The 57,671-nt window shown below is 68.7% G+C and carries 36 protein-coding genes and 7 pseudogenes (1 of these 43 running past the window's edge); 24 read left to right on the top strand and 19 right to left on the bottom strand.

Going from position 1 to position 57,671, the window contains the following annotated elements:
• The 6 genes and pseudogenes from ACNAW0_RS13880 to ACNAW0_RS13855 all read left to right on the top strand — a co-directional run.
• Positions 1–94 carry the 3' end of a bifunctional aldolase/short-chain dehydrogenase gene (locus ACNAW0_RS13880; RefSeq protein WP_416288237.1) on the top strand. 1,937 nt of this gene lie to the left of the window's left edge, so only the last 94 of its 2,031 coding nucleotides appear in the window; the start codon falls outside the window, past its left edge; its stop codon occupies positions 92–94.
• A gap of 5 nt (positions 95–99) precedes the next feature.
• Complete coding sequence (locus tag ACNAW0_RS13875) at positions 100–1,620, top strand: rhamnulokinase (RefSeq protein ID WP_416288236.1); 1,521 nt, start codon at positions 100–102, stop codon at positions 1,618–1,620.
• A gap of 1 nt (position 1,621) precedes the next feature.
• Positions 1,622–1,786: pseudogene (locus ACNAW0_RS13870) on the top strand (heterodisulfide reductase-related iron-sulfur binding cluster); the annotation flags it as partial.
• A 200-nt stretch (positions 1,787–1,986) separates the two neighbouring features.
• On the top strand, positions 1,987–5,190 hold the full coding sequence (locus tag ACNAW0_RS13865) for a family 78 glycoside hydrolase catalytic domain (RefSeq protein ID WP_416288235.1): 3,204 nt from the start codon (positions 1,987–1,989) through the stop codon (positions 5,188–5,190).
• Positions 5,191–5,241: 51 nt separating this feature from the next.
• Entirely contained in the window at positions 5,242–9,963 is a 4,722-nt protein-coding gene (locus ACNAW0_RS13860; RefSeq protein ID WP_416288234.1) for a family 78 glycoside hydrolase catalytic domain, read from the top strand.
• Between the two features lie 35 nt (positions 9,964–9,998).
• A complete protein-coding gene (locus ACNAW0_RS13855; protein WP_416288233.1) occupies positions 9,999–13,859 on the top strand; it encodes a family 78 glycoside hydrolase catalytic domain in 3,861 nt (1,286 codons plus the stop codon).
• A 157-nt stretch (positions 13,860–14,016) separates the two neighbouring features.
• Here the strand turns inward: ACNAW0_RS13855 and ACNAW0_RS13850 are convergent.
• Positions 14,017–14,718, bottom strand: a pseudogene (locus ACNAW0_RS13850) (RNA-guided endonuclease InsQ/TnpB family protein); the annotation flags it as partial.
• Positions 14,719–14,916: 198 nt separating this feature from the next.
• Between ACNAW0_RS13850 and tnpA (ACNAW0_RS13845) the strand changes: the two are divergent.
• Positions 14,917–15,348, top strand: a complete 432-nt coding sequence (gene tnpA, locus ACNAW0_RS13845; protein ID WP_416288256.1) for an IS200/IS605 family transposase — start codon at positions 14,917–14,919, stop codon at positions 15,346–15,348.
• Between the two features lie 187 nt (positions 15,349–15,535).
• On the opposite strand, the gene ACNAW0_RS13840 is transcribed toward tnpA (ACNAW0_RS13845), so the two are convergent.
• Genes ACNAW0_RS13840 through ACNAW0_RS13825 form a run of 4 tightly spaced genes read right to left on the bottom strand, consistent with a single transcriptional unit; the run spans position 15,536 to position 18,369 of the window.
• Complete coding sequence (locus ACNAW0_RS13840; RefSeq protein ID WP_416288232.1) at positions 15,536–16,795, bottom strand: NAD(P)/FAD-dependent oxidoreductase; 1,260 nt, start codon at positions 16,793–16,795, stop codon at positions 15,536–15,538.
• Between the two features lie 38 nt (positions 16,796–16,833).
• Positions 16,834–17,448, bottom strand: coding sequence for a GTP cyclohydrolase I FolE (gene folE / locus ACNAW0_RS13835; protein WP_416288231.1), 615 nt, complete (start codon positions 17,446–17,448; stop codon positions 16,834–16,836).
• 1 nt (position 17,449) lies between these two features.
• On the bottom strand, positions 17,450–17,845 hold the full coding sequence (locus ACNAW0_RS13830; protein ID WP_416288230.1) for a hypothetical protein: 396 nt from the start codon (positions 17,843–17,845) through the stop codon (positions 17,450–17,452).
• Positions 17,845–18,369, bottom strand: coding sequence for a DUF2231 domain-containing protein (locus ACNAW0_RS13825; RefSeq protein WP_416288229.1), 525 nt, complete (start codon positions 18,367–18,369; stop codon positions 17,845–17,847). The genes ACNAW0_RS13830 and ACNAW0_RS13825 overlap by 1 nt, the downstream gene beginning before the upstream one ends.
• Before the next feature lie 105 nt (positions 18,370–18,474).
• Between ACNAW0_RS13825 and ACNAW0_RS13820 the strand changes: the two genes are divergently transcribed.
• Positions 18,475–19,152, top strand: a complete 678-nt coding sequence (locus tag ACNAW0_RS13820; protein ID WP_416288228.1) for a helix-turn-helix transcriptional regulator — start codon at positions 18,475–18,477, stop codon at positions 19,150–19,152.
• A 126-nt stretch (positions 19,153–19,278) separates the two neighbouring features.
• Here the strand turns inward: ACNAW0_RS13820 and ACNAW0_RS13815 are convergent, their stop codons facing one another.
• The 7 genes and pseudogenes from ACNAW0_RS13815 to tnpA (ACNAW0_RS13785) all read right to left on the bottom strand — a co-directional run.
• Complete coding sequence (locus ACNAW0_RS13815) at positions 19,279–21,468, bottom strand: MMPL family transporter (protein WP_416288227.1); 2,190 nt, start codon at positions 21,466–21,468, stop codon at positions 19,279–19,281.
• On the bottom strand, positions 21,465–21,812 hold the full coding sequence (locus ACNAW0_RS13810) for a hypothetical protein (RefSeq protein ID WP_416288226.1): 348 nt from the start codon (positions 21,810–21,812) through the stop codon (positions 21,465–21,467). The genes ACNAW0_RS13815 and ACNAW0_RS13810 overlap by 4 nt, the downstream gene beginning before the upstream one ends.
• Positions 21,802–23,796 carry a multicopper oxidase family protein gene (locus ACNAW0_RS13805; RefSeq protein ID WP_416288225.1) on the bottom strand — a complete coding sequence of 665 codons (1,995 nt, stop codon included), beginning with the start codon at positions 23,794–23,796 and terminating at the stop codon, positions 21,802–21,804. The genes ACNAW0_RS13810 and ACNAW0_RS13805 overlap by 11 nt, the downstream gene beginning before the upstream one ends.
• The gene (locus ACNAW0_RS13800; RefSeq protein ID WP_416288224.1) at positions 23,793–24,200 is read right to left on the bottom strand and encodes a DUF6220 domain-containing protein; all 408 of its coding nucleotides are present in this window, start codon (positions 24,198–24,200) and stop codon (positions 23,793–23,795) included. Before ACNAW0_RS13800 ends, ACNAW0_RS13805 begins: the two co-directional genes overlap by 4 nt.
• A 170-nt stretch (positions 24,201–24,370) precedes the next feature.
• Entirely contained in the window at positions 24,371–24,580 is a 210-nt protein-coding gene (locus ACNAW0_RS13795) for a hypothetical protein (protein WP_416288223.1), read from the bottom strand.
• Between the two features lie 9 nt (positions 24,581–24,589).
• A pseudogene (locus ACNAW0_RS13790) lies at positions 24,590–24,643 on the bottom strand (hypothetical protein); the annotation flags it as partial.
• Positions 24,644–24,648: 5 nt separating this feature from the next.
• A pseudogene (gene tnpA / locus ACNAW0_RS13785) lies at positions 24,649–24,855 on the bottom strand (IS200/IS605 family transposase); the annotation flags it as partial.
• A gap of 17 nt (positions 24,856–24,872) precedes the next feature.
• Between tnpA (ACNAW0_RS13785) and ACNAW0_RS13780 the strand changes: the two are divergent.
• A complete protein-coding gene (locus ACNAW0_RS13780; RefSeq protein ID WP_416288257.1) occupies positions 24,873–25,085 on the top strand; it encodes a hypothetical protein in 213 nt (70 codons plus the stop codon).
• Here ACNAW0_RS13780 and ACNAW0_RS13775 read toward each other — a convergent pair.
• Positions 25,044–25,178, bottom strand: a pseudogene (locus ACNAW0_RS13775) (hypothetical protein); the annotation flags it as partial. The gene ACNAW0_RS13780 and the pseudogene ACNAW0_RS13775 overlap by 42 nt on opposite strands.
• A 173-nt stretch (positions 25,179–25,351) precedes the next feature.
• On the opposite strand from ACNAW0_RS13775, the gene ACNAW0_RS13770 reads away from it, so the two are divergent.
• On the top strand, positions 25,352–29,305 hold the full coding sequence (locus tag ACNAW0_RS13770; RefSeq protein WP_416288222.1) for a carboxypeptidase regulatory-like domain-containing protein: 3,954 nt from the start codon (positions 25,352–25,354) through the stop codon (positions 29,303–29,305).
• 647 nt (positions 29,306–29,952) lie between these two features.
• Here ACNAW0_RS13770 and ACNAW0_RS13765 read toward each other — a convergent pair.
• Positions 29,953–32,883 carry a DUF6351 family protein gene (locus ACNAW0_RS13765; protein ID WP_416288221.1) on the bottom strand — a complete coding sequence of 977 codons (2,931 nt, stop codon included), beginning with the start codon at positions 32,881–32,883 and terminating at the stop codon, positions 29,953–29,955.
• 84 nt (positions 32,884–32,967) lie between these two features.
• Positions 32,968–34,197 carry a hypothetical protein gene (locus ACNAW0_RS13760; RefSeq protein ID WP_416288220.1) on the bottom strand — a complete coding sequence of 410 codons (1,230 nt, stop codon included), beginning with the start codon at positions 34,195–34,197 and terminating at the stop codon, positions 32,968–32,970.
• Positions 34,198–34,595: 398 nt separating this feature from the next.
• Between ACNAW0_RS13760 and ACNAW0_RS13755 the strand changes: the two genes are divergently transcribed.
• From ACNAW0_RS13755 to ACNAW0_RS13725, 7 genes are all read left to right on the top strand, one after another.
• The gene (locus ACNAW0_RS13755) at positions 34,596–35,888 is read left to right on the top strand and encodes an extracellular solute-binding protein (protein WP_416288219.1); all 1,293 of its coding nucleotides are present in this window, start codon (positions 34,596–34,598) and stop codon (positions 35,886–35,888) included.
• A gap of 92 nt (positions 35,889–35,980) precedes the next feature.
• Positions 35,981–36,850, top strand: coding sequence for a carbohydrate ABC transporter permease (locus tag ACNAW0_RS13750; protein ID WP_416288218.1), 870 nt, complete (start codon positions 35,981–35,983; stop codon positions 36,848–36,850).
• 65 nt (positions 36,851–36,915) lie between these two features.
• Positions 36,916–37,731: a carbohydrate ABC transporter permease gene (locus tag ACNAW0_RS13745; RefSeq protein ID WP_416288217.1), complete on the top strand. Its 816-nt coding sequence runs from the start codon at positions 36,916–36,918 to the stop codon at positions 37,729–37,731.
• The gene (locus ACNAW0_RS13740; RefSeq protein WP_416288216.1) at positions 37,728–39,224 is read left to right on the top strand and encodes a DUF4127 family protein; all 1,497 of its coding nucleotides are present in this window, start codon (positions 37,728–37,730) and stop codon (positions 39,222–39,224) included. Before ACNAW0_RS13745 ends, ACNAW0_RS13740 begins: the two co-directional genes overlap by 4 nt.
• Complete coding sequence (locus ACNAW0_RS13735; protein ID WP_416288215.1) at positions 39,158–40,279, top strand: LacI family DNA-binding transcriptional regulator; 1,122 nt, start codon at positions 39,158–39,160, stop codon at positions 40,277–40,279. Before ACNAW0_RS13740 ends, ACNAW0_RS13735 begins: the two co-directional genes overlap by 67 nt.
• Positions 40,280–41,890 carry an FAD-dependent oxidoreductase gene (locus ACNAW0_RS13730; RefSeq protein WP_416288214.1) on the top strand — a complete coding sequence of 537 codons (1,611 nt, stop codon included), beginning with the start codon at positions 40,280–40,282 and terminating at the stop codon, positions 41,888–41,890.
• Positions 41,891–41,902: 12 nt separating this feature from the next.
• A complete protein-coding gene (locus ACNAW0_RS13725; RefSeq protein ID WP_416288213.1) occupies positions 41,903–42,601 on the top strand; it encodes a hypothetical protein in 699 nt (232 codons plus the stop codon).
• Positions 42,602–42,730: 129 nt separating this feature from the next.
• Here ACNAW0_RS13725 and ACNAW0_RS13720 read toward each other — a convergent pair.
• From ACNAW0_RS13720 to ACNAW0_RS13710, 3 genes and pseudogenes are all read right to left on the bottom strand, one after another.
• A pseudogene (locus ACNAW0_RS13720) lies at positions 42,731–42,871 on the bottom strand (SDR family oxidoreductase); the annotation flags it as partial.
• 16 nt (positions 42,872–42,887) lie between these two features.
• Positions 42,888–43,040 (bottom strand): annotated as a pseudogene (locus ACNAW0_RS13715) (transposase); the annotation flags it as partial.
• Between the two features lie 149 nt (positions 43,041–43,189).
• A complete protein-coding gene (locus tag ACNAW0_RS13710; RefSeq protein ID WP_416288212.1) occupies positions 43,190–44,149 on the bottom strand; it encodes a DUF5937 family protein in 960 nt (319 codons plus the stop codon).
• A 422-nt stretch (positions 44,150–44,571) separates the two neighbouring features.
• Between ACNAW0_RS13710 and ACNAW0_RS13705 the strand changes: the two genes are divergently transcribed.
• The 7 genes from ACNAW0_RS13705 to ACNAW0_RS13675 all read left to right on the top strand — a co-directional run bounded on the left by ACNAW0_RS13705 (position 44,572) and on the right by ACNAW0_RS13675 (position 57,126).
• Entirely contained in the window at positions 44,572–44,946 is a 375-nt protein-coding gene (locus ACNAW0_RS13705; protein WP_416288211.1) for a peptidase inhibitor family I36 protein, read from the top strand.
• Between the two features lie 26 nt (positions 44,947–44,972).
• Complete coding sequence (locus ACNAW0_RS13700; protein ID WP_416288210.1) at positions 44,973–45,836, top strand: hypothetical protein; 864 nt, start codon at positions 44,973–44,975, stop codon at positions 45,834–45,836.
• Between the two features lie 309 nt (positions 45,837–46,145).
• On the top strand, positions 46,146–46,295 hold the full coding sequence (locus tag ACNAW0_RS13695; protein WP_416288209.1) for a hypothetical protein: 150 nt from the start codon (positions 46,146–46,148) through the stop codon (positions 46,293–46,295).
• 6 nt (positions 46,296–46,301) lie between these two features.
• Positions 46,302–46,442 (top strand): hypothetical protein, encoded by a 141-nt coding sequence (locus tag ACNAW0_RS13690; protein ID WP_416288208.1) that lies wholly within the window; start codon positions 46,302–46,304, stop codon positions 46,440–46,442.
• 210 nt (positions 46,443–46,652) lie between these two features.
• Positions 46,653–50,048: a LamG-like jellyroll fold domain-containing protein gene (locus ACNAW0_RS13685; protein ID WP_416288207.1), complete on the top strand. Its 3,396-nt coding sequence runs from the start codon at positions 46,653–46,655 to the stop codon at positions 50,046–50,048.
• A 95-nt stretch (positions 50,049–50,143) separates the two neighbouring features.
• A complete protein-coding gene (locus ACNAW0_RS13680) occupies positions 50,144–56,173 on the top strand; it encodes an RHS repeat-associated core domain-containing protein (protein ID WP_416288206.1) in 6,030 nt (2,009 codons plus the stop codon).
• Complete coding sequence (locus ACNAW0_RS13675; protein ID WP_416288205.1) at positions 56,173–57,126, top strand: hypothetical protein; 954 nt, start codon at positions 56,173–56,175, stop codon at positions 57,124–57,126. The genes ACNAW0_RS13680 and ACNAW0_RS13675 overlap by 1 nt, the downstream gene beginning before the upstream one ends.
• Before the next feature lie 123 nt (positions 57,127–57,249).
• Here the strand turns inward: ACNAW0_RS13675 and ACNAW0_RS13670 are convergent, their stop codons facing one another.
• Complete coding sequence (locus tag ACNAW0_RS13670) at positions 57,250–57,597, bottom strand: hypothetical protein (RefSeq protein WP_416288204.1); 348 nt, start codon at positions 57,595–57,597, stop codon at positions 57,250–57,252.
• Positions 57,598–57,671 lie beyond the last annotated feature (74 nt).

Here is a 57,671-nt window from a genome sequence, read left to right as displayed (position 1 = left end):
CGCGGTGTTCGCCCTCACCGCCGGCGACCTGTCGCACACCACCGGCCTGCACATTCCCGTCGACGCCGGCGTCGCCGCCGCCTTTTTGCGGTGACGATGATGCCGGAGCGACCAGGTCCGGCGGCCTGGCCGGACATGCCGGCCGCGACCGGGGGCGTGGCACCGACCCCGGCCCCGCGACCCCGCGGGTCCGGGGAGATCGAGGTCGCGGCCGTCGACCTCGGTGCCTCCAGCGGTCGGGTCATGGTCGGCCGTGTCGGCCGGGACGTCGTGCGCCTGGAGGTGGCGCATCGGTTCGCCAACGAGCCGGTACGCGTCGGCGGGACCATGCACTGGGACATCCTCGCCCTCTACCGCAACGTGCTCGCCGGGTTGCGCTCGGCCGGTCCGGTCGCCAGCGTCGGCGTCGACTCCTGGGCGGTCGACTACGGGCTGCTCGACTCCTTCGGCGCGCTGCTCGGTAACCCGGTGCACTACCGCGACGCGCGTACCGAGGGTGTCCTGGAACGGGTTACCCAACGGCTCGGGGCCGAGCGGCTCTACGCCACCACCGGGCTGCAACAACTGCCGTTCAACACGCTCTACCAACTCGTGGCGGCCGCTGGCTCGCCGCAACTCGCCGCCGCCCACCGGCTGCTCATGATCCCGGACCTGATCGCCTACTGGCTCACCGGGGAGATCGGCACCGAGGCCACCAACGCCTCCACAACCCAGCTGTACGACCTGCACAACCGCGCCTGGGCAACCGATCTGATGGTCGACGCCGGCATCCGTACCGAAATCTTCGCGCCGCTGAGGGAGCCCGGCACCCGGATCGGGCCGGCACTGCCCGAGCTCGACCTGCCCGGTACGCCGGACGTGGTGGCGGTCGGCTCCCACGACACCGCCTCCGCCGTGGTCGCGGTACCCGCCACCAGTGAGAACTTCGCCTACATCTCCTGCGGCACCTGGTCCCTGGTCGGCGTCGAGCTGCACCGGCCGGTGCTCACCGAGGCAAGCCGGCGGGCGAACTTCACCAACGAGGGCGGTGTCGACGGCACCATCCGCTACCTGCGCAACGTCATGGGCCTGTGGCCGCTGCAGGAGTCGCTGCGCAGTTGGGGGAGCCCCGACCTACCCGGCCTGTTGGCCGCCGCCGCCCGCGAGCCCGCCTTCCGAAGCGTGGTCGACGTCGACGAGCCGGCGTTCCTGCCGCCGGGCGACATGCCGGACCGCATCGCCGAGGCGTGCCGCCGCACCGGTCAGCCGGTGCCCGACTCGCCGGCCGCCGTCGTCCGCTGCATCATCGACAGCCTGGCGCTGGCGCACCGTCGGGCGGTGCTGCAGGTCCAGGAACTCTCCGGCCGTCACATCGACGCCGTGCACATCGTCGGCGGCGGCGCGCGCAACGCCCTGCTCTGCCAGCTCACCGCGGACGCCTGCGGCCTGCCCGTGCTGGCCGGGCCGGTGGAGGCCACGGCGATCGGCAACGTGCTGGTGCAGGCCCGGGCGGCGGGCGTCGTCGGCGACGACCTGGCTGCGCTCCGGCTGTTGTTGCGGCAAACTCAGGAGATCGTGCGCTACGAGCCCGGCCGCGAGTCGGCCGCGTGGCGGGCGGCTGCCCGACGGGTGCAGGTGTGACGTGCGGATCGCGCTGTTCGTGACCTGCCTGGCCGACACCATGTTCCCCGAGGCGGCCAAGGCGACCGTGCGGCTGCTGGAGCGGCTCGGCCACGAGGTGGTCTTCCCGACCGAGCAGACCTGCTGCGGGCTGATGCACGTCAACACCGGCTACCAGCGAGATGCGCTGCCGCTGGTTGAGTGAGCAGCGGTGTGGCGGGTGGACCGGGGTGGGGGAGACCTTCAGTCGTCGGGCCAGTGCGTATAGGACCCGCCCTTTAGGAGGTGCCGCGGGGGGCCGTGGCCGGATCCGGCCACGGCCATCGTCTTCACGGGGACGCGCCCCCGGCGTAGCCTGCCTGAAACGATTCAGATTGAGGTGCGGGTATGAAGAAGCCTGTCGCCAGCCCCGCCACGGGTCTCTCCCGCCGGCGTCTTCTCGCCGGGAGCGGCGTCGTGGCACTCGGTGCCGCCTCCTCCGCTGCCGGGCTCGCCGCCGCCGGAACACCCGCGGCGGCCGTACCGGCGGACAGTCCCGTACCGTCCGGCCTGCTCACGTCGCTGCTGGACAGGCCTCTGGGAGTGGCCTCGGAGCGGCCGCGGCTGAGCTGGATCGTGCCCGCGCTCGGTCCGGCGCCGCGGCAGGTCGCCTACCAGGTTCAGGTCGCGCACACCCGCGAACAACTGCTCTCCAGCGGCGTCGTCGTCTGGGACAGCGGGCGGATCGACTCGAGCGACTCGACCGCCGTGGAGTACGCCGGTCCGCCGCTCGAGCCCGCGTCCCTTTACCACTGGCGGGTCCGCACCTGGATGACGCCCGACCTCGTCTCGCGCTGGTCGGCCCCACAGGCCGTCGTCACCGCGGCCGGCGACACATGGACGGCCGAGCCCATCTGGGCGCCGGACGACCGCAGGACGTTGCACGACGGCACCTTCGAGGTGTCGGTCACCATCACCTCCGTCGCCGCGAGCCTCTGGTTCCGGGCGCGGGACACGTCCAACAACTACCTGTGGCAGCTGCGTGCCGGCTCTCCCGGAGTGCTGAAGACCCACGTCCAACGCAGCGGCACATACACGGTGCTGAATGAGCGACCCATCGGCATGCCCGTGCCGACGGGCACCCCGCTGAGGCTGCGGGTCGAACTCACTGACTCCACCATCCGCACCTACCTCGACGACACCCTGGTCGACACGACCGTCGACACGACGTACGCCTCCGGCAGCATCGGATTCCGCAACGGCAGCACCGAGTCGCAGCGCTTCCACTCGGTGTCCTTCACCGATCCCGCTGGCACCCGCCTCGTCGACGAGGACTTCTCCTCAGGCCCCGGCGTGTTCACCGGCGGCACCGTCCAGGGCGGGGACCTCGTCGTCGACCGCGGCCGGTCGTTGCTGGCCTCGCTCGCCGAGAGCAATGACTGGGCACTGCTGCGCACCGAGCTGGTGCTGCCCGACAAGCCGATCGCCGCCGCGTTCGTCTACGCCACCGCCCAGTCACCCGAGCCGACCCGGCAGTACGTCTACAAGCTGTGGCTCAACGAGGCCGTCGCGGGGGTCGGGCCGGTCCGGGCGATGGCCGGCGAGGCCCGCTACCAGACCCACGACGTGACCGGCCTGCTCGTGCCGGGGCGCAACGCGCTCGCGGCGCTGTGCTACTCGCCGCAGGAGCGCACGTTCCTCGCCCAACTTGTCGTCGTTTTCGCCGACGGGACCCGCCAGGTGGTCGCGACCGGCGACGGTTGGCGCAGCCGGCGGGCAGGCCGCTGGCGTCCGCCCGCCGGCATCACCGGGGGTGGCTACTACCAGGCGCCGCAGGAGTACCTCGACGCCCGGCACGAACCGGTCGGCTGGACCGGTCCCGGCTTCGACGACGGGAGCTGGGAACCGGCCGCCGCCGCATCGTTGACCCGCCGGCTCGAACCCGCGTGGGTCACGAACATGGCCTACACCTACCTGCGCCCGAGGGCGGTGGAGCAGCTCGGACCGGGCCGGTGGCTGTTCGACCTCGGCCGCGCCGTGGTGGGCGGCATCCGGCTCTCGGTCACCGGCACCGACGGACAGACGGTGGAGGTCCGCCTCGGGGAGGAACGCACGGCCACCGGCGCCCGGTACAACCTGCGCGCCGGGCAGACCTATCGCGAGGTCTGGACGCTGCGCGACGGCTGGCAGCAGCTTGAACACTGGGGCTACCGCGCCTTCCGGTGGGTCGAGCTGGTCGCCGATTCGCAGCTCGACCTCCATGACGCGCTTGAGGCGGCGGTGCTGAAGCTGTCGTGGAACGACGACGACGCCGCGTTCGAGAGTTCGGACCCCGACCTCGACCGGGTCTGGGCGATGTGCCGCTACTCCATCGAGGCCACCCGGCAGGACCTCTACCAGGACACGCCCACGCGTGAGCGGGGGCCCTACGAGGGCGACGCCATCATCAACCAGCTCTCCGAGTACGGCACCCAGCGGTCCTTCGCGCTGGCCAGGTACTCCACGTCGTACCTCGTCCGCCGGCCGACCTGGCCCGCGGAGTATCGGCTGCAGACCGTCATCACCGCCTGGGAGGACTACCTCGCCACCGGCGACCCGTCGAACCTCGCGGCCGACTACGACCTCTTCATGGCACGGCAGCTCGACAAGGCGCTCAACTCCACCGGGCTGGTCGAGAAGGACCCCGGCAGCTCCAGCCAGAGCAACGCCGACCTCGTCGACTGGCCCACGACCAACCGGGACGGCTACATCTTCACCCGCGTCAACACCGTCATCAACGCCTGGCAGTACGCCGCGTTCGGTGCCCTGTCCCGCATCGCCGGGGTGCTCGGTCGCGGCGCGGACGAGCAGCGGTACGCCGAACTGGCCGCGCGGCTGCGGGCGGCGGCCAACGCGCAGTTGTTCGATGCCACGCTCGGCGCCTACCGCGACGGGGTGGGCACGGACCACCATGCCCAGCACGCGAGCGCTTTCCCACTGGCGCTTGGCGTCGCCGAGGAACGCAACGTCCGAGCGCTCGGCGAGTGGCTCGCCGCCGGCGGCATGCGGGTCAGCGTCTACGGGGCGCAGTTCCTGCTCGAGGCGCTCTACCAGGCCGGGCTGGGTCACGCCGCCCACGCACTGCTGACCAGCCGGGAGCAGTCCTCCTGGCTGCACATGATGGACGACCTCGGCGCCACCATCGTCATGGAGGCGTGGGACCCGTCGATCAAGTCCAACACCACCTTCTCGCACGCGTGGGGTTCGGCGCCGGCCAACATCGTGCCCCGTTTCGTCGCCGGCGTGCGCCCTCTGGCCCCGGGCGCTCGCGAGATGCTCATCGCCCCCCAGCCCGGCCCACTGAGTTGGTTGCGGGCGAAGGTGCCCACCATCCGAGGCCCCGTACAGGTGGATCTTGACCGCCGGGACGCCTTCCAGCTGGCGGTCACTCTGCCGCCCAACGTGACCGGCCGCATCGAACTCGACCTGGCCCAGCTCGGAATCGAGGATGCCCGGGTCCTGCACGTGCGTTCCGAAGGCAGGGCGCCGGCCAAGTCTGTCGCCGGTGCGCGCTTCATCGCCGCACAGGTTGAGCCGGGTCGGACGGTGGTTATGAGCGACCGGCGCAGCTGAAACCAGACTCCGCTTCGCAACCACGCTGAGCATTCCCGTTAGGAGGCAGTGATGGGCACTCGTGCCGCCACCGCAGGTAGTCCGATCCGGCTCACCAAACCGACCAGACGGCCTCGTGCGGCGGTGGCGGCATCGGCCGCGCTGCTGCTGTGCCTATCACTGCTGGTCCCCGGCGCCACTCCCACCGCTGCCGCGGCGGGAGTGGCGCCGGAGAGACTGGCCATCACCGATCTGAGCACCGAACGGGCGATCGAACCGATCGGCCTGGACAGGCCCCGTCCGCGCCTGAGCTGGACGATCGCCTCAAAGGACCGGGGCGTGGTGCAACAGGCCTACCAGATCCGGGTGGCCACCAGCAGCTCCGGCCTCACCTCGGGTAACGCGGACGTGTGGGACAGCGGCCGGGTGACCTCCGCACAAAGCACCCTGGTCGAATACGCCGGCCCGGCCCTGCAGCCCCGCACCCGCTACGTCTGGCAGGTGCGGGTCTGGGACACCGAGGGCCGCGCCTCAGGCTGGAGCGCGCCCGCCTCATGGGAGACCGGCGTCGGCGGCCCCGCCGGGTGGCAGGCCGACTGGATCGGCATGCCCACGCCCACCGAATCGTGGACCGACTACACCGTGCAGACGACGCTGCGGCTCGAGCGGGACGCTGCGGGCGTCTATTTCCGGGCCCGGGGTGCCGGAAACGCCTACATGTGGCAGTTCTCCATCACCGGCGGCAGCGCGAAACTCCGCCCGCACGTGCGCAGCAACGGCAACTGGACGGTGTTGAAGGAGGTGCCGCTCGGCAACGTCGTGCCGGCTGACAAGCTCACCGCCCCGCACACCCTGCGCATCACCGCAGCGGGCGACACCTTCACCACCTGGGTCGACGGCACCCAGGTCGACGTGACGCGTAATGCCACCCACCGAAGTGGGGCGATCGGCCTGCGTACCGATGGGCAGGAGTCCGGCGTCTTCGCCGACCTGTCGGTCACCAGCGGCGGCAAGACCCTCTTTGCGGCCCCGCTCACCAACGGCGACAACCCCTTCTCCGGTGGCAGCCTCACCTCTGACGGGCTGCGGGTGTCCGGCAATACCGAGGCGATGCTGGTCGCCCTGGACGCCGACCCGCTGCTGCGCCGCGGCTTCCACGTCAACGGCGAGGTCACCCGCGCTCGTATCTACGCCTCCGCGCTCGGCGTCTACCAGCTGTCGCTCAACGGGCGGCGGGTCGGTGACCACGAGCTGGCGCCGGGCTGGACCGACTACCAGAAGCGGGTGCAGTACCAGACCTACGACGTGACCGACCAACTGCGACAGGGCGACAACGCCATCGGCGCGCTGCTCGGCGACGGCTGGTACGCCGGCACCATCGCCTCGTTCGGCACCGGCCACTACGGCCCGCGCCCACACCTGAGCGCCCAACTGCTCATCGACTACGCCGACGGCCGCACCGACACGGTACGCACCGACGGCACCTGGCGGGTCACGCCAGGCCCGTTCCTGCAGACCGACCTGATCCACGGCGAAACCTACGACGCCCGCCGGATGCCCGCCGGCTGGGACCGGCCCGGCTTCGACGACTCCGCCTGGCCGGCGGCGAGCACCGACGACACCGGCGCCACCGCGAAACTCGTCGCCCAGGCCGACCCGCCGGTGCGGGTGGTGCAGGAACTGCCCGCCAAGACCCTGACTCAACCCACCCCCGGGACCTGGATCTTCGACCTCGGGCAGAACATGGTCGGCAAGGTCCGGCTCAAGGTCAACGGCCCGGCCGGCACCCGGGTGCGCATCCGGCACGCGGAGGTACTCAACCCCGACGGCACCGCATACACCGCCAACCTGCGCTCGGCGAAGGCCACCGACTACTACACCCTCTCCGGCGGCGGGAACGAGGTCTACGAGCCGACCTTCACCTTCCACGGCTTCCGGTACGTCGAACTGACCGGCATCCCCGGCACCCCCGACCTCGCCAGCGTCACCGGCCTGGTCATGCACACCGACGGGAAGCTCACCAGCGAGTTCACCACCTCCAACGCGATGGTCAACAAGCTGCACAGCAACATCACCTGGGGCCAGCGCGGCAACTTTCTGTCCATCCCCACCGACACCCCCGCCCGGGACGAGCGGCTCGGCTGGACCGGCGACATCAACGTCTTCGCCAAGACCGCCACGTTCAACATGGACAGCCTGACCTTCCTCAGCAAGTGGCTGCAGGACCTGCGCGACGCGCAGTCGGCCAACGGCACCTACCCCGACGTCGCCCCGCGGGTGTGCTGCGGCGACGGCGCGACCGGCTGGGCCGATGCCGGCATCACCGTCCCGTACACGCTGTGGCAACGCTACGGCGACACCCGGGTCATCGAGGACCACTACGCGTCGATGACCCGCTACGCGTCCTGGCTGCAGGCCACCAGCTCCGGCAACCGACGCACCAACGCCGGCCCGTACCTGGACTGGCTCAACCTCAACGATCCCACCCCCGCGGGTGTCATCGGCACCGCCTACTACGCCTACAGCATCCGGCTGCTCGGCGAGATGGCGGCGGCCATCGGCAAGGACGCTGACGCCGCCCGTTACGCCGCGCTGTCAAAGGAGATCGCATCGGCGTTCGTGGACGCCTACGTCGCCGCCGACGGCACCGTCCAGGGCGACAGCCAGACCGGGTACGTGCTCGCCATCGGCATGGGCCTGCTGCCCGACGGGCTGCGGGCCAAGGCAGCCGAGCGGCTGGTGGCCAACGTCAAGCGGCACGACTGGCATCTTGCCACCGGCTTCCTCGGCACCCCCGATCTGCTGCCCGCGCTCAGCGAAACCGGCCACCTGGATGTGGCCTACCGGCTGCTGCTCAACGACACCTACCCGTCGTGGGGATACGAGATCGCCAACGGCGCCACCACGGTCTGGGAACGCTGGAATTCGATCATGCCGGACGGCAGCTTCGGCGACGTGGGGATGAACTCGTTCAACCACTACGCGTACGGCGCGGTCGGCGACTGGATGTACCGGACCATCGCCGGCATTCAGCCCGATGCGGCACATCCCGGCTACGCCCACGTCACCATCGCCCCGCAGCCCGGCGGCGATCTGACCTGGGCCCGCGCCGGATACCAGTCAGCGCAGGGCCGTATCAGCACCGACTGGGAACTCGACGAGCGCGGCGACCTCCGCCTGAACGTGATCGTGCCGGGCAACACCACCGCCACGGTCCGCCTGCCGGCCCCCGGCCGGTACGCGGTGACCGAATCCGGCCGGCCGGCCGAACAGGCCGACCACGTACGGTTCGTGGAGATGGACGGCGACGTGGCAGTCCTGCGGATCGGGTCCGGCTCGTACTCGTTCGCCATCGACCGGGTCCTCGGCGACCTGGGCGAGGCCGGGCAGCGGGTCGAGGCGCTGACCACGCTGCTAGATGGCACGGACCTGGACCGGTCGGTGGTCGCGCACCTGCGTGCCCAGCTCGGCAAACTCGAGCGGGAGACCGGCGCGGCCCAGCAGCATCACATCGCCGGTGACGCGCCCGCCACGGCCGCGGACGTGCACCGGGGGTTGGCCACCGCCGCTGACCTCGACCGCTGGCTGGCCAACCAGGTCACGGTGGGCCAGGTCGCCCAGTCCACCGCGGACCAGGTCTCGGCGCTGCTCCGGCAGGTCGACCAGCGGCTGTCCGCCGCCTCGGTGGCGCTGATCGGCGCCGTGGCCCGCCTCGACCTGGCGGCCGCCGAGCGGCTGCCCGGCGAGACGCTGCAGGCCACGGTCACCATCCACAACGGAGCGGATCGGCCGCTGACCGGCCTCGCCTCCGCGCTGGACGTTCCGCCCGGGTGGGAGGTCACTCGGGTCGGCACACACGCCAGCAGCGCCGCGGCCGGAGCGACCATCACCCACCGCTACGAGGTGCGGATCCCGGCCGGCCAGGCGGCCGGAGCGGTGACCCTGGCCGGGACGCTGACCTACCGCTACCAGGCCGGTACGGCCACCGCGCCCGTCGCGGCAACGCTCAACGTCGCCCCGGCGGTGACCATCGTGTCGGTGAAGGCACAGCCGGCCGAGGTGACGCCGGGCACCGGGACGACGCTGCACACGGTGCTGCGCAACCGTGCGGCGGTGCCGGCGATCGGCCGCCTCACCGCGACGGCACCGCCGGGGTGGCAGCTCGGCCCGGACACCGCATACGACCTGGCCCCCGGTGCCGAGGCCACGGTGCAGACACCGGTGACCGCCCCGCTGACGGTGACCGAGGGCACCGCGAACGTCGAGGTCGCCGTCGGGGTCACCGACTCCGAACGCCGCGCGCTCGGCATCCCGGTACGCCTGCCCAACCCGCCATCGGTCATGCTCGACCACGTCGACCTCGGTGACGCGGCCTCGGAACGGGCACACAATCTCACCGCCTCGCAGCATTCCGGCACCAACGTGGAGGCCGGCCTGACCCGCCGCTACACCAACGTCAGCTACCCCGGCGGGTGGTTCGAGTTCGATCTCGCCGTCGAGCCCGGCAAGCCGTTCATCCTGCGGGCGATCGAAACCTACGACCAGCCGCAGCTGAAGGAATACGACATCCTCGTCAATGGCGTCGTGGCGCACTCCCGTTCGTACCGACGTACCACGGGTGGCGTGGGGACGGTGACCTACCAGGTCGTGGTGGATCTGCCGGAGGCGACTCACGACGGCGTGGTGCGGGTGCGCTTCCAGCACACCGGTACCGCGTACGACCCGTCCATCGCCGATGTATGGGCGATGCCGTACCCGACCGACCCGTCCCACCCGTCCGGCGCGCCCCGGTAACGCGGCCAGGCCGTATCCACGTGGAGGAGAAGGAGATGACCCAGTCACCCCCCGCCGGGCCGGGGCAGCAGCCGGCGGTGAGCCGACGAACCCTGCTTGGCATGGGCCTGACCGGAGCGGGGGCCGCAGCGCTCGGCGTCGCGGCCGGACAGCCAGCTGCGGCGGCCCCGCCCCCGGGCGCCGGCCCGCTGCGCCTGACCGCGCTGACCACCGAGTACGCCCACCAGTTGCTCGGCACGGACGTCCGGAAGCCCCGCCTGTCCTGGACGGCCACCGCAACCGGACACAATGCCGTCCAGAGCGCCTACCAGCTCCTGGTGGCGACCCGGCCGGACCGGCTCAAGCCCGACATGGCCGACGTCTGGGATTCGGGCAAGGTGACCTCGCCACGTGCGGTGGGTGTCGCCTACCAGGGGCCACCATTGGCGCCGCGGACCCGGTACTACTGGAGCGTGCGGCTGTGGGACGCATCTGGGCAGGCCACCGACTGGGGCACGCCCGCCTGGTTCGAGACCGGGCTGCTCGACGAGGGCTTCGGCACGGCCCGCTGGATCGGGGCGAAACCGGATGTCGAGGCGGCGCCCCTGGACTTCAGCGGCGCCTCCTGGATCTGGTCGACGGATGCGACCGCCAACAACGCGCCGGTCGGCCCACGCTGGTTGCGTGGTCGTCTGGCGCTACCGTCGGGTGTGCAGGTCGCCGCCGCCCACCTGGTGATGACCGCCGACGACGACTTCACCGCGTATCTCAACGGCACTCAGGTGTTGCACGCCCCCCAAAAGACCGACGCCTGGAAGAGCGCCAAGGCCGCCGACGTCACCGAACTCGCTCGCGCCGCCGTCGGCGGCACCCTGACCGTCGCGGCCCTGGCCACCAACCGGCCCGGCCCGGCGGTCAACCCGGGCGGACTGCTGGGCAAGCTCGTAGTGACGACCGAGGACGGCGAGCGGTTCACGCTCGTCACCGACGGGTCGTGGCGCTGCGTGGAGTCCGAGCAGCCCGGTTGGCAGGAACCGGGGCACGACGACGGCGGCTGGGCCGCGGTGGGCGTGCTGGTGCCCTACGGCCAGGGACCGTGGGGTAGCAACGTCAGTGTTCCGCGGCTGCGGGCGCTGGACCTGGTCGGCACCGCGTGGATCTGGGGGCCGGGGGCGACCGTCGACAACGCACCGGTGGGCTCCCGCTGGTTCCGGGGCCGGTTGGCCCTGCCCGCCGGGCTCGATGTCGCCTCCGCCCGATTGATCATGAGTGCGGACGACGACTTCACGGCCTATCTTGGCGGTCAGCTCACCCTGTCGGCACCACAGCAGACCGACGGCTGGCGCACCGCCCGCATCGCCGACGTCACCGAGCAGGTCCGCAAGACTGTCGGCGGTGACCTTGTCCTGGCGGCCGTGGCCACCAACCGCCCGGGGGCGTCGGTCAACCCCGGCGGCCTCATCGCAAAGCTCGTCATCCGCACCGCCGACAGTCAGGAACTGCTCCTGGTCACCGATGCGCGGTGGCGCACGTCCGAGGCGGACCAGACCGGCTGGGAACAGCCGGGGTACGACGACTCCGCGTGGTCGCCGGTGGTGGTGCTGGCACCGTACGGGCAGGGGCCGTGGGGCAGCGGCGTCGAACCGCCGGTGGAGGAACGACCCGCGCCGCTGCTGCGGCGGGCGTTCCGGCTGTCCAAGCCGGTGCTGCGGGCCCGACTGTACGCCAGCGGCCTGGCCTACCAGGTGCTGCACGTCAACGGGCGGCGGGTCGGCAACGCCGTGCTCGACCCCGGCTTCACCGACTACGACCAGACCGTGCTGTACGCCACCTACGACGTCAGCGACCTGCTGACGGTCGGGGAGAACGTGCTCGGCGCCGCACTCGGCCGCGGCTTCTTCGGCATGACCACGAACAACGTGTGGCGCTGGCACCAGCCGCCGTGGCATGGCGAACCCCGCCTGATCGCCCGCCTCGTCGTCGAGCACCCGGATGGGTCGAACACACAGATCGTCAGCGACTCGGCGTGGCGGATCACCTCCGGGCCCACGCTGTCCAACTCTCTGTACGCGGGGGAGACCTACGACGCCCGGCAGGAGCAGGTGGGCTGGCCGACGGCCGGGTTCGACGACTCCGGGTGGGCCCAGGCGAACGTCCTGGACGCCCCGGCCGGCACGCTACGTGCCCAGGAGCACGAACCCATCCGGGTGATCGAGTCTGTCGCCCCGGTCACGCTCACCTCGCCGCGCGCCGGTGTCTGGGTGGCCGACTTCGGGCGAACCACAGCCGGCTGGGTCCGGCTGCGCGTCACCGCCCCGGCCGGCACCACGATCCGCATCCTCTATGGAGAGAAGCTTCGCGCCGACGGCACAGTCCAGGCGTCCAACGGCAACGTGCAGAGCGCCCGGTTTCAGCAGGACGAGTACATCGCCCGCGGCGGCGGTGAGGAGGTGTGGGAGCCGCAGTTCTCGTACAAGGGCTTCCGGTACGCGCAGCTCGACGGGCTGCCCGCGGCGGCCACCACCAGCACCGTGACGATGCAGGTGGCGCACTCCGATGTCCGTGATGCCGGCGAGTTCCGGTGCAGCGAACCGCTGTTCGAGCAGTTCGAGCAGATGATGCGCCGCACGGTGCGCAACAACCTGCACGGCGTCCCCACAGACACCCCGATGTACGAGAAGAACGGCTGGACCGGCGACGCGCAGGTGGCCGCGCCCACCATGGCGGGCCTGCTCGACCTTTCCCGGTTCTTCACCAAGTGGCTCGGCGACCTGCGGGACAGTCAGGTCGCCTCGGGGCAGGTGCCGGTGATCGTGCCGAGCGGCGGTTGGGGATACCGGGAACTGGCGCCCGCCCCGGAGTGGACCACGGTCTATCCGTTCCTGCTGCGGGAGATGCACCGCTGGTACGGCGACGACCGGCTGCTGCGGGAGCACTGGGAACCGGTGGTCGACTACCTCGACTGGGAGCTCGGGCGACTGCAGAACGGCCTGGCCGTGACGGCCCTCGGCGACTACCTGTCGCCCGGCACCGGCGGCAACCCGCCGGAGGACACGCGGCTGACCGCGACGGCGTACCTGCACCGCGCGCTGATCTCGGTCGCCGAGGTGGGCGAGTTGACCGGGCACGACGCGGACGCGGACCGGTTGCGGCAAGCGGCCGCGGGGCTGCGCGACCGGCTCAACGAGACCTTCCTGGACCGAGCGCGGGGGCTGTATCGGACGAGCAAGGACCCGGGCTACCGGCAGACGTCGAACGCGGTCCCGCTGGCGTTCGGGCTGGTGCCCGACGGCATGGTTCGGGCGGTGGTCGACAACCTGGTCGCCGACGTCCAGGCGCGCGGCTGGCACCTCAACACCGGCTGCCTCGGCACCAGCGTGCTGCTGCCGGTGCTGACCGCATACGGCCATCCCGACGTGGCCGCCCGCATCGCCCTGCAGCGCACGTACCCGAGTTGGGGATTCTGGGTCGAGAACGGCGCCGACACCATGTGGGAGATGTGGCCGACGTCCACCCGGTCCCGCCAGCACTACTTCCAGGGCACAGTCGTGCAGTGGCTGTTCGAGAACGTCGCGGGGCTGCGGCCGGCCGCCAACGGCTGGGAGCGGCTCGTCGTACGACCGGACGCGCGTAGTGGCGTGTCGGCGGCATCGCTGGGCATGGACACGGTACGCGGCCGCGTATCCGCGGCGTGGCGGCGCATGGACGGTGAGTTCCAGTTGACCGTCGTGGTGCCGGTGGGCGCCACCGCAGAGGTGCATGTTCCGGCCGAGCGAGAGCAGGACGTCGAGGCATCACCGGGTGGGCTGGTATCGGCGCGACGGATGGAGCCGGGATACCTCGTCCACACGGTGGGTGCCGGTGTCTGGCGGTTCGTGAGCCAGTCCGAACCGGCGATGTCAGCTTCTCGGCCCTGAAGTGGCCCTGAAGTGGCCGAGCTTGCGGATCGTGTTCGGTGCTGGCTGCATCGGTCACGCCGCGTTTGGCAGGCTGACGGCTGCCCAGTCCGCGACACCGTGCGGCGATGTTGCGGGCTGCGTTGACGTCGGCGTGCTCAGCGAAGCCGCACGACGTGCATCGGAAAGTGGACTGGTTAGGCCGGTTGGCCTTGGCGATGTGCCCGCAGGCCGAGCAGCCCTGCGAGGTGTACGCCGGATCGACATGGACGACCGCCAGCCCGGCCCGTTTCGCTTTTTGGGCGATGAACTGGCCGAGTTGGTGGAACGCCCACGAGTGCAGGGTGACCCGCTGGGGCCGTCGGAGCCGTACCCGGTCGCGGATGCCCGTGAGGTTTTCCAGGGCAATACCGCGGCCGGTGCGTTCGGCCTCGGTCACGATCTGCTTGGCGATGCGATGGTTCGTGTCGGCGGCGAACCGGGCTTCCTTACGGCGGCGGGCTTTCAACAGCCGCTTGGCAGATTTGGTGCCGATGCGCTGAAGTTTGGCCCGTAGCCGCTGGTTGCGGTGGCGCACCCGGTTCAGGCCCTTGCCTGTGTCGGGTCCGTCGTTAGTGGTGGCGATGTTCGCGATACCCAGGTCCACGCCGAGGAACCCGTCGGGCTCTTTCACCTCGATGTCGTGGATGTCGCAGGTGGCGTACAGGAACCACTTGCCGTCACGGTGCACCAGGTCGGACTCGCCCTTGCGGTGGGCGGACAGCACCGCGTACTGCGCGTCAGAGCAGCCGAACCGAATACCGCGTGGTCCTTTCAGGGTGGCGTACGCGCCGGCGACCTTGCGGGCGACGTGGATCGCGGGCTGGGCCGACAGGCCCATCGCCTTCAACCGGCCGTAGGTGAGCCGCTGCAGCGCCTGTTTCCCATAGACCCGCCGCTGGAACGCTTCAACCGACGCGAGATTCGCGGCCTCGTTGCACAGGTTCAGCGTGTCCCGCAACGCCGCTTCCTGGCCGGCGTCGGGGAACAAGCGTACCTGCACGACGATCTTCACCGTCCACAGTCCACCATCTGGTCTATGTCACCTCGATGGGCCCCGGACCCGGATGTTCGCCGTGGCCGCAGCGTCGTCTACAACCTGCACGTGCATCTTGTCTTCGTCACCAAGTATCGGCGGGACGTGCTCAACGACGCCATGCTCACCCGGTGCAGACAGATCATGGCCGACGTGTGCGACAAACTCGGTGCCCAGCTGCGGGAGTTCAACGGCGAAGACGACCACGTCCACCTGCTCGTCCACTACCCGCCGAAACTACCGATATCGGCCCTGGTCAACCGGCTCAAAGGCGTCTCCGCACACTACCTACGGCAGGAATTCACCGACCAGATCAACCGGCACATCATGCACGGCCACCTGTGGTCACCGTCGTACTTCGCCGGATCATGTGGTGGAGCGTCCACCGCCGTCATCCGCGAGTACATCGAAAACCAGAAACGCCCAGGCTCGTGACGCGATTCCTCCCGGCCCTGAAGGACCGGGCCTCCTCGCTAAGTCATGTTGACGATGGGGCGGCGCCATGATGATCCAGGCCACCGTGCCCAGCGACCTCGGCCTGCTGTTCACCCCCTGGCGATTCGGCGATGTGTCAGCTGCAGCCGGCGAGCGGCGCTGGGGTCCGATACATGGGTGCTAAAGCTCAGGGGATGAGCGCGCGCAGGGGCACGCTCGGGTCGGCGAGCTGGCCAAGGTCCACCTCACGGCCGGCCCAGCCGGCGCGCACCAGGGCCTGGATGTCGTCCTGGACGTCCCAGACGTTCACGTTCATCCCGGCGAGCACCCGCCCGGCCGACACCCAGAACGCGAGGAACTGCGGGGGCGTCCCGTCGTGGATGGTCGCGTCGCCGCGGAAGACGACCTGGTCGTAGCCGCCCGGTTCGACCCAGCCCGCGTATTCCATGCCCAGGTCGTACTGGTCGGTGAAGAAGTACGGCACCCGGTCATAGGCCACGGGTTCGCCGAGCATGGCGCGGGCGGCGGCCTTGCCACCGTTGAGGGCGTTGGACCAGTGCTCGACCCGGATCCGCTTGCCGAGCAGCGGGTGGGCGAGCGCGGCGACGTCTCCTGCCGCGTAGATGTCGGGGTCGCTGGTGCGCAGCCCGGCATCGACGGCGATGCCGTTGTCAACGGTCAGTTCGGCGGCGAGCGCGAGTTCGGAGGCCGGGGTGATCCCGACGCCGACGATGGCGAGGTCGGCTGGCAGTTCGGTGCCGTCGGTGAGCACCACGGCGGCGAGGCGGCCCTCGCCGTCGGCCCGGAACTGACGTACTCCGGCGTCGAAGTGGAACGCGACGCCGTGGGCGCGGTGCAGGGCGGCGAACACCGCGGCGACGTCGTCGCCGAGGACCCGGCGCAGCGGCGCGCGGTCCACCTCCACCACGGTCACGTCCGCGTCGTGGTGCCGGGCGGCAGCCGCCGCTTCCAGGCCGATCCATCCCGCGCCGACCACCACCACCCGCTCCGCCGTACCCAGGTCGGCGAGCAGCGCGTCGGCGTCGGGCAGTGTGCGCAGGTATCGCACTCCGGGCAGGTCGGCGCCGGGCACGTCGAGGCGGCGCACCCGTGACCCGGTGGCCAGCAGCAGCTTGTCGTAGTGCACTGGGTCTCGGCCGGACAGCAGCAGGGCGTGCGCGGCCCGATCGAGCCCGGTGGCTCGTACCCCGAGCAGCAACTCCACCCCGTTGGCGTCGTACCAGTCGGGATCGTGCACGTATGCCTTGTCCCGCGGGTCGGTGCCGAGCTGGTACCCCTTGGACAACGGCGGCCGCTCGTACGGCCGCTCGTTCTCCTCGCCGATGAGCAGGATCCGGCCGGCGAACCCGGCGGTACGTAGTTCTTCGGCGGCTTTCGCCCCGGTCAGCGACGCCCCGACAATGACGTACGCGGGCGAGTCAACCATGGTGAGCTCCTCAGCAGTCAGCAGTCAGCAGTCAGTGGTCAGCCGGCGCGCAGGCCGGCCAGGGCGAAAAACTCGGCGCGTGAACGCGGATCGTCGCGCAGCGTCCCCAGCAGGCTGGACGTGACGGTGGTGGCCCCGACCGCCTGCACTCCGCGCAGGGTCATACACAGGTGCTCTGCCTCGACGACCACCCCGACACCCTTCGGCTGCAGGTGTTCGACGAGCCATTCCGCGATCTGCTTGGTCAGCCGCTCCTGCACCTGGGCGCCGTGCGCGAACAGCTCCACCACCCGAGCCAGCTTCGACAGGCCCAGGATACGTGCGCCGGGCAGGTAGCCGACGTGGGCGACTCCGATGAACGGCAGCAGGTGGTGCTCGCACACCGAACGGATCGGGATGGCCCGCGCCACGACCAGCTCGTCGTAGTCTTCATCATTGTCGAATGTGGTCAGCGCGAACTCGCGAGGGGTCAGCAGCTCCGCGTACGCGCGGGCCATCCGCCCCGGCGTGGCGGCCAACCCGTCGCGGTCCAGGTCAACTCCGAGAGCGGTCAGGAACGCCGCCGCCGCTCGTTCCGCGGCGGCCAGATCACGCGCGGGCTGCTGCCGGGCCACCCGCATCGGGGTCACCGTCATCTCAAGGGCCACCGTCATGTCAGCTGCCACCCACACCCAACGCCGCCAGCAGCACCAGCACCACCGTGGCCGCGGCGAACAGGCCGTGCCCGACCACCACCGGGGCCGGGAAACGCGACTCGGCCGTACCGCTGCGGCGGGCCGGGATCCACCGAGCCAGCATCGTGAACCCCAGCAGCTCCACCGGCAACAGCAGCACGAAGGCCACCCACGCCAGCGCGGCCTTGTCCGCGACCAGGTACACGATCCACACCACCAGTCCCACCGCGGCCAGCGCGAAGTGGGTGAATACCAGCCCTGGCGCCAATCGGGTGCCGCTGCCCGGACGGTGCCCGCCCCGCGAAACCCACTGGCCGAGCATGACGAACCCGGCCACGGCGGTGACCAGCCATGTAATCAATGCCGCGACAGCCATCAGAACTGCTCCTTCTTGATTGTGTGATCCTCGTAGCCCCGTGCCTGAGTGGCCTCGTCCGCCACCCGCACGCCGTACCGGTAGGCCAGCTCGCCGCCCAGATAGCCGGACACCGTCAGCCCGGCCAGGGCCGCCGCGGACAACGCCAGGGGGCCCCAGCCCACCGGCCCCGTACCCGTACCGCCGCGGATGAGGAACCCGACGACGTACGCCACGGTGACCACCAGATTGATCGACATGTGCGCCAGACCGATCCGGAACACGCGGGTACCGGTGGGGATGGCGACCAGGTCCAGGAATCCCACCATCGCCGCTGCCACCGCCGCGAGCACCCCGAAGGCGATCAGCCATCGGGACCCCTGGGCGAGAAACCCGGCGTCGTGCACCAGGTGGGAGGCGATGTCGAACACGAAACTGGCCACCCAGGCGCCGATCGGCACAGCCGCCAGCGCCGGATGCACGGGATGCCCGTACCGCCCGGCGAGCACGGTCACCGGCTGCTTCACCTGTTCCAATGGGCGCACGGGACCTACCCCCAGTATTTTCACCAACGGGCGCTATCGCTAATGCTCATCCTGTACTCCACGACGAGGAATTTCAAGAGCAAGAGTTGGTGATAATGTCGGGGTGTGACTGTGGACGACCCGTGGACCAGGGTGAGCGCCCTGGTCGACCCGTCCCGGCGCACTCTCTACGACTACGTGCGCCGCGCCGGCCACCCGGTCAGCCGGGAAGAGGCCGGCGACGCCACCGGCATGTCCCGGAGCCTGGCCGCGTTCCACCTCGACAAGCTCGTCAACGCCGGCCTGCTCCAGGCCAGGTACCAGCCGCCACCCGGTCAACTCCGCGGTCGAGGCCGCTCACCCAAGGTGTACGAACCCGCCGGCGAGGGGATCGCGGTGACCCTCCCCGAACGCCGCTACCAGCTCATCGCGGAAATCCTCGCTGCTGCCGTCGACGACGACCCCACCCACGCGGACCGGGCGGCCGGCCGGCTTGCTCACGAACGCGGACGAGCCCTCGGCACCGCACTCGCCGCCGACGGAGCCGACCTCACCACGGCACTGGCCCACCTCGGTTTCGAACCCCACGCCACCGCCGACCGGACCCTGCTGCGCAACTGCCCGTTCCACGGCCTGGCCGCCCGCCACACCGCCCTCGTGTGCGGACTCAACCACGCCTTCCTCACCGGCCTGCTCCACGGGCTTGGCATCACCGACCGGCACGCCCTCCTCGCACCCCGCCCCGGCCGCTGCTGCGTCGAGCTCGCCCCGACGCCGAACACTCACCCCGGTGCCAGAGCGTGAACACGATCAGCACACCCGCCAGCGGCCACGAGGAGCAGCACTGGGCGCAGGATTCCATTTCCACGCCCAGTGCTGCTCCACCACGATGGGAAACGATCCCGGAAACCCAATCCGACTCAGGATCGCTTAGCTGATCACAGATGCTCGGGGCCCTTCGCCGACCGTGACCTGTGAAGCCGAGGTCGCCTTCGATGCCCGGCGTCCAGGCATCCACCAGTTGGCCTTGCCGCACAGCTCCATCACCGCGGGGACGAGGACCATCCGGATGATGGTGGCGTCGATGAGCACGGCGACGGCCATGCCCAGGCCTCCCTGCTTGATGGCGACGTCGGGGCCGAGCAGGGAGGTCGTGAAGACGGCAACCATGATGGCGGCCGCGGCCGTGATGACCTTGGCGGTCCGCGCCAGCCCGTGAGCGACGGCAGTGCGGGTGTCGCCGGTGCGCTCGTACTCCTCACGGACCCGCGAGATCAGGAAGACCTCGTAGTCCATGGACAGGCCGAACAGGACCGGGAAGATCATCATCGGCACCCAGGTCGTGAGCGGCATGGTGGTGGGGAAACCGAGGGCCGATCCCAGCCATCCCCACTGGACGACCGCGACGAGCACGCCGTAGGCGGCGCCGATCGCCAGCAGGTTCATCACGGCGGCCTGCAGCGCGATCGTGACCGACCGGACCAGCGCGATCAGCAGCACCAGGGACAGCGCGATGACGACCGCGATCATCAGCGGCAGGCGCGAGTTGACCTGGTCGGCGTTGTCGATCGTGGCGGCGTTCGGGCCGCCGATGTAGATCCCTTCGCCGCCGGCTGCCTTGGGCAGTACGTCGTCGCGGAGTCGGTGCACCAGGTCCACGGTCGCCGCATCCTGGTATCCGGTCTTCGGGAAGGCGATGAAGGTCGCGGCCTGCCCGTCCTTGCTGACCCGAGGCTGGGTGACGTAGGCGATGCCCTTGGTCTTGCCGACCGCCTCGACGACGGGACGCAGATCGGCGTTCGCGGAGTCGACCTCGGTGGCGAAGATCAGGGGTGCGCTGAAGCCAGGGCCGAAGCCCTCGGAGACAATCTTGTATGAGACGTAGCTGCTCCTGTCGTGGGGCTGGACACTGGCGTCGGGCAGGCTCAGCCGCATCGACAGCACCGGGGCGGCCAGCACCAGCAGGACCGCGCCAGCCAGAAGCGCGGCGACCAGCGGCCTGCGCTGCACCACGCCGGCCCAGCGCTCGGCGAGGGTACGGCGCTCCCGGGACGGGACACCGTTGGCCCGGTGCCGGCGGGACGTGCGACGAGGCAGGCGCAGTGAGTTGATCTTGTGGCCGATGAAGCCCAGGAACGCCGGCAGCAGGGTCACCGCGGCGATCATCGTCACCAGCACGATCACCGACGTGGCGACGGCCACTCCGGTCATCAGCCTCTGTCCCATGACGATCAGGCCCAGCAACGCGATCACGACGGTCGTGCCGGCGAACAGCACCGCGTGGCCGGCGGTTGTGATGGCCTTGACGGTGGCGCTCTCGGGCTCGTCGCCGTCCTGCAGGCTGTCCTTGTAGCGGGTCACGATGAACAGTGCGTAGTCGATGCCGACACCGAGCCCGACCATCGCGGCCATGATCACAGTGAAGTCCGGCGCGGGGACCAGGTACCCCACCAGCTTCATCAGGGCGATGCCGCCGAGGATCGCCAGCAATGCGGTCACGATCGGCAGGCCCATCGCCACCAGCGACCCGAAGGCGATGAACAAGATCACCGCTGCTGCGAGGATGCCGACGCTCTCGGTCGGGCCCTGCTTGGGCGTCTCGGCCTTGGCTGCCTTGTCCCCGCCCAGCCCCAGCGTCACGCCGTCACCGGAAGCGTCCTTGACCGTGTCCACCAAGGGCTTGACCTTGGACTTGTCCACATCCTTGTCGGTCAGCGGGATGATCGTACGGGCGATACGACGATCCGGGGCCACCAGGCTCTCGTCCTGATACGGCGAGATCACCGGCCCGGTAATGGGTGAGGCATCGAGAACGGCGATGACCTTGTCGATCTTTTGCCGGGCGGCGGGATCGTCGATCCCCTTCTCTGCCTTGATCGCGAGAGTCAGCGTGTCCCCTTGCTGCTCGGGGAAGTGCTTCTCGATCAGCGCCTGCGCCTTGTCAGACCCGGCGTTTCCGCCAGAGAAGTCGTTGTCGGGGGCGGCGCCGTAACGGAAACCGACGAACGCCACGGCGAGCACGCCGACGATCCAGGTCAGAACGACCAGGCGGCGACGCCGGTAACAGAACCGGGCCAGTCCCGCCAGAACTCCATCCGTACGGGGAGTCTCGGTTTTCATACTCTTCTCCTCGAAATTGTTACCACTCGCCGTGAACGATCTATTTCCGTTTTCATCTCATCGGCGTTCATTCCGGCGTCGAAAATGCGCGTCAGCGGCAGCGCCGTGTCCCGTGGTGCGTTTCGCAGCGGGGCGAGAATCGCCAACTCGGCGAGCTCTTCCAGCACCGTGTTGATGTCGTCCAGATCGGCAGGGGAGAGGGACGGGGCTCGACGGGCCAGCCGATGCAGTTCGGCGTCGATGATGGCCTGGGAGCGCCGCTGGACCAGGGCAAGGAGGTTCGACCTGGGATCGTCCGGGCACCCAGCGGGCTGACGAGCGGCGCGAGCTCGGTCAGTGGACATGGCCTGCGCTTCCGCCGTGCGAGCCGCCGTATGGAGTCGCGACGCCGTCGTACTGGAGCCGCAGCATCATGCCCTGATCAGCATGGGGCAGGTTGTGGCAATGGTTCATCCAGATACCGGGATTCGTCGCGCGGAATGCGACCATCCAGGTCTCACCGGGCCGGACGTCGAACGTGTCCACCCACAGCGGACTGCCCGTCGACGGCTTTCCGTCCCTGGACACGATCAGCACGGAATGGCCGTGCAGGTGCCAGGGGTGCGTTTCCAGGCCTCGGTTGACGACGGTGAACTGGACGACGTCGCCCTCGGCGACGAGCTGGTCGGGGATGGAGGGGTGGCCCCGGCCATTGACGGTCTGCGCGAACGCCGGTCGGCCGTCGACCATGGCCACTCCGCGGTCGAGCACCATGGTGAAGTGCCGGTCGGCACGGCGGGGGGCGAAGGGCACCGCGGCCGGAGCCCCGTACCGCAGCAGGTCGAGCTCGGGCAGGTCGGACGTGTCCTCGATGCGCGTCTCGGTGGGGGTGCCGCCGGGCGGGCGCAGGCGCACTCCGCCGTCACGAGCGTTGTCGACAACGAGCGCCACGGGCGTGTCCGGCATGAGGAACACCAGGTCGTATCGCCCGCCTGCGGGCTGGTGCAGTGCGACGTCGCGGACCTCGCCGGGCTGGTTGAGGTCCCGGCCGTCGACGGCCGCCACCCGGAACGGAGCTCCGGCGAGGACGATCCGGTGCGGATCCGAGTCGGTGTTGATCAGTCGAAGCCGTACGGATGTACCGGGCGGTGCGGGGTGCTCAGTTCGGCCGTCTCTGCCCGCGATCACGACGGTGCCGTTGAAGGTGTGCACGGGCAGGGTCAGGTCCACCTGCTCCGCCGCGGAGTGCTCGTCGGCTCGCTGCCCGTCGCGCGGCTTCACGACGAGGGTGCCATACAGCCCCTTGTGCACACCGACATGGGACGCGTAATGGGTGTGGTACCAGTAGGTGCCCACCTGCTCGGCGCGGAACCGGTAGACGAACTCCCCACCGGGTCCCACGGCCATCTGGGTCAAACCCGGCACGCCGTCCTCGCCGCACGGTACGTCGTAGCCGTGCCAGTGCAGGGTCACCCCGTCCTCGATGTCGTCGTTTCGCAGCCGCACTTCGATCAGATCACCCTCGGTCGCGGTGATCGCCGGACCCGGGACCTCGCCATTGAAGGTCCACGCGTCGATCTCTCGTCCGGACGGGAGCCGTACGGTGGCCTTCTTCGCGGTGAGCACCTGCCGCCGCACGGTGCCACCCGGTGCCGGTGAGTCGGCACCCCGTAGGTCGGCCACCGACACGGCCGCTCGGGACGAGCGCCCGCGCCCCCCTCCCGAGGTCATCGATTCGGCGGGGAGGAACGACAGCCCGGTGCCGATACCGGCCGCGGTCACCGCGACCGCGCCACCCGCCCAGCCGATGAACCGGCGGCGCGAGATCGGTCGACCCTCCGGCGCCCGCGTGACGCCCACATCAGCGGTGTTCTCGACGGCAGGCGCGACCACGCGCACGGTCAGCAACGCGCCGGCACACACGAGCGAGATCGTGAACAAGGCCGTGCTCACGGTGAGCGGGTACCCCGCCAGGAAGGTCACCACAAGACCGGCCAGCGCCGCGTAGGCCGCGGTGAACACCGAGACCACGCCGCCCAGCGATGCTCCGTCGCCTCGCCCCCGCCTCGCCGTGAGCAGTTGCCGGCCGGCGAGCAGTACGGCGACGGCCCCGGCAGCCCCCAGCATCGGCAGCCCCAGGAGCACCTTCTCCTGCACGAACCACCAGCCCCGGCCGGCCAGCATCGCCACGGTGCCCACCCTGGCCAGCGTCACGAGCACCGCCGCGACGAGGCCGGCAAGCGCCAGCCGGGTACGCCGGAGCACCAGCGTGGCGCCGGCCGCGAACCACGCGGCGACGCCCAGCAGTGCGACGACGTGGTCCAGGACGATCAACAGCCCGGTGGTCATGACGCCTGTCGTGCGGGTGTGGCCGGCATGGACAGTTGCCTGGCCTGGCGGATGATCCTCCCGGTCACTGCCACGATGGCGAGCCCGTTGACCGCGTGCAGGCCGAAGACGAGATCGCCGCCGGTGCCGTCGAACGCTGTGGCGATCTCCTTGATGGCGAACTGGAGAACCGCGAGCCCGGCGACCAGGCCGCTCATCCCGATGAGCCGCCCGGGCATCCGGGCGATCGCGGCGACGACGGTCACCAGGACCGCGATCAGGACAATCCCGCCGCCCAGCGCGCGGTGCGGCTGGAAGGACTCATCCTTGGGTGCCGTGTCGAAGGCACCGCTGGCAGCCAGGAAGAACTGTGCGACGACGGCCAGCATCTGCAGGGCCGCCAGGCCGGCGAAGAATCTACGCATGGCGCGCTCCTCGAAGCGGGTGAGGGTGATCGCTCATGGCGGCGATCATCGCGCCGGGGAGGCTTCCGTGGCCTCTGACAGCGGATGGCAGCGTCTACGCAAATGGGCGTAGACGACCCCGTATCTCACTACGCCCGTCTGCGTAGCAGGTTGCGCGTCTCGGCCGAGCGTTACCCGTGATCCGTGCAGCACTGCATCGCCTTGCACGCCTGCTCCAGGTCGCGCAGAGTCTGCTGCAGCGTGTGTGATGGCGCGTCGGCGAGCCAGGCGCAGGCCGGGTCCTTCTTCGCCTCGGCCAGCTGCCGGGCCTGCTCGTCGTAGCCGATGAACCCGCCGCGGCGGCGGTACTCACGGCGCTGCTCCGAAGCCGTGTTCCACACCGCCCGACAGGCACCACCGACCGTCTCGGCGTAGTCGGCCTGCTCGGGCGTGAAGGCGAGCAGGTAGCGTACTGAGGGTCAACCTCCACCAGCAGGTGCACCTGGTCCGGCATGACCTCCAACGCCACCAGCCAGGCCCCCTTCTCGTCCACCACCTCGCCGATGAGCTGCTTGAGTCGCTCCTCGATCCGATCGTCAAGCACCCGCCGCCGGTACTTCGGGCACCACACCACATGAAAGGCGCACTGGAAGACGACGTTGCCGTTCGACCGCAGGGTGACAGCTCGGCCGGGTGGTGGCGCGCCGGGTCGTGCCGCCCGACCTCCTCGGCCAACTGGTGGGCGTACGTGCGAAGGTGCAGCAGGTCGCGCTCCCGCTCGGCGATGAGCGACGCCGCGACCTGCTCGGGCGGGACCGCGGCATACCGTGCGGACCGTCCCGGCAGCCGGGTGGCCAGGCCACGGTCGACGAGGCTCCCGAGCGCTCGGGACAGTTGGGTGCGTGACAGACCGACGTCGTCGAGGGCCGCACGCCGGCGTCGGACCAGTGCCTCATAGGCGAGTTCTTCGTGTGCCGAGATGCCGACCGCGTGCCACATCCGAAGCCTCCGTCAGGAAACCGACAGCTGTCCCGAACATGAATGCTCGGCGATCTTGTAGGCCCTGGCAAGAGCGTGACAGCATCGGCCCTCGGCCCTATCTGCCACGTTCCTGCCAAGGAAACGATGTCCAGCCGGACACGACTTCGCTCAATACGAACAAGGAGTCTTGGATGACCGAGCCCTTACGGCTGAGGCGGGTCCGCGCCCGTCTGGCCGGGTTGGTCGCACTCGTGACCCTCACGCTCACGATCGCCGGTCCGGCGTCCGCGGCTCCGGCACTGGCCAGCCCTGCCGCGCCGCCCGCCCCGCCGACGAGCTGGCAGCAGTTCGGCTACCAGCCCGCCAAGTGCAACCACGCCACCAACGCCGATGCGGTGGACGGCTCACCGTTGGCCCGCTGCTTCGCACTCGGTCTCGCCACCAAGGACGGCCGACTGGTCCAGCAGGTCTCGGAACCCCCGTCGACCGCGTTGGGGCCGGCCGAGATCCAGTCGGCGTACAAACTTCCCGACGGTGGCGCGGGCCGGACCGTCGCGATCGTGGACGCGTTCGGCTACGACGCGGCCGAGGCCGACCTGGCGGTGTTCCGCGCGCACTACGGGTTGCCGCCGTGCACCTCCGCGAACGGCTGCTTCCGCAAGGTGGACCAGAACGGCGGGACGAAATACCCGCGGCAGGACGAGGGCTGGTCGATCGAGACGGCGCTGGACCTGGACGCGGTCTCGTCCGCGTGCCCGAAGTGCGACATCCTGCTCGTCCAGGCCGATGACAACTCCTCCGCCAACCTCGGCGCGGCCGTCGACACCGCGGCCCGGCTCGGCGCGACCGGCATCTCCAACTCGTACGGGATCGCCGGCGAGAACCGCTGGCAGTCGCAGTACGACGCCCACTACGACCACCCCGGCATCGCGGTCACCGTGTCGAGCGGGGACTACGGCAACGTGCAGAGCTTCCCGGCGACTAATCCGAACGTGGTGGCCGTCGGCGGCACGAAGCTGACCCGGGACTCGTCCGCCCGCGGGTGGAAGGAGACGGCATGGTCGGACGCGGGCAGTGGCTGCTCCCTCTACGAGCCCCGGCCGGACTACCAGGCCGGCGTCGACACCGCCTGCGCGGACAAGCGAGCGACGGCCGACATCTCCGCCGTGGCCGACCCGGAGACCGGGCTGGCCGTGTACAACACGCTCGGCCAGGACGGCTGGGCGCAATGGGGCGGCACCTCGCTCTCCGCCCCGCTGGTCGCCGCCATGTACGCCCTGGCCGGCGGGCCCGTCCCCGGTACCTACCCGGTGACCTACCCCTACCGCGACGACAAGGCCGCACACCTCTTCGACGTGACCGAAGGCTCCAACGGCCGGTGCGGTGACCAGCGCTGCAACGCGCGCCCCGGCTGGGACGGGCCGACCGGCTTGGGTTCCCCCAACGGGGTCGCGGCGCTGACGCTCGGCGACTACGGCCTCATCACCGGAACCGTCACCGGCGGGAAGAAGCATGAAATCCTGGTCGGCGCGACGGTCTCGGTGGCGGACAGCACGGGCGCGACCTTCCAGGTGGTCACCGACGCGGCCGGCCGGTACACGCTCGCCGTCCCGGTCGGCACGCACGACGTGGTCGCCGCGAAGTTCGGCTACCAGAACCAGACGCTGCCCGGCGTGTCCGTCGCCACGCACGCCACCGTCGATGGCACCTTCGCGCTCACCCCGATCGCGAGTCGTGGCCTGACTGGCACGGTCACCGACGCTTCGGGCCACGGCTGGCCCGTCTACGCCCGAATCTCCATCGACGGCTACCCGAACGGCCCGGTCTTCACCGATCCGTTCACCGGCCGCTACCAGGTCGACCTGCCGGTGGATGCGGCCTACACGCTGCATGTGTCCCCGGTGGACATGCCGGGGTACGTCACCAGCACGCTGACCGCCACCATCGACCCGCAGCCGACGGGACGGCCGAGCGACGTTCAGCTCGACGTCCCGCTCCAGGCCGACCCGGCGTTGTGCACCGCCCCCGGGTACGCGTACCGCTATCACGGCGCGAACGCGGACTTCGAGGGCTGGGGCGCCACGCCACACAGCGGTTGGCAGGTAACCGACGACGCGGGCACCGGCAAGACGTGGACGTTCAACGACCCCGGCGGTAAGGGCAACCTGACCGGTGGCAGCGGCGACTTCGCGATCATCGACGGCTGGTACCACCCGGGCCAGCAGGACACCAGCCTGATCAGCCCGGCGGTGGATCTGAGCGGGGAAGCCAACCCGGTGATCGGGTTCGACACCGACTACGACGCCTGGGGCGAGCAGACCGCGGACGTCTACCTCAGCCTGGACAGCGGCGACACCTGGACCAGCGTGTGGCACGCCTCGACCAAGAACGTCCGCGGGCATGTCGAGATCCCGCTCCCGCAGGCAGCCGGCAAGTCCGGCGTGCAGGTCCGGTTGCGCTACCAGGGCAAGTACGACAACTGGTGGCAGTTGGACAACGTCTTCGTGGGCAGCCGGTCCTGCGACGCGATCCCCGGCGGGCTCGTCACCGGATTCGTGCGGGACGACAACACCGGCGGGCCGGTCATCGGCGCGACCGTGACCTCCGGCACCGACTCAGCAGCCATCGCCATCAGCCAGGCGACCGCCGATGACGCGCAGCTCGCCGACGGCTTCTACTGGCTGTTCGTCCCCGCCACCGGGTCGGCCCCGATGACGGTGACCGGCCGCAACTACGCCGACAGCACGGCGAGCGTGCGGGTCGAAGACGACCGGGTCGTGCGCCGGGATTGGCGCCTGGCGGCCGGCCACCTGACCGTGCACCAGACCAAGCTGTCCATCTCGACGGCGCCCGGCCGGGCCACCTCCCGGCAGGTGCGGCTGACCAACGACGGCACCCGGCCACTGCACGTGAGCCTCGTCGAGCAGGACCGCGGGTACACGCCGGCCGGCGGCAAGCACCAGCCGGCCGGGCCGCAGGCACCGCTGATGCGAGTCAAGACGGAGACCTCGGTGGCAGCCATGCGCGGCGCCGCCCGGCCGGCCACCGCCGTGGCACCGCAGGCGACGACCGGCGGTACGGCGTGGACGAACCTTCCCGACTACCCCGCCCTCATCATGGACAACCTGGTCGCCGACAACGACGGCACGGTGTACTCCGTGGGTGGTACCGGTGACGAGGCGGTGACCGCGAAGGGCCACGCCTACGACCCGCAGGCCAAGGCCTGGAAGCCGATCGCCGATCTGCCCGAGCCGCGCGAGGCGCCGGTCGGTGCGTTCGTGAACGGCCGGCTGCTGGTGGTGGGCGGCTGGAGCACGGTGGGCATCACGTCCACGACGTACTCCTACGACCCGGGCAGCAACAGTTGGTCGCGTAAGGCCGACCTGCCGATCACGATGAGCGCGGGAGCGGCCGCCTCGGTCAACGGCAAGCTGTACGTGGTCGGCGGCTGCACCACCGACGGGTGTATCCCGGCCTCCAAGGGGACGTTCCGCTACGACTCCGGCAGCGACACCTGGACGCGGCTGGCCGACTACCCGGAGAGCGTTGCCTTCCTCGCCTGCGCTCCGGCTGGCGACGGCCTGGTCTGCGCGGGTGGCATCGACCCGTCGAAGGGGTGGTCGGGGGAGCCCACGAACACCACCTACCAGTACTTCCCCGACTCCGACACCTGGGTGCGGGTGGCGTACATGCCGTACTACACCTGGGGAATGGCGTACGCCGGTATGGGTGGCAAGCTCCAGGTGATCGGCGGCGTGGTCAGCGGGTCGATCACCAACCAGGCGGTCGAGTTCGACCCCGCCACCGGCACCTGGTCGGCGCTGCCGAACGCGAACAACGCACAGTACCGGGGTGGCGCCGCGTGCGGCCTGTACCAGGTGGGCGGCTCGTCGTATTCGTTCAACGCCACCCCGCTCGTCCAGCAGTTGTCTGGCTACGACTCGTGCCTGCACGGCTCGGACGTGGGCTGGCTGTCGGTCGACCGCACCCAGTTGACGGTGCCGGCCGGGCGCTCGGTCACGGTCACTGTCGCGGTCGACGCCCCGGCAGTCGCCGGGCTCGGCGAGTACGACGGCCGGCTCGCGATCACGACGGACACGCCGTACCCGACCGAACCGATCAGGGTGGCCATGACGCTCCGCTGACCGTCCGCCCCGCTGCGCCCGCCCGGTCTGACCACCGGGCGGGCGCCGCAGCGGAAGACGACCTTGGACCAGTGCATCCAGATCGGCCCGGACAGGGCCCCCGGTGGTACCAGAACGGCGCCACCACCGTGTTCGCTCGCCCAGCTGAGGGCGGCGTTGAACGCGGCCGTGCTGTCTGTCCCGTCGGCGCGGGCACCGAAATCGATAACCTTCTCGACGAAGGGAGGCCTCGGCGGTGCATCGCCGAGTCGGTAGCCAGCGCGGGATACGTCCGGGACCAGGGGATGGGAGCTGGCTGCCTCCCGCCACTGCTCTAATAGGTCGGCGGAGGCATCCACCGGTTGCCCGACGGCGCGCGAGCCTGCCGCGAGCGCCGGGCCACTGGTGCCGGTCAGCGCGGTGGCGGCGGCTGCCGCCCCAAGCCGAAGGATCCTCGTCGACTGATGGCGGGACCGGTGCTGGTGGACGACATGTATCTCCCCTGGATCTCGTAGGGGCGACAGACAGGTGAAATCCTTTGCGACCCGAGGGTGACGGCACCAGGCAGCCGGCACACGTATCAATGCGTGACGGCTGGGATCGATCGATGAGTTGGCCGTTGACGAACATCGGGCCGGCGCGGACCAGCGCCACGAGGAGCAGCGCCGTCAGAAGCGGAGCCAGGTGGCTTTCGGGCTTATCTGGGACACGCCCGGCTGGGAATAGTCACAGACTCCCGTCGCAAAGATCCTCTGCAGGCGGGTCCACTGTTCGTCGGTCCATTCCACGGCGTAGCCGTCCCGCCGAGGCGCGGTGAGCTTGCACGTGATGATGTCCGCCGTGATGTCCTCTCCGGCCACCTCGCGGGGGAAGGAGGCGGTCGGATACAACCGCTCGCACTCACTGGCCGGGTCACGGTCGAGAGCCTCGCTGACGAACCGCGGCTGTGGGTCGCGGGTGTTGCAGCCCTCGACGAGGGTGATCGGCTTCGCAGCGATGATCCGGTCGATCGTCCTGCCACCCGGCCGTCGGCCGGCGATGTTCGTCAACCAGTGGTCCATCTGGGTCACCGCGTGCCGCACGAGCGGGCTGTCGGTGCTGAACAGCCCGTAGCGGGCGTCCTCGAGCAGGCTGACCTGGTTGGCCGAGGTGCCGTTGGCCTGCCGGAGTCGTTCCCGCATCGACAAGGTGTGGTAACGGACGTGGATATCGCCCCACGACACGTCGTCCCAGTATGAGCGATAGTCGATGATCGGTATGTCGGCGAGCCCGCGTCCGCCGCTGGTCACCCGGCCGGTGCGGTAGGCGATCCGGGTGGCCTGCGGGTCGGCCTCGGTCCGCTGCGGCACCACGTTGGCGTCAGCGTCGAATCCGCCGATGTGCCCGTTGAGGTCGAGGAACTGCTCCGGTGTGATCGCGGCGTTGTTCAGGGCCGCGAGCCCGTACTGGATCCCGACGTTGCTCAGCGGCCGGCGGGCGAAGCCGGTGGCCCGGTCGGGCCCGTACACGTTGATCGCATGGTCGAAGACGCCGCAGCGTACGCCAGTAGGGTTGCTGGCTGGGTCGTAACGCAGCTGGGCTGGCACCATGTCGCAGGTCTGCTGTGGGTCGATCCGGGCGGCGCCTCTCGACATGGCCGCGATCATGGCAGCGGTGGCGAATCCGGCCGCCTTCCGCTTCTGTTCGTTCGTCCAGGCGATGGTCGCGCCGCCGGTGAAGTACGTGTCGAGCAGCCGGGCGTCGGTGAGAAAGTTGACGCTGCTGATGATGTCGGTGAAGGAGCAGCCGACGACGATGCCGTCGAAGATGCCCGGATAGTTGTCGGCGATCTGGTGGGCCTGGTACGAGCCGCCCGAGCAGCCGTAGCCGATGGTGTGCTCGACGGGCCCGTGCCGTTCGACGAACAGCTCCTTGGTCATCATGGCCGACTCGGCCGCGAGGACGTCGTTGCAGTTGTTGCCGAAGACGTTGAGCGACGACGACAGCAGCGCGAAGCCCCGGCCGAGCAGGAACGCGTCGGTGACTGTGCCGGTGCCGGTCCCGGTGCGGTACCAGCCGCCCGCGCAGCCCCCGCCGAGGGTGAACACGGCCCGCCCGTTCCATCCGGCGGGGCGTCGCACGGGAGACGGGTCGGGCTCGGCCAGCGGATCATGCAGCATGGTCATCTGGACCACGGCCCGGTTGGCGCTGGCCGTTTCCATCCTGACGATGAACGGCACTGTCGCGCCGAGCGAGGTGGTGGTCGTGGCCAGGTCGCTCGGGTAGCTGGTGGTGCCGGCCGGCCAGCGCCGGTACGTGCCCGTGGTGGAGCGGTAGAAGTAGTCGGTTCGGGGTTTGATCGTGCAGTTCTTGTCGAGTGGCTGGCCGAGTGTCCCGCCGACGACGGGAAGGGTGAATCCCGCGGTTTCGCACAGGTACGGCTGTTCGTGCGGGCCGGAGAACACCGGCCCTTCCGGACGGTGGTTGACGAGCGTGATCGACGCATGCCGCGGGCGGGGGATTGTGGTGGCGGCGTCCACCTGGTTGTCACCGAGCCTCAGGCCGGTGGCCAGCCCGATTAGGTCGTCGGTTCCGGGTCGGGGCCGGAAGTCCGTGGTGATGTCGGTGTCACCGTTGAGCCGGATGCGGACGTGGTCGCGGGGAATGTCGCGGGGCACCGCGATCCGCAGCAAGGCGTCACCGCCGGTCACCATGTCGGCTCGGCCGGAGAGGGTGGCGGCCGTCAGCTCCCGCGGCCCGGTCTCGTCGGGCCCGGCTGTCACGGTGATCGTGATGGTCGCGGTCGACCGTTGTTCCGCGTCGCCGAGGTCGTAGGTGAAGCTGTCCACGCCGACGTATCCGGGTTGTGGCCGGTAGCCGAACGACCCGTCAGCCGACGTGGTGACGGTGCCGTGTCCGGGCTGGGACCAGGCAACGACGGCCGGTGTGACGCCGTCGGGGAAGCTGTCGTTGGCGAGCACGCCCGGCCGGTCGACGTGCAGTTCCGTCGCCTCGCCGGTGGTGTAGAAGTCGTCCACCGCGGTGGGGTGGGGCGTCGGCGGCCCTTCACCCGGGGCTCGCACGACCACCTCGTACACCCGGGCGATGTCGATGCTGTGCCGGGACTTTCCGGTGATGACGAGCCGGATCGCGCGGGGCACGACGTCGGTGTCGAACGTGACAACCGCCCGGGTGTTGTCGGCCACCGAGCCGACGGTCACCCAGCCGGTATCGGTGTGGGCCTCGACGGTGAAGGCGACGAGGATGGTGTCGGCGTAGGGTTTGGGCCAGCCGGAGCCGCTGTACACCGCGATCGTGCCGATCCGGGTCGCGACCGGCAGCGTGATGGTCAAGGTGGGTGTCGGGTCGCTCACCGCCGACATCCAACGCGAGCTTTCGCTGCACTCGCCGTCGATGGCCTTCGCGGCGTCGTAGCTCGCGGTGTAGGTCGAGGACGCCGTGGCGGTCGCCCCGACGGCGCGGTGATCGGTGCATTCGAGTCCGGCCGGTGTCGTGGTGGTCGCGGCCACCGCCGGGGCCGGGGGGTGTGTTGCGCCGACGATCAGCGTTGCGGCCATCGCCAGTGCGGCGACTGTCCTCCAGGGCGTCCTCGCGGTCACGACGTCTCCTCGGGTGGGGGCGGTGGGTGAAATGGCGCCTCGCCGGCCGGCCCCCGACCGCCCGGTCGGGGGCCGGCGCCGGCCTCATGGCCCGGCTGGATATGCCAGGTGGACCCGGAGGTTGGTCCAGTTCTGGGGGCAGGTCTGGGTGTGGCAGGTGGTCGGGTCGTGCACACCCACGAACTCGGGGGTCGGCTGCCACGTCGTGCCGTAGTCGTACGAGACCTCAACGTAGGTGGACTCGGCCAGGTTGGCGGGGTCGAAGGTGGTCCGGGCGTACATGCCGAAGACCGGCGCGATGGCCTCCCATCCGGGGGAGAAGGAGAGCTTGCCGTCGATGATGTACCGGCGGTCGAACAGGACGTCGGGATCGGCGCCGATCGGGCCGACGATGAGCCACTGGGGGCGGCCGATGAACGAGTTCTGCCCGAGGTCGTTGCTGAGGAACTTCACATGGTTGGCGGGAACGATCTGGAAGCCGCCGCGGACGTTCTGGTCCCAGCTGAACCCGACGTAGGGTGAGGTCGAGAACGTGAACGCGCCGGGGTGGTTGGTGTCCATCTGCCCGACGTGGGCGAATTCGGTTCCGGCGAAGCGTCCGATGCCTTCGACGCGCTGGACGACATCGGCGACGTGGTTCTTGCTGCCGTTGGGGTAGCCGACGTAGATGCCGCCGTTGCTGGTGTGGGTCCGCCCGGCGACCGTGTCACCGGCGGCCCAGTTCTCGAACTCGATGTAGCTGGGCGAGGCGCCCCGCGCGATGGGCCGGTAGGCCGTGAAGCGGATCCGTCGCGGGGGTGCCGCGGTCGGATCGGCGCGGAAGTAGTCGGCGATGGGGCGCCAGGTGCCCGCCGTGTCGTCGAGGTAGGTCAGCGGCGCGCCGGTGGGGATGGCGCTCTTGCCGCCGAAGATGCCGGTGCCGCCGGGGATGTCGGTGTAGATCGTGTCGGCCAGCCAATTGCCGTGGTCGGCGTCGGCGTAGCGGTCGGGACGGATGTTGAGCAGCCGGGTGGTCCAGTCGCGCTGCCCGTTGACCGGATCGAAGTTCTCGTAGTACAGCGGGTCGTAGGGCTGCTCCGGCCACACCTTGGACCGCATCACATAGACCGAGGTGGCGAGCAGGTGCCCGGCCGTACCGTCGATGGCGTGCGAGTACTTCGATGCCCAGAACCCGTCGTTGGCCTCGATGGTGCCGGTTGCCGGCCGCTCGACGTGCCCGAGCACGGTTCGCCGGCCGTCGTTCGCGACGTGCTCGATCGCACCGCCGGTCACGTTGTCGATCTCGACGGCGAACTGGCGGACGAACTGGGGCATGTTTTCCGGGGTGGCTTGCGAAGGAATCGGCGTCCCCACCATGTTGCTGATGCCCGCCGGGGGTCCGTTGCGCGCCGGCGTGTCCGCCGAGGGCGACGCGACGGCGGCGGTGGCGGGTAGCAGCAGGCCGATGGCTGCGACGCCCGCCCACCACCGCTGGGGAGGGAGTAAGCGACGGGCCACGGGGATGGGTGATGTGGCCGGGCGATGTGCCCGGCGACCGGTTGTCACGAGGACCTCCCGCTGATAATACGGATTATCATCGATGGACTGTCGTCAGTTTTCCCACCGCCGGTCGAATCTGTCAAGGATCCACTCTTGACAGACGACACGGACCGTCCACATGATGATGCGCATTATCTGACTCGCGCTCACTCAGAGTACGGACGGAGACAATCATGAACCGACGCCGCGCCCTCCTGATGGCGGCCGGCCTCATCGCGTCGCCCGTGGTCCTCAGTGGATGCGGAGGCGGCGGGGGCACCGGCGACACCGACACCCTCCGAGTCTGGTTTCCAGGCAACCTGGCCGAGGAAATGGCATGGGTGAACGACAAACTAGTGCCGGCCTTCAAAGCCGAATCCGGCGTCGACGTGCAGGTCGAGTTCGTGGACTGGGCCAAGCTGCCGACCCGATTGTCGACCGCCTTCGCCGGCGGCACGGCCCCCGACATCTTCGGGCACGGCAACGCCGCCGCGGCCGGCTACGCGGCCAACAACCGGGTCATCCCGCTGGACGACTACCTGGCGAAGATGCCCGCCGCCGACCGGGACGACCTGACCTTCCTCGACCAGGGCAAGGTGGACGGCAAGCAGATCATCATGCCCCTACGGGGCTTCGGTCACCTGCTCACCTACCGCACCGACCAGTTCACCGCCGCCGGTCTCGACCCCAAGACGCCGCCAGCGACCTGGCAGGACCTGCGCTCGGCGGCGGAGCGGCTCGTCGAGCGCAAGGGCAGCGCCATCACCCGCTCCGGCGTCATCGTGCCCGCCGACAACCCGACCAGCATGTCGCAGGCGTTCGGCAGCTTCCTCTTCCAGGCGGGCGGCGCCTTTGTCGACGACAGCGGCGCGACCATCGCCTGGAACTCCGCGCAAGGCAAGCGGGCGCTGCACTTCCTCGTCGACCTCTACAACGGGCCGACGGCGGTAGCGACCGGCCTCGGCGAGGCGACCTCCGGTGCGGGCGCACAGCATCCGCTGGTGACCGGGCGAGCGGCCATGGCGGTGACCGACGAGGCGACGCTCAAGAGCATCTGGGAACAGGCACCCGAGGTAGCCGCGAAGATCGCCGTGGCGCCGCCGCTGCGCGACACCACGGTGGCGTCGTTCGGCGGCGCGGGCAACGGGCTGTTCATCAGCGCCGACTCCCGCCGCAAGGACCAGGCCTGGCAGTTCATCCAGTTCCTGCTGAAGCCGGAGAACGCCAAGGCCTACGTCCAGGCCGTGGGCGGCATCCCGGCGCGCGCGTCGCTGGCCACCGATCCGGACCTCGCAGACAAGCCGTACATCAAGCCGTACATGGACGCGGCAAAGACGTTCCGTGGCAACCCCAACCTCGAGAAGTGGACGCAGATACGCGACGCGCTGGCCGCCGAGATCGAAGGCGCGCTGCGCGGCAAGGCCCCCGCCGACGAGGCACTCGACCGTTCGGCGACCAAGGCGGCCGAGCTGCTGAAGCAGAACTGACCCGCGGACGAAAGCCAACCCCTGTCATGGTGATCGGCACGCGGCCGGCGACAACCCCGGTCACGCCAACTCCCACACCCAACCAGCGTGCGTTGAGATCGGCCCAACACAAAGCCGCGTGGATCCTGGTCCTGCCGGCCGTCACCACACTGTTGGTGGTGGTGCTCGTACCGATCGGGTACGGCTTCTACCTCAGCCTCACCTCGTACAACCCGGTGGAGCGGGGCGGGCCCAGGTTCCACGGCCTCGACGGTTACCAAGCCGTGCTCGCCTCCGGCGAGTTCTGGAAGGCAATCCTCGTCACCGTCGAGTACGCCGCCGGAACGCTGGTCATCGCGGTGCCCGCGGCGCTCGCCCTGGCGTTGCTGGTCAACGGCCGGTTCCCCGGGGTGTCGTTGTTCCGCGCGGTGCTGTACCTGCCGCGCGTGGTGCCGCTGGTCGCGGTGAGCATGATCTGGCTGTGGCTGTACTCCCGCGAGGGGCTGTTCAACTACCTGCTCGACCTCGTCGGGCTCCCGCCGGTCGACTTCCTCACCGACGGGGACACCGCGCTGCCGTCGCTGATCCTCATGCGTGCCTGGAAGGCCCTCGGCGGCAGCACGATCATATTCCTGGCCGGGCTCCAGCAAATCCCGAACTCACTGCTCGAGGCCGCCGCCGTCGACGGATGCGGACGATGGCGGACGCTGCGCCACGTGACGCTGCCCCTTCTCGTACCGATCACCACGTACGTCGTCGTGGTCGACCTCATCTACCTCGCGCAGTCGTTCTCCGAGATCTACATCCTGACCTCGGGCGGACCGCTGTCGTCGACCACCGTCGTCAACATGATGATCTACAAGGAAGCATTCGAGCATTACCGCCTCGGCAACGCCAGTGCCATGGCCTTCCTGCTGTTCGGCCTGATCTTCGGCCTTGCCTACCTCAGCATCCGCACCTTGTCGAAGGGAGGCCGGCGGTGACCGCGCATCGCACACGTCCGAGGATCGGCGGGACCGGGTGGCGGCGGACCGTCGTAACCGGCCTCGTGACGGTGGTCGTGGCGACGCCGTTCCTCTGGATGATGTCCCTGGCCGTCACCTCGAAGACCGAAGCGTTCCGCTACCCGCCGAAACTGCTGCCCGAGCACCCGACGCTGGAAAACTTCAGCTACGTCTGGAGCTCGACGGACATTCCGGTGGCCATGGCGAACAGCCTCATCGTGTCGGCCCTGACGGTCGCGGTCAACTGCATCGCGGCCGCCTCTGCCGGCTACGCCCTGGCACGGGTCGACTTTCGCGGATCGCGGCTGCTGCTCACCGTCGTGCTCGGCAGCGCCATGGTGCCGGCCATCGTGCAGCTCATTCCCCTGTTCCTCATCACCAGGCACTTCCCCCTCACCGGCGGCAACGACATCCTCGGCCAGGGCGGCACCGGCCTGCTCGACACCCACGCCGGGCTCGTCCTACCGCTACTCGTGCAACCACTGAGCATCTACCTCACCCGCCAGTACTTCCTCGACATGTCGCCGGAACTGTCCGACGCCGGTCGAGTGGACGGCGCCGGCGAACTGCGGATCTTCTGGCAGATCTACCTGCCGCTGGCCCGGCCGATCGTCGCCACCATCGCCATCCTGTCGTTCACCGGGGCCTGGGAGGACTTCCTGTGGCCGCTGGTGATCGTGTCGTCACCGGACATGCAGACCCTGCCCCTGGCCCTGAGCTCCTTCGCGGCCAGCGGAGCGCCCCAGTACGGGCCGCTGATGGCCAGCACCTTCGTCGCGATCGTGCCCGTTCTCGTGATCTTCATCGCCGGTCAACGGCACTTCGTGCAGGGCCTGGGATCGGGGGCGGTCAAGGGATGAGCAACCGCGCCGCACCGGTCGTGACGCTGCTTCCGCTCGACGACCGACCGGTCAACACCAGCCACGTCGCCGCGCTGGCCACGGCCGCCGGAACCCGGTTGCGCGTGCCGCCGGCCCACCTTCTACCACCACGCGGCGTACCCGCCGACCCGGACCGGCTGACGCGATGGCTGGAGGACTCCGCAAACGACAGCGACGCCGTCGTGGTCAGCGTCAACCAGCTCGTCTACGGCGGGTACGTCGCCTCGCGGCGCACCACCCAGCCGCCGGCCCCGGCACTGGCCCGCCTCGATCCGCTGCGCCGGATCCGCGCCGCGCGACCCGCGACCCGCATCCACGCGTTCATGACCCTGATGAGAACGAAGCAAGCCAACGGGGCCGACACCGAACCAGACTACTGGGACCGGCACGGCCTGGACTTCTTCGCCTTGTCGAGGGAGACCTACCGCGCCGAACACGGGCGGGCCAACAACGTCGCGGCGGCACGCACCCGGATCCCCGCCCCGCTCGTCACCGACTTCTTCACCCGGCGGATGCGACTGCACGCCACCCAGCTTGCCTGCCTCGATCTGGTGACCGACGGCGTCGTCGACGTGCTCTCGATTCTCGTCGAGGACAGCACAATGGACAGCGTGTCCACCACCGAACGAGAATGGCTGGAGACCTGGATCCGCCGGCTCGACCTGGGCGACCGGGTGCGCTGCCTACCGGGCGCCGACGAGGCGGGCGCCGTGCTGACCACCCGGGCGGCACTCGAACACGCCAACCTGCGGCCCAAGGTAGCCGTCGACTGCGTCGACCGGCAGGCACTCGAACGGGTGGCCGCATACGAGGACGTGCCCGTCGGTGACACGATCACCGCACAGCTCGCGAGCATCGGCGCGGACCTCGTCGAGTCCGTCGAGGAGGCGGACCTGGTGCTCGCCGTGCACCCGCCCGGAGTCCGACCGGGCGACTGGTACCGCCGCCCGGACGGGACCGAACGGGCGACGGGCGCCAACACCGCGCTCGCCGGCCGCATCGGCGACCACCTGCGCGCCGGCCGCCCGGTCGCGGTGGCCGACGTCGCCGACGCCAACGGCGCCGACTCGGCGCTGGTGGCCGCGCTGCGCGACGCCGACCTGCTCCAGCACCTCGCCGGATACGCGGGCTGGAACACGGCCGGAAACTCGATCGGCAGCGTGCTGGCCCAGGGCTGCGCCCGGTTGCTGGCCACCGGCGAGGCGCGGATCGCCGCGCACCGCAGGGCCGTCACCCACCGCCTGGTCGAGGACTGGGGCTACCAGACCTGCGCCCGGCGGGCCGTCATCACCGCCGGCACCGCCGGGCGCAGGGGCCAGGTGGCGCGGGAGCTGAACGAACGCCTCAGCGAACTCGGCGCACTGGCCGACGAGTTCCACGTGGTGCCGGACAGCGTTCACTTCCCGTGGGGCCGCGCCTTCGAGATCGACTTCGAACTGGACCATCGCAGAACAGGGGACCGCCGCCCGTGAAGGACGTACCTCGACGCAGACCCCGTCAATCCGACATCGCCCGGCTGGCCGGAGTGTCACAGGCCACGGTCTCCATCGTGATCAACGAGCGGCACTCCGACACCGTGCGCATCCCACCCGAGACCCGCCGGCGGGTCCTCGAGGTAGCCAGATCACTGGGGTACGTCCCGGACCCGGTGGCCCGCAGCCTCGCCGGCCGCGCGAACCGCCTGATCGGCGTCTACACCTTCGAATCCATGTTCCCCATGGACCATCACGACTTCTACCACCCGTTCCTCGTCGGCATCGAGGCCACCGCCGAGGAACTCGGCTACGACATGCTGATGTTCACCAGCGCCACCCGATCCGACGGGGGACGGGCGATCTACCGCGACGGCGTCAACCGGCTGCGGCTCGCCGACGGATGCGTGCTGCTCGGCAAGGAAACCGACCGCGCGGACCTCGCACGGCTACGAGACGAGGGCTTCTGCTTCACCCTGATCGGCCGCCGTGACGTTCCGGGCGGCGGCATCACCTATGTCACCGCCGACTACGCCGCGGCGACCGAACGCGTCGTCGATCACCTCGTGGCCCTCGGCCACGAACGCATCGCCTACCTCACGGCGGCAGAACCCAGCGAACCCTCCGCCGACCGCGACGCGGGATTCTGGGCCGCCCAGGCCCGGCACGGATTCCCCACCGACGGATTCATCCTCCCCATCCACAAGGACTCCGACCCACCGGTCGAGGACATCAAGCGGCTGCTGACCGCCGGAGCCACCGCCGTACTCTCCCACGAATCGGTGGTCGCGATGCGGGTCATCGACATCCTCACCGGCCTGGGCGTCGACGTACCCGGCGACTGCTCGGTGGCCGCACTGAACGACCCACCCGACGCCGCTCCACATCCCGAACTCACCGGCTTCGTGATACCGCGCCGCGAAATGGGAGCACGCGCGGTGCAACTGCTGGCCCAGCAGATCGAATCACCGCTCGACATCGACCCGCAGTCCGTCACGCTGCCGTGCGCGTTTCTCGCCGGAGCGACCAGCGCCCAGCGACGAAAGGAATCATGAGTGACCGAGTTCCGCGCGGATGTCCTGGTGGTCGGCGGAGGGCTCGGCGGCGTCGCCGCCGCCCTGGCCGCAGCCACGAACGGCGCGCGCGTCGTGCTGACCGAAGAGACCGACTGGCTCGGCGGGCAACTCACGACGCAGCTGGTCCCACCCGACGAGCACCCCTGGATCGAGTCGTTCGGCGCCACCGCGAGCTACCGCCGGCTGCGGGACGCGATCCGCGGGTACTACCGGCGCTGGTATCCGCTGCGTTCGGCGTCGAGGGAACTGGCACACCTGAACCCGGGCGCCGGACGGGTCGGACCGCTCTGCCACGAACCGCGGGTGGCCCTGGCGGTCATCGACGCCATGCTCGCCCCGTGGGAGGCGGCAGAGCGGATCACCGTCCTGCGCCGACACCTCCCGCTGGCCGCCGACGTCGACGGCGACCACGTGACAGCGGTCGGATTCCGAGCCCTGGAGTCGGGGCGGGAGATCACCGTCGCGGCACGTTTCGTCCTCGACGCGACCGAGACCGGCGACCTGCTACCGATTACCCGCACCGAGTTCGTCACCGGGACCGAGTCACGGGACGACACCGGTGAACCCCACGCAGCCGCGGTTGCCCAACCGATGAACATGCAGGCCATGTCGGTGTGCTTCGCCCTCTCGCACCACGCCGGAGAGAACCACACGATCGACAAGCCGGACGACTACGCCGCCTGGCGGGCGGTCGCACCCGAATGGTGGCACGGACCCCAATTCGGTTGGGTCGCACCCCATCCACACACGCTGCAGCCGCGCCACTACCAGTTCCGCCCGAACCCGAACGACGAGCCGGCCAGCATCATCGCCGACCAGAGCAAGGACCCCGGCTCGGACGAGCTGTGGGGGTTCCGCCGGATCCTGGCCCGAAACCACTTCCGGCCCGGCACCTTCACCAGCGACATCACCGTCGTGAACTGGCCGATGATCGACTACCTGGGCGGCTCCGTCATCGGCGGCACCGCCGATGAGATCGCGGCGCACGTGGCCGCCGCGCGGGCCCAGAGCCTGAGCTTCCTCTACTGGCTGCAGACCGAGGCACCACGGCCCGACGGCGGACACGGCTGGCCCGGACTACGACTACGCCCCGACATCACCGGCACCACCGACGGCCTCGCCCGGCGTCCCTACATCCGGGAAGCGCGGCGCATCAGAGGCCAGTACCGAATCGTGGAGCAGGACCTCTCAGCGGCCGTACGAAGCCAAGGGGCGAAAGACTACGACGACAGCGTCGGGATCGGCGCCTACCGCATCGATCTGCACCCGACGACCGGCGGCGACAACTACGTCGACATCCCCTCCTGGCCGTTCCAGATCCCGCTCCGCGCACTGGTTCCGCAACGCACCCGGAATCTGCTCGCCGCTGGTAAGAGCATCGGCACCACACACATCACCAACGGCTGCTACCGGCTGCACCCCGTCGAGTGGACCGTGGGTGAGGCGGCCGGCACCGTCGCCTCGTTCTGCGTGGAGCGCCGAGTCGAGCCGCAGCAGATCACCTCGACACCGGCTCTCCTGCAGGAGGCCCAGGACCTGATGGTCAGGAACGGCATGGAACTCACCTGGCCGAAGCTCACCTACTACTGAAAGAGGTGCTGTATGCGGTTACCTGAATCGCGTCTGGGCATCCTGGTCAGCCTGCCGCAAAATGACATGGCACTGGCAGAAGCGGCCCGGCAGGCTGGAGCCGACGGTCTGAAGGTACACACGAATGTGCAACACCGAGCCTCGGGAACGACCTTTGGTTCGCTGGCCACCGAGCGCGAGCGACTACGGGACATCCTCACGCTCGGCCTGCCGACCGGCCTCGTCGTCGGGGCGGCAGGTACCGTGTCGATCGCGGAGATGAGCGCAGCTCAGGAGTTGGGTTTCGACTACTTCGATGTGTATGCCGCCGACGCTCCGCCCGGATACACGCAGGCATGCGGAACCGTGACCGCGATGGCCGCATTGGGACCGGATGACGGCCCTGCCCAGGCACGCGCCCTGGTGAGACAGGGAGTTCAGGCGCTCGAGCTTTCCACGCTCGAACCCGAACGGTATGGCACACCGCTGACCCTGGCGACGCTGGCCAGGCTGGAGTCGGTGGCGTCCGCGGTCAACGTGCCCGTCGTCGTGCCGAGCCAGCACAAGCTGACGCCGAGGGACCTTGTGATGCTCGAGCGAGCAGGCGCAGCCGCGGTGCTGTTGGGTACCGTGGTGACGGGCGCCGATCAGACCACGTTCGGTGCAAGGATCGAGCCATTCGTCGCGGGGCCAGCCCGGCGGCCAGGATCGCCCGCACGTCTTCGACGGTGAACCGGCGCAACTGCGCCGCGCGGCACCGCGCCGGCCGCGGCAGGCTTGGTCAGGGCCGATCGGGCGAGCGGTTGCTGGGCGCCATCGGGGTGGGGATCGGTCCCCCCACTCCCCACTGATGTCGAGGGTTACGCCGGTGATCCATGACGCTTGGTCGGAGAGCAGGAACGTGGCAGCTGCGGCGATGTCGTCCGGTTGGCCGATGCGTCCCAGGGGGAAGGCCTTGGTCAGCTGCGCACGCTGCGCGTTCGTCCTCGTCCAGACCGCCAGCGGCGGCCTGCCCCCGAGCCCGCCGGTCCTGCGCGACCCAGTTGGCCAGGGTGCCGTCGTTGATCCCGAGATCCCGGGCGACCTGCGCGATCGGCTTGCCCGTCTCCCGCACGATCCGCACCGCGCCCTCACGGAACTCCCGGTCGAACCGTCTCCTCGTCTCAGCCATGACCATCTATCCCCTTAGGCCCGGCCTCCACGCTATCGGGGGAACCTCAGTCTCGGCGACGCTCAACGCAACGGAGCCGGTGTTGCGGGGTGCGAGGCCACGAACGTACGCGGGCGTGACTGGTTCGCGCCGTGTTATCGGCCCGCCCCTCAGACACCGTCGGCACCGTGCTTCCCGAGCGTGGTGTTCAGCAGCGTGAGGGCGAGTTGGGTGGGGCTGTGCAGCACGGTGTTGCGGTGTCGGACCGTGCGGATAAGCCCGGCTTCGCGCAGGATGGTGGCGTGTTCGCTGGTGCTGGCCGGGGAGATCCTGGCAAGTGCGGCGAGTTCCTTGGTGGTGCAGCTGGAATGATCGGCGATGATCTCGAGTACTGCCGCCCGGGTCGAGCCGATCAGCGCGATGAGCGCACGGCTGGACCCGGTTGCGACGTGCTCGGGAACAAGGGCGTTCAAGCGTCGTAGCGGCTGGTCGTGTGCTGCGGGATAGGTGACGACGGGCTGGGGCTGAGCGTCGTTGTCGACAGTGCAGCGGGTGCCGAACATGGTGGGCACGAGCAGGATGCCCTGCCCCGACAGGTAGAGGTCGTGCTCCGCGCCGTTGGCCGTGCGGATTTCCAACACGGGCAGGCTCCACCGTGCCCATTCTGGGTTAGCGTGAGCGAGGATCCTCTCCACGCCTCCGGTGAGGAACTGCCGGGTGCGCACGGCTCGGTCGGCGGTGAGCTCATCGCTCAGCCGCGGCCAGTATGGGGCCAGCAGCGCCGTGTAGAGATCGCTGATCCCCTGGAACAGTCGTGCGCGCACGGCCGCGTCGTCGGCGAGCCGGCGGGTCCAGGAGGGCAGGGGCTGGAGCTCGGCGATTGCAGCCAAATCCGCCTGGATCCGTTTGGTGGGCGTTGTCCGCACGTGCTCCAGCACCCCTTCCACGGTTCCGGGCAGCGCTGGCTGGTGGAACGACGGTGAATAGCCAATCGCAGGGATGACTGACAGGGCCATGCGGGCGTTGACGGTTAGCCGCGCTGCCGCGCGCTGTCGCCAGAGGCTCAGGCGCAGTGGTTGGCTGTCGTCCTGCAACGCGCGGGCCGCGAGGTCCAGCTCGATCAAGGGCATCGGGGCCTCCGCCACCCGGGTGCGGGCTAGGTCCTGGGCGGTGAAGTGAATTCGATACATCCCGGTCTCCCCGAAAGTCGTGTTGGCGCAGGTGCCGCCAGATCGTCCCTTATTGTCGTTATTCGGGTGGGCCCGAATGTCGTCGAGCTTACGACATCCGTTGCAGATCATCGATGTGCAGGCTGATTAGTTCATGGGCGACTCGGCCGGTGGCCGGTGCCGGATCGGCCATTGAACCTAAATCGGAAGGAGGTGGCGAGAGATTCGCGCAGCAATCGCAATCGGCGCCGACCAAAGGTTGGCCCACGCCGATACGGTTTGGATAGTTTACCTATCGATGCTCTGCCACCACCTCACCCCATCTGCCAGCATCTCGCTCCAACGGTTGGCTTAAGAATTTCCTCTACCAGGAAAGGAAACCTGTGCGTTCACCAAAGCGGATCCTCGCGGCGATCTTCACGACCACCACATTTACCGCGCTCGCCATCGTCGGCACCGCCGAGGCAGCCAGCGCCGAGCCCTGCCCCTCCGGCGCCACGTGTGCATACGCCTGGATAAACTATGATGCGCATGCGGGGCCCGTGTACGGGGACAACGAGGACCTGGGGCGCTATTATCAGTGGACCGGCGCCGAGTCAATCTACAACAACGGCGTCCACTGTGACGTATACATCTACTCCGCCATGTTTTATGGCGGTACACGCTATCCGCTAGCGAAGGGTTCAGGCTGGACCAACATCTATGGCAAGGCCATCTGGCACCACGCTCTCAGCAACAAGTGGTACAACTGCCGATGACGCATATGCGACGAGCAGGCTGCACTGTGGCGGCACTCGCACTGGTGGTCCTGGCTGGTTGTGGGACGCCATCCACAGCCGACCAGGTTCGCCCGTCTCGTTTCTATCCCTTTGGCAGCGCCGTCTATTACACCGCCGCCGAGGAGCAAGTCATCGCCCACAAGCTGGAACAGGCCACTGCGGTCTGCATGCGAGGTCGAGGGTTTAGATACGATTCCTCTTCGGCTCCCGCACCGGCATCTTGGTCGGCGCCTGAACCGAACAACCCATACTTTCTGCTCGATATGGAGTCGGCGCGGATAGACGGATACGGCATAGCGCTCGCCGTGGTTCGTGACCGTCAACGAAGCTACGCTGCTGCGCCTCCCACCCCCGATCCTCAATTCGCTAAGGCGTTGGTCGGCGACCAGCAGCACCAGAGCACGATCGACCTACCAGATGGCAGCCGAGTGACCGTGGCAGTTGACGCGTGTGCAACCAAGGCCAGGGAGATGGTTTTCGGCGGCGACTGGGACCGGCTCTACTACACCATCCAAGCATTGAGTAACATCGTCATCGAACGTACCGGTAAGGACCCTGTGGTGACGGACGCCCTGAGGGCATGGTCGTCCTGCTTGAACCGGTCCGGGTATCAAGCCAAGAATCCGGAGGAGCTTCGCGAGCAGATTCAGGCCCGCGCTCGAGCGGCCGTTGACGACGCCGCGATGCGCATCGTGGCCAAAACGGAGCTGACGACCGCCCAGGCAGACGCGGCCTGTCAGAAAGAGACCAACCTGCGGCGCGTGACACAGAAGGCGCAGCAGCCGATCGAGCAACAGGTGCTGACCGATCAGTTCCGGCGCGACCTAGATCAACTCCGGCAACGCCGACAAGAAGTACTGGGGCACTGATGGGTGGGTGAACCCGGATCGTTCGCACTCACTACTGAACAACTCCGTCCCTCCCACGGCAGAGAGCACGAACGCACTCATCGTGGCGGTGGAGTCGCGGACCCGCGCCGGCTTCGCGCGTTCCCAGCGCTGGCAGCGCTGCTGACCGCTTCTGTCGAGGTTCGCCAGTCCCTAGCCGTGACGGGTGACCGCCGGTTGCGCGTAGGCGGGGGCGGCGTCGGTGACCATCTCGGCCGGCTTGACCTTCAGCATGATCAGCGCTCGTCGGAAGAACCGCCGGGCTGCGGCTGCCGTCGCTCAGGGAATTACGTGAGCGACGACACCCTGCGTAACACCGCCATCGGCTACCACCACAGCACCGAAGGTGACACCAACATCGCCCGCGCCACCCGACGCGCCAGCCACCGCCCACACGACCTCATCACCGCCGTGACCAGCAGCTACCCGACAACGCAATGACCCTGCATGGCCACCCTGCGTAACACCGCAATCGGCTACCACCGCATCCACGGCCAGACCAACATCGCCCGCGCCACCCGGCACGCCGACCGCCGACCACACGCCCTCATCAACGCCGTGACCAGCGCCTATCCCACAACGCAATGACCCTGTCCGTGGCAAGCCCTGTTCGAAGTGGTAGCCAGTAGGCGACGTTCGGAATATGCCCTTGATTAACGTCAATGCATATGCTGCGTAGCACGGACAGCTGGCCGTAACTGAGGAGAGCCAGGACAAACACTACCTCGGCCGCAGCCTTGTGAGATGTATGTCAATACCGTAACGTCAGCTGTTATAGGGTCCCTTGAGGAGGGTGCCATGACATTGGGCCACAGTGGGTGCCGCCTAGTCTCATCGGCCGTCTACGCCATCGTCCTCCTATCAGGTTTTATAACTGCCGAGGCGCCAGGCGCCAGCGCGGCTAGCCCGCAGGCCAGCGGGCCGGTCGAAGTGATGTCGTTGCGGACGGCGAATCGCCAGGTCTTCGCGAACGCGGATGGCACCTTCACCACCGATGTGACCGCACTGCCGCGATGGGTACATCGCGGCAGCGAGTGGGTACCGGTCAATCCAACCCTGCAATGGGGAGCGGACGGGCGGGTGACCACGGTTGCAACGCCCCTGGAACTGTCGTTTTCCCCGGGGGGCGATACAGCGCTGGCCACCATCGCGGAGGCGGGACGGTCGTTGACGATGACCTGGTCGCAGCCGCTCCCGCGTCCGGTGCTCAGCGGCCGAACCGCGCGGTATCCCGAGGTATTACCAGGAGTCGATCTTGAAGTGACCGCGGGCGTCACCGGCTTCTCCGAGGTGCTGGTGGTGAAGACGGCGGAGGCCGCCCGCCAACCCGAACTCACCGTGGTGCGGTTTGGCCTGCGCGGCGAGGGGCTCACGGTCCGCGGCGACGGTGCGGGCGGCGCGAGAGCCCTTGACGCCGGCGGTGCTGAGGTCTTTCACGCTCCCACGCCGCAGATGTGGGATTCCTCTACAACCGAGATCTTCAGCAGTGCTCCGATCGGGGCCGGGACACCAGGACTGTTGGCTGCGATGCCGGCAGAGGTCGGCACGGACAGCATCACGGTGCGCCCGAACCGGACCATGCTGACCGGCGCCACCACTAGGTTTCCGGTCTATATCGACCCTTCTTGGTCCGGGTCCAAACTGGCCTGGGCGTACGTCGACAAGGGATATCCGACCACCGCCTACTGGAATTCGACCACCAACACCCCGGCCTCGGGAACCTACAACGGCGGGGCGAACGTGAAGCGGTCGTACTGGCGCATGGACACCAGCGCCATCGCCGGCAAGCACATCATCAGCGCCACGTTCCGGATCAAGGAGATCTGGGCCTACTCCTGTACCGCTCGTCCAGTGGACTTGTGGCTGACCAACGGGATCTCGTCGAGCACGACCTGGAATACCAAGCCGGCGAACCTCCAGAAGCTGTACACGGTCAACGCTGCGTACGGTTGGGCCCCGACTAGCGGAAGCAGTCCCTGCCCCGCCAAGGATCTTGAGTTCGACGCTACCTCGGCCATCGTGTCACGGGCCGCGTCCGGCGCGGCGAACGTCACGCTGTCGCTGCAGGGCAGCGAGACGGACAGCTACGGATGGAAACGCTATGACTATTCTCCGCACCTAGTGGTGAACTACAACACGGTGCCGACAACGCCGACCGTGTACGGCACCCAGCCGGGAACGCCCTGTTTGACCGGCGACGGCCGGCCAGGGATCAACACCGCCAACCCGAAGCTGTACGCCAATGTCTATGATCCGGACGGCAGTAACGGTGAGGTGCGGGCCGAGTTTGAGATGCGGCAATATGACCCGGTCAGCAAGTCGTGGCAGGCCTTCGGGTCGAAGATTGTCACCGCATATGTCTCGACGACCAAACCGGTGACGCTGACCGCGCCCACTCCTTCCCTTCGGGAAGACACGATCTACTCCTGGCGGACGCGGGCGTATGACGGGATCGACGCCAGCGCGTGGACCTCGTACTGCGAGTTTGTTGTGAAAACAGCCGCGCCGTCCCAGTTACCCGTCGTGACCTCGACCGACTACCCGCCTGGTAGCACCTTCCCCGATGCGCATGGGAGCCCGGGCCTGCCAGGAGCATTTACTTTCTCGGACGGGGGCGCCCCTGATATCACCGCCTTCAAATACGCACTGAATGACATCAACGTCGGAACGGCCAACCAGGTGTCCGCGCCGACCGGCACGGTGATGATCCAGCTGACCCCACCGAGGGACCAGCAGAACACCTTGTATGTGTGGTCGGTGGACCGCGCCGGCAACGTCAGCACGCAATACGCAACGTACGACTTTTTCGTCGGGTTCGCCTCCGACCCGGTCGGCTACTGGCGCTTCGACGAGACCGGCGGCACGGCGACCGCCGATGCCTCGGGCCACGGGCACTCACTAACCTGGGCTGGCGGCAGGACGTGGACTAGCCGGGGGCGGGTCGATGGCGCGGTGTCCCTCGATGGCAGCACTGGATACGGAGCGACCGCGGCGCCAGTGCTGCGCACGGATCGCAGCTTCAGCGTCTCGGCCTGGGCCCGCCTGACGTCCACCGCCCACATCGCCACCGTGGTGACCCAGGGGGGCACTCGGCAGCCCGGCTTCCAGCTTTACTATTCGGTCTCCTACAACCGGTGGATCTTTAATCGCTACAGCTCAGATGTCGATACAGCAACTATCGTCCGCGCCATCTCAAACGCCCCACCTGCAGTCGGGGTGTGGACCCACCTGGTCGGCGTCTACGATGCACCCCGCCAGCAGTTGCGCCTCTACGTCAACGGAGTGCTTCAGGCGGCGCCGGTCGATTTCACGACACCCTGGCACGCCACTGGACCCCTGGAAGTTGGCCGGGTGAAGGTTAAGGGCGCGTATGTGGACTATTTCCCTGGCGACGTTGACGAAGTTCGGGTGTACGACCGGATCCTCGTCAACCAGCCGTCCTGCGATCCGGTGGCAAGCGACCAGATCCCCTCCTGCAAGGACGGTCTTCACCTGCTCGCCACCCGGCCAGGCAGCGCCCGCGGTATCTGGGCGTTCGACGACGGTGCCGGCAGCGTTGCCGCGGACTCATCGGGATGGGGCAACACTGCCACGCTCAGGGGCGGGGCTACCTGGGATGCCGATGGGACCCGGGGCGGGGCACTCGCCTTCGATGGCGCAACCGGACGCGCGAGCACCGCCGGCCCGGTCCTGCAGACCGATGGAAGCTTCACCGTGACGGCATGGGTCCGGCTGGGAGCTCCAGACTCCACCACGCTGCCGACGCGTAACGCGACGGCCGTCGGCCAGGACGGCACTGCCGTAAGCCCATTCTTCCTCGGCTATCGACGGTTCACTGTGGACGGTGTGCTCGACGGCTACTGGTCGTTCTCCGCTCCCAACCCTGACGTCACCTCCGGTCTCCGCTGGTCGCACGCCAGGTCAGACGCTGTACACATGCCCGAGCCCGGCACCTGGACCCACCTGGCCGGGGTGTATGACGCCACAGTTGGCGAACTGCGTCTCTACGTCAACGGCGCATTGTTAGCCCGGACCACCGGAGTGTCCATGTTCAGCGCCACCGGTCCGTTCAGTATCGGCAGTGCTAAATACTCCGGCGCCCAGACCGATTTCTGGCCCGGAGCCGTCGACGACGTGCGGGCGTACGCCGGAACGCTAACTGATTGGGAGATCTTTCTACTAGCCAGCACCTGATGAGGCTCGTAACTGGGTGATCACCACTGGGTGTCTTATGTCCATCGTTCGTCCAGGGGAGGAGACAGATGAGAGCACGACCACGTCGAATCTCAATGTTCACCGCGTTGGTGATGCTCTCCGTCACCGCCGTCGCCGTGCCCAACGAGGCGGCGGCAACGAACCGGCCGAGGCCTGCGCTGCAGCGGCCGAACCCGGTGTCCGGCCATGTCGCGCCAGTCCGGCCGGCACCGCCTGATGCCGCCGGACGGCGTGCCCTTACCGCACCACCGGCGGTCACCTGGCCGAAGGCAGGCTCGGTGACACAGCGTGATGGTGTCCGGATTGAGGTGTTGGACCGGGCGGAAGCGGTACGCGCCGGGGTGGAGGGGCTGTTGCTGCGGGTGTCGCCCGATGGCACGGCAGCCGCCGGCGCCGGGACCGGCCACAGCACGGCGAAGGTGACAATCGATTACTCCACTTTCCGCTATGCCTATGGCGGGGACTGGGCGTCCCGGCTACGTCTGGTCCAGTTGCCGGAGCGCACCGAACTGACCACCGCGAATGACGTGACCGCCGGTACCCTCTCCGCCGACGTCCCGATAAGCGGCCAGTCCACGATCCTGGCGGTAACTGGAGGGGCATCCGGCGCCGCCGGCGACTTCAGCGCCACCTCGCTGGCCCCCTCGGCGAGCTGGCACGTCTCCGACCAGAGCGGTGACTTCAACTGGTCATACCCGATGGACGTTCCCCCCGCCCCGGCCGGCCCAGAACCAGATATCACGCTCAGCTACTCGTCTGGGCGGGTAGACGGCCGGACCGCATCAACCAACAACCAGGTTTCCTGGGTCGGCGAGGGGATGGACTTCTGGCCCGGGTACGTGGAGCGAAAGTATGTTCCGTGCGCTGATGACGGGGTGAGCCCCAAGACCGGAGACCTGTGCTGGGGCCCGGATGAGAACGCCACGCTGATGCTCGACGGCGTCGCGACCGAATTGGTCCGGGACGCCGCGACAGGGGTGTGGCACCCCAAAACGGATGACGGCGCCCGGGTGGAACTGTTGACTGGCGCTACGAACGGCGATAACGACGGCGAGTACTGGCGGGTCACCGGAACCGACGGTGTGCAGTACTACTTCGGGCTGAACCGGCTTCCCGGCTGGACATCCGGCGGCACAGAGACCAGCTCCACCTGGACGGTGCCAGTGTTCGGCAACAATACGGGCGAGCCGTGTTCCGGTTCAACGTATGCCGCCTCCTGGTGCCAGCAGGCGTGGCGCTGGAATCTGGACTACGTCGTAGAACCGCAAGGCAATGCGTCGTCCTACTGGTACGTGCCCGAGATCAACTACTACGCCCGCAACACCACCTCGTCGAGCCTCGGTACGGCGACGAAGTACACCCGCGGCGGTTACCTCAGCGAGATCAGATACGGGCAGCGGTCGAACACGCTGTTTACCAGTTCTGCGCCGTACCGGGTGCTGTTCACCGCGGCGGAACGGTGCATCGTCACCAAAACCTTCGACTGCACGGCCTTCAGCAAGGCGAACGCGGCCCACTGGCCAGACGTTCCGGTCGACGCCAACTGCGATGCGGGCACCACCTGCACATACGGCACGCCAACCTTCTGGACTCGCAAGCGGCTCGCCACGGTTACCACCCAGTCCTATCTGGCGTCGGCGTACCAGGACGTCGAGTCGTGGACGCTCACCCACAGCTTCCCGGCGTCAGGTGACGGCACGAGCCCCGCGTTGTGGCTGAGCAAGATCTCACACACTGGTCATGTGGGTGGCACGGCCTCGCTCTCGGACGTTGTGCTCAGCGGCATCCAGCTGCCCAACCGGGTGGACGCGATTGACGGACGACCACCGTTGATCAAGTGGCGGGTGTCCGCGGTGACGGACGAGGTCGGGGGGCAATTGTCCGTCAGCTACAGCGGACCGGACTGTGTGGCCGGCCAGACCCCGGCGCCGGACGGCAACACCAAGCGGTGTTTCCCCCAGTACTGGAGCCCTGATGAATCCGGAACCCCGGTCCTTGACTGGTTCCACAAGTACGTGGTCACCCAGATCGCGGAGATCGACGCCACTGGCGGCTCGCCCCTGGAAATCACCTCGTACCAGTATCTCGACGCGCCCGCATGGCACTACGACGATGACCCGCTCACCCCGGCCAAGTACCGCACCTGGGGGCAGTGGCGAGGGTACTCCAAGGTCCGCACCCTGCACGGTGATCCCAACAGCCCGATACGCACGCAGACCGACCGGTTGTACTTCCGGGGCATGGATGGCGACAAGCTAGCGGCTGGCGGCACCAAGACGGTCACCATCACCGACTCGCAGGGCAACAGGGTGGTAGACCAGCCTCCACTGCAAGGGGGCCTGCGCGAGGAGACCGACTATACCGGCGCTGGTGGTGCGGTCGCCGAAACCGAACTGACCACATCCTGGGTGCGCCAAACCGCGAGCCGGACCCGGGCTGGCATAACCGTCACCGCGCACATGGTGCGCGAGGCGAGCAAGGTAACCCGTACCGCGCTCGACTCGGGTGGCTGGCTGACCACCCAGACCGACACCTCGTACGACAGTTTCGGAATGCCGATCCAGGTCGATGACAAGGGCGACGTGAGCCAGACCTCGGATGACCTGTGCACCCGTACCACCTATGCGCGCAACACCTCGGCCTGGCTGATCGACTTTGTGATCCGGGTGGAGACGGTCTCGGTGGGGTGCGCGGCTACGACCCGCCGCCCCGAACACGTGGTGAGTGACATTCGCACCCTCTACGACGAGCAGGCGTACGGGGTCGCACCGATCCGCGGTGACGTCACCCGCACAGAGGCGGTCGCGAGCTACTCCGGCGGCAACCCGGTGTACGTGACGGATTCGACACAGAGCTACGACAGTCTCGGCCGGGTGATCAGCGAGGCTGATGCCGCTGGCAACGCCACAACGACGGCGTACACCCCGGCCACGGGTGGCCCGGTCACCCAGGTTACCGTCACCAACGCGCTCGGACAGAGCGAAACGACGACGTTGAATCCGGCGTGGGGCCAACCAAACGAGGTGGTCGACGCGAACAACAAGCGCACGACGGCTGCCTATGACCCGCTCGGCCGGCTCACCGGCGTGTGGTTGCCCGGCCGGGACAAGGCCACCCAGAGTGCTAGCGTGACCTACAGCTACCGGCTGCGGCCGGACGGGGTGACCGCGGTCAGCACCAGCACGCTGCGCAACGACGGCACCTACACCACCAGCTCCGAGCTGTACGACGCGCAGATGCGGCCCCGGCAAACTCAGGAGCCGGCACCGGGCGGCGGGCGAATCATCACCGACACGTACTACGACGACCGCGGCCTGGTGGCGAAGGAAAACCAGGAGTACTTCACCAGCGGTGACCCATCGACGTCGCTGTTCGTGCCGAACAACGACGCGGACATCCCGGGCCAGCAACGCACTGTGTACGACGGCCTGGAGCGGCCGGTTGCGCAGATCTTCCTGGTGCACAGCCAGGAGCGCTGGCGCAACACGTTCTCCTACGGCGGCGACCGGGAGAATCTGACCCCGCCAACCGGGGCGGGTGCGATCACCCGGATCACCGATGCCCGCGACAACCTGGTTGAGCTGCGGCAGTATCGGGGCGACAAGCCGACCGGCAGCTACGACAGCGTGCAGTACACCTATACCCCGGATGGCGAGCTATCTTCGGTCGCCGACGCCAGCGGCAACATTCGACGTTACACCTATGACCTGCGCGGCCGGCTGGTGAAGGCGGAGGAGCCGGATGCGGGCACCATCACCTATACCTTTGACGACGACGACCAGCTGACATCGACAACGGATGCCCGCGGCACGACGCTCGCCTACAGCTACGACAAATTGGGCCGTAAGACCGGCGAGTTCCTGGGCTCGACCAGCGGCACGAAGCTGGCCGAGTGGACCTGGGACACGCTTGCCAAGGGCTACCTGACTGGGACAGTGCGGTACGTCGACGGTAAGGCATACCGCGCCGAGACGACGGCTTTCGACAACGACTACCGCGCGACTGGGTCGAAGATCACCATCCCGGATGCGGGCGGGGCCGCGACGAAACTCGCCGGGACGTACACCTACACCGCCGAGTTCAACCTCGACGGCACACTGAAGCGCAGCAGTTTTCCGGCTGCCGGTGGTCTGCCCGCCGAGACCCTGCTGTACGGCTACAACGAGCTGGGGGACCCGACGACCCTGCACGGTCTGACGACCTACGTCACCGGGACGAGCTACACGAAGCTGGGGCAGCTTCAGCGGCGGTCCATGGCCGCGAGTTACCACGTGTGGCAGCGTGACCTCTACTACGAGGACGGCACCAATCAGCTGAGCCGCATGCTGGACACTCGGGATGTCGCCCCATACACGGTTGTCGACCGGACCTACAACTACGATCCGTCGGGCAACATTGTCAAGATATCGGACGCCCCGTCTGCGGTGGATCCTGACACACAGTGTTTCCAATACGACCATCTCCAACGCCTCACCGAGGCGTGGACCGTTGCCGATGGCTGCGCGAACGGTCCGACGGCCAGCGGCGCCGGTGGGCCGATGCCGTACTGGCAGTCATTTAGGTATGACGCGAGCGGCAACCGCACCAAGCGGGTGGACCATGCGACGGCGGGCGGTGGCGCCGATGTCACGCAGACCTACGCGTACCCGGTGACCGGCGCGGCCCGGCCGCATGCGGTCACCGCGGTGACGACCAGCGGCGGCCCGGCCAACGGGCGGACCGATCAATTTGACTATGACGCCTCCGGAAATACCACATTCCGGACTGTCGACGGCGCGACGCAGAACCTGAGCTGGGACGCGGAGGGCCGCCTGGCTTCCGTCACGGCCAGCGGCAAGACCAGTACTTACCTGTACGACGCCGAGGGTAACCTGCTGGTCAGTGCTGGCAGCGAAGGTGCCACCCTCTATCTGCCCGACCAGGAGGTCCAGGTCAGTGCCGGTGGGGTGGTGTCGGGCGTCCGCTACTACTCGTACGATGGTGAGACCGTCGCCACCCGCACCAGCTCGGACCTGTCGTGGCTGCTGGCTGATCCACAAGGGACGTCTACGGTAGCGGTGAACACCGCTACCCAGACGGTGTCCCGGCGATACTACGGGCCGTTCGGCGATGAACGTGGCGGCTCCACCGGCGGGGTGTTCCCCGACGGCCGTTCGTTCATCGGCGGTACGACTGACCGAGTGACCGGACTGACCCACCTCGGTGCCCGCGAGTACGACCCGCGCATTGGCCGGTTCATCAGCGTCGACCCCCTGACCGTGCTAGACGATCCGCAGGAACTGCACGGATATTCGTATGCCGCGAACAGTCCGGTGCTGAAGTCGGACCCGGCCGGTGAGTGCTGGATCTGTAACGTCGCCAAGAAGGTCTACAAGGCGGGTGCCAAGAAGGTCGGACAGGGCTACAACCGGCTTAAGAGGGCCGCTGCGCGCCCGGTCCACTTTGTGAAGAAAAAGCTGTCGAGCGGCTACAACAAGGCCAAGCGGGTCATCGGCGCGCTGAAGCGCACGGCCAGCAGATATCTGAAGGCGGTCAAGAAGACCATCTCGCGTGGACTGTCGGGCCTGCGCAAGGCGGCACGCAGCGTGATCGGGAAGGCGCGCTACGTGTTCAGAAGGGTGGTTCGGCACTTCCATCCTGGTCAGAGACGGGCGCCGAGCCGGAAGCCAGATACCAAGCCGACCCCGAAACCTTCGCCATCGAAGGGCGACGATGGCCCGATACGCCGAACCACACCGGTAGACCTGTACGTCGGTGGCAACACCATGGGGCCGAAGCCGGCGTGGCGCGAAGGCAAGGAGTACGAGGTCGACGGCCACGGGAACATACCGCCGTTCGGTGGAGCCGGCGGACTACCGCCCAACGGCATCTCGGTCTTCGCCGACCGGGACCAGGCGGCGCGCTGGACATCTTCGAAGCGTATCTGGAAACTCCCGAAGGGAAGCCCCCTTCCGCCGGGCTTTGACTTCTACCATGACGGGCCGTATCTCAATGATCCACTCAAGTCCTCGCATCACACGTTCTATAACACCAGTAAGGTGAAACCGGGCGATATGATCAACGCGTTTAAGGGCATGCATTGGCAGGACGACGGGGCGAAGTAGTGACCGACCCCTCGTGGCAGCGGTATCGCGCCGCTGACCGCCGATTGCAGGAGGAGATCAACCGCCTCCTGCAATCGGACTACCAGCGGACGCTGCACGACTCACTCACCGGCGGACGTGACTTTCACGCTGCCATCGAGTTGTTGCTGCACCACGTGCCGGACGGGTACGTCGCGGACCACCTGGACGTCATCCTGCCGTTGGCGATCGAGGGCGGCCTGGAGCAGGCTGACGTCCGACGCCGGCTGCGCGGCATCGACCGTACGGCATTGGCCTCCGCGCTGCCGGAATTGGTCGGTCGGGTGCTGCACGGCACCGGCGACCAGTACCTGGAGTACGTCGGGCTGCTGGATCTTTTGGCAGGTCTCGGCGAGCGGCGGCTGTTTCACGCCGTCCTCGTGGCGGCCCGTAGCTCAACCGATCCAGAAATCCGGGAGGCTGCCGAGCCGTATGAGGGGGAGCAGGTCGATCCGGCGGCGGTTGCACCGCCGCCGGAGCACCCGACTCGGAAACCCCGACCGCCCGTCGCGCCACCCGCCGAATGGCGGGAGTACGTCGCCGCCTGGCGCGAGTATCGGCAGGCGCTTGGCTCCCTGGAGCAGGCGCCTCGGGAGGAGTTCCTGCCAACGGCGCTCCGCGACCCCGCGCAGCGTGACGTGGCATTGCACTACCTGGCCATTGTGGTCGCCCGCGGTGGATACCAGGGCGCCGATGTCCTGGTCCGCCGGGTGCTGGATGCTTTGCCGCCCGGCCCACGAGACGAGGTGCTGGCCGCGTTGGCCGGGGGCTTTCTGCAGAATCCGCATCTGCGGCGCGTCGAAGGATATCGATCACTATTGTGGTTGCTTGGCGAGGCGGCTAGCGATGAGACGTTCCGGCTTGCGCTGGAGCGCGGGCGGGCCTGCCCCGATCCGGAGATCCGCATTGTCGCCGAGACGACGCCAGCGAGGTAACGACTACCGGACCGAAGGTGGAGGTAGCCGGAGGAACGACAGGTCCAGATTCACGCTGTCACCATCGCGCTCAAGGTCACCAAAGCACACTGCTAGGTCACCTGCCGGCCGCCCCTGTGCGGGTCAGGAGATAAACCATACGGTGTAGGTGCGAGCCTTGATCCCGTCCTCGCTGGTCACCGTGATGGCGGCGGTCCGATCGGCACCCGCCTGGGTGAGGGAGACGGAGGCGTACGGGTCGCGCGGGGCTGCCGCCACCGATCCGGCGCGGGCGTTGGTGTAGCTGAGGACGTCGGGCGAGAAGTCCGGTACCGCCGTGCCGTCGACCGTGAGCGACGAGAGGGCCGTGTCCGAGGACTGGCCGGGTGCCTTGGCGAGGATCTGTACCTCGCCGACGGTCATCCAGAGCCCGGGCCGGGCGGTGAGCACCACCCGTACGCCACCGGTCACCGCCGGAGCCGACAGCGACACGGCCACCACCCTGCGTTCCGCGCAATTCAGGCGGGCTAGAGGCGCGATCTAGGGTTTGACGTGGGAGAACGCGT

The sequence above is a fragment of the Micromonospora sp. SL1-18 genome (assembly GCF_047921505.1).
GTDB lineage: Bacteria > Actinomycetota > Actinomycetes > Mycobacteriales > Micromonosporaceae > Micromonospora.
This window is presented reverse-complemented; position numbering and strand designations above follow the sequence as displayed.

Coding starts and splice junctions, on each gene's coding strand:
- ACNAW0_RS13875 (WP_416288236.1), top strand. CDS start 100: ATGCCGGAGCGACCAGGTCCGGCGGCCTGGCCGGACATGCCGGCCGCG.
- ACNAW0_RS13865 (WP_416288235.1), top strand. CDS start 1,987: ATGAAGAAGCCTGTCGCCAGCCCCGCCACGGGTCTCTCCCGCCGGCGT.
- ACNAW0_RS13860 (WP_416288234.1), top strand. CDS start 5,242: ATGGGCACTCGTGCCGCCACCGCAGGTAGTCCGATCCGGCTCACCAAA.
- ACNAW0_RS13855 (WP_416288233.1), top strand. CDS start 9,999: ATGACCCAGTCACCCCCCGCCGGGCCGGGGCAGCAGCCGGCGGTGAGC.
- tnpA (WP_416288256.1), top strand. CDS start 14,917: ATGTCACCTCGATGGGCCCCGGACCCGGATGTTCGCCGTGGCCGCAGC.
- ACNAW0_RS13840 (WP_416288232.1), bottom strand. CDS start 16,795: ATGGTTGACTCGCCCGCGTACGTCATTGTCGGGGCGTCGCTGACCGGG.
- folE (WP_416288231.1), bottom strand. CDS start 17,448: ATGACGGTGGCCCTTGAGATGACGGTGACCCCGATGCGGGTGGCCCGG.
- ACNAW0_RS13830 (WP_416288230.1), bottom strand. CDS start 17,845: ATGGCTGTCGCGGCATTGATTACATGGCTGGTCACCGCCGTGGCCGGG.
- ACNAW0_RS13815 (WP_416288227.1), bottom strand. CDS start 21,468: ATGAAAACCGAGACTCCCCGTACGGATGGAGTTCTGGCGGGACTGGCC.
- ACNAW0_RS13810 (WP_416288226.1), bottom strand. CDS start 21,812: ATGTCCACTGACCGAGCTCGCGCCGCTCGTCAGCCCGCTGGGTGCCCG.
- ACNAW0_RS13805 (WP_416288225.1), bottom strand. CDS start 23,796: ATGACCACCGGGCTGTTGATCGTCCTGGACCACGTCGTCGCACTGCTG.
- ACNAW0_RS13800 (WP_416288224.1), bottom strand. CDS start 24,200: ATGCGTAGATTCTTCGCCGGCCTGGCGGCCCTGCAGATGCTGGCCGTC.
- ACNAW0_RS13770 (WP_416288222.1), top strand. CDS start 25,352: ATGACCGAGCCCTTACGGCTGAGGCGGGTCCGCGCCCGTCTGGCCGGG.
- ACNAW0_RS13760 (WP_416288220.1), bottom strand. CDS start 34,197: ATGCCCCAGTTCGTCCGCCAGTTCGCCGTCGAGATCGACAACGTGACC.
- ACNAW0_RS13755 (WP_416288219.1), top strand. CDS start 34,596: ATGAACCGACGCCGCGCCCTCCTGATGGCGGCCGGCCTCATCGCGTCG.
- ACNAW0_RS13740 (WP_416288216.1), top strand. CDS start 37,728: ATGAGCAACCGCGCCGCACCGGTCGTGACGCTGCTTCCGCTCGACGAC.
- ACNAW0_RS13725 (WP_416288213.1), top strand. CDS start 41,903: ATGCGGTTACCTGAATCGCGTCTGGGCATCCTGGTCAGCCTGCCGCAA.
- ACNAW0_RS13710 (WP_416288212.1), bottom strand. CDS start 44,149: ATGCCCTTGATCGAGCTGGACCTCGCGGCCCGCGCGTTGCAGGACGAC.
- ACNAW0_RS13690 (WP_416288208.1), top strand. CDS start 46,302: ATGGCCACCCTGCGTAACACCGCAATCGGCTACCACCGCATCCACGGC.
- ACNAW0_RS13685 (WP_416288207.1), top strand. CDS start 46,653: ATGACATTGGGCCACAGTGGGTGCCGCCTAGTCTCATCGGCCGTCTAC.
- ACNAW0_RS13680 (WP_416288206.1), top strand. CDS start 50,144: ATGTTCACCGCGTTGGTGATGCTCTCCGTCACCGCCGTCGCCGTGCCC.